Raw genomic sequence first — 47,307 nt, 5'->3', positions numbered from 1 at the left:
CGGCCGCCAAGAAGCGCACCGTTCGTAAGTCGGCAGCGCGTAAGACGACCGCCCGCAAGACCGCCGCTCGCAAGAGCCCGGTCCGCAAGGCGGCCGCCAAGAAGCGCACCGTTCGTAAGTCGGCAGCGCGTAAGACGACCGCCCGCAAGACCGCCGCTCGCAAGAGCCCGGTCCGCAAGGCGGCCGCCAAGAAGCGTACCGTTCGTAAGTCGGCAGCGCGTAAGACGACCGCCCGCAAGACCGCCGCTCGCAAGAGCCCGGTCCGCAAGGCGGCCGCCAAGAAGCGCACCGTCCGCAAGTCGGCTGCTCGCAAGAGCCCGGCCCGCAAGACGGCTGCCAAGAAGCGCGTTGTTCGCAAGTCGGCGGCGCGTAAGACCACGGCTCGCAAGCCGGTTGCCCGTAAGACGGCTGCCAAGAAGCGCGTCGTGAAGCGTAAGACGGCTGCTCGCAAGAGCCCGGCCCGCAAGACCGCGGCGCGTAAGACGGCGGCTCGCAAGAGCACCGTGCGCAAGTCGGCCGCCCGTCGTTCGATGGCCCGCAAGACGCCTTCCCGTAAGGCTGTTGCGACCCGTCGTGTGATCGCGGCTCGCCTTGCATCTTCGCGTCCGTCGACGGCGAGTCGGCTTGCCGCAGTCGCCAGTGCGACCCGCCATGGCGGTTCCTATCGGAACGGCTTGGCGCATCGCTAAGAACTGACGACGCGATTTCGGCTTTACTGGTGCAAAGCAGTCAAGGGCGGGTACCCAGCGGTACCCGCCCTTAGCTATTCAAGTCTCTGGGGGCGGGCCCCAGCGGTACCCGGCGTTTACCATCGGCGGTCCAGCGCAATTTAGGGTCAGCGCCGCGTGACATCTGCGGCCTTGTTGTTTCCCCCGCCGACAGGTTGTAATAACCGGCAACAAATGTTGATTTGATGAGAAAAAACGGACTGTGGCACAGTCCACGCCTTTCGGGCCGGCAAATGCTTCTCCGTTTTACTTGTCATACTGTATTCATAGTTCTCTTGAGCGAGATTTTCTGAGTCGACATGTCCGATCGTAAGCTTGCCGTTGTTGTCCTGGCCGCCGGGAAGGGGACCCGGATGAAGTCCGACCTGCCCAAGGTGCTGCACCCGGTCGCCGGCCGGCCGATGCTGAGCCACGTGCTGGCCTCGGCGGCGACCTTGGCACCGGCGGAGACCGTGGTGGTGGTGGCCCCGGGTATGGCCGATGTCGAAGCCGCCGCGGCGCCCAGCCGCTGCGCCGTCCAGGATCGGGCGCTTGGCACCGGCCACGCCGTGGCTGCCGCCCGCGAGGCCCTGGCGCCCCTGGTGGCCCAGGGGTCGACCGATCTGCTGGTGGTCTTCGGCGACTGCCCGCTGATGACCAGCGAAACCCTGCAGAAGATGCTGGACGCCCGGCGGCGCGCCGGCGCGCCGGAGATCGTCGGCCTCGCCTTCCGGCCGCAGGATCCCGCCGCCTACGGCCGCGTGATCCTCGATGATGCCAAGGCAGGCGAGGGGGCGCGCATCGAGAAGATCGTCGAATTCGCCGATGCCGACACCGCCCAGCGTCAGATCGGCCTCTGCAACGCCGGCCTGGTCATCGGCGATGCGGCGTTGCTGTTCGACCTCATCGGGCGCCTCGGCAGCCACAATGCCCAGGGCGAGTATTACCTGACCGACATCTTCGGCCTGGCCCATGCCGAGGGCCGCCCCGCCGGCGTGGTCGAATGCCCGCCGGAAGAAACACTGGGCGTCAACTCGCGCGCCGACCTGGCGCTGGTGGAAGCGGTGATGCAGCGGCGCCTGCGCCGCCGCGTCATGGCCGACGGCGCGACTCTCATCGATCCCGAGACGGTGTGGCTGTCTGCCGACACGCGGCTGGGCCGCGACGTCACCGTGCACCCTTCGGTCTTCTTCGGCCCTGGCGTCACCGTCGGCGACCGGGTCGAGATCCGCAGCTTTTGCCATCTGGAAGGTGCCGAGGTTGGCGACGACGTGGTGCTGGGACCTTTTGCCCGCTTGCGCCCGGGGGCGAAGCTGGGCCGCGCGGCGCATGTCGGCAATTTCGTCGAGATCAAGAACGCCGTGCTGGGGGAAGGCGCCAAGGCCAATCACCTGACTTATCTGGGCGACGCCACCGTGGGCGCGGGCTCCAACGTCGGCGCCGGCACCATCACCTGCAACTACGACGGCTTCCTGAAGCATCGCACGACCATCGGCGCCAAGGTTTTCATCGGCTCCAACACGGCCCTTGTGGCGCCGGTCAGCGTCGGCGACGGTGCGCTGATCGCCGCCGGCAGCACAATCACCGAGGACGTGCCTGCCGACTCGGTGGCGGTCGAGCGCAGCGAGCAGCAGATCCGCGAGGGTGCCGCGGCGCGCTTTCGCGAGAAGCGCATCGCCGAGAAGAAGAAGCGTTCCTGAGCGACAGACACGAGGAAAGGATCCCGGCGTTATGTGCGGTATCATCGGCATTATCGGCGAAGCACCCGTCACCCCCCTGCTGCTTGACGGCCTGAAGCGCCTTGAGTATCGCGGCTACGATTCCGCCGGCATCGCCACTCTGCGCAACGGCTCCATCGATCGCCGCCGAGCCGAGGGCAAGCTCGGCAATCTGGCCGGCGTGGTAGAGCGCCAGCCGCTGGAAGGGACCATCGGCATCGGCCATACCCGCTGGGCGACCCACGGGCGCCCGACCGAGCAGAACGCGCATCCGCACGCCAACGGCCGCGTCGCCCTGGTGCACAACGGCATCATCGAGAACTTCAAGGAACTGCGCGGCGAGCTGGAAGCCGCCGGGCACCGCTTCGAGACCGAAACCGACACCGAAACGGTGGTCCACCTGATCTCCGACTACCTCGATCAGCAGATGACGCCGCAGCAGGCCGTGGCCGCCACCCTGAAGCGGCTGCAGGGCGCCTTTGCTCTGGCCATCATCTTCGCCGGGCGCCACGACCTCATGATCGGCGCGCGCCGCGGCTCGCCGCTTGCCGTGGGCTACGGCGACGGTGAGATGTTCCTCGGCTCCGACGCCCTGGCGCTGGCACCGCTGACCGACCGCATCTGCTATCTGGAAGAGGGTGACTGGGTCGAGCTGACCAAGGCCGGCGCCCAGGTGCACGACGCCGAAGACCGCGTGGTGCAGCGCGAGGTGAAGCAGACCGCCCTGTCCGGCGCGATGATCGGCAAGGGCGAGTACCGCCACTTCATGCAGAAGGAGATCTTCGAGCAGCCGGCGGTCATCGGCGACACCCTGCAGACCTTTCTCAATCCGCTGAACCGCAATGTCGAGCTGCCGGATCTCGGCATCGACCTCTCCGCCATTCCGCGCATCACCATCTCGGCCTGCGGCACGGCCTTCTACGCCGGGATGGTTGCCAAGTACTGGTTCGAGCAGATCGCCCGCCAGCCGGTCGAGGTCGACATCGCCTCCGAGTTCCGCTACCGCGAGGCGCCGATGCCCGAGGGCGGCGTCAGCCTGTTCATCTCGCAGTCGGGTGAGACCATCGACACGCTGGAGGCGCTGCGCTACGCCAAGCGCTGCGGCCAGCAGATCCTCTCCCTGGTGAACGTCGCCGAGAGCGCCATCGCCCGCGAGTCCCATGCCATCCTGCAGACCCTGGCGGGGCCGGAGATCGGCGTCGCCTCCACCAAGGCCTTCACCACCCAGCTGACGGTGCTGGCCTGCCTGGCGCTGGCCACGGCGCGGGCGCGCGGGGCGATCGACAAGGATCGCGAGGCGGCCCTGTCGCAGGCCTTGATGGAACTGCCGGCGCAGGTTGCCGAGGTGCTGAACCACGACGCCTCGATCCGTGTCATCGCGGCCGACATGGTGGAGGCGCGCGACGTGCTGTACCTCGCGCGCGGCCTGCTCTATCCGATCGCCCTGGAAGGCGCCCTGAAGCTGAAGGAGATCAGCTATATCCACGCCGAGGGCTACGCCGCCGGCGAGATGAAGCACGGGCCCATTGCCCTCATCGACGAGGACGTGCCGATCGTGGTCTGCGCGCCCTCCGGCCCGCTGTTCGAGAAGTCGGCCGCCAACGTGCAGGAGGTTGCCGCGCGCGGCGGCAAGGTGATCCTGCTGTCCGATGCCGAGGGCCTGAGACGTATCGGCGACCAGGCGGTTCACGTGGTGGAACTGCCGCAGGTCGATCCCTTCGTCTCGCCGATCCTCTACTGCCTGCCGGTCCAGTTGCTTGCCTATCACACGGCGGTGCTGAAGGGCACCGACGTCGACCAGCCGCGCAACCTGGCCAAGGCCGTCACGGTCGAGTAAGCGGGAAGGCGCTCGCATTAACCAGTTCGGCAACTCCTCCCGTCGTTCAGGATTGTCCGAAACGGACGCATATTTCGTCCGGCATTTGCCTTAAATCGCGAAGATCTGCGAGAATTTCCACGTAAATTCAATTGGTTGAAGCGTTTCAGGCAGGAGTGCCCCCGGTCCGAAACATCAACCTCCGATGGCGCCAGGTAAGGAAGTGTTCATCTTTATTTACTAATGTTACCTGACATTTTTCGGGCCCGGGACGACAGGTAAGTCGACCGGTGAGCGGTACTCTCGCGCTGTTTCAGGGTAGCGGCGCGTGAAGACCGGATCCAGGAGTAGGAACGTGGCTCTCGCACTCGGCCCCTCAAAGGCTGCTAATTTCCGTAGTTTCGCATTCGTCGCCGGCTTTGCGATCGCGATCGTCATCGCCTTGGCCCTCATGGGACCGGGCCGCGCCGTTTCCAACGCGGACTGGCTGACGCTGGCATCCAGCGGCGAGGCGCAGTGGCGTGCCGTGCCCGGCGAGGGTGACTGGCGGGCCATGGCGGCCAACGACCGCGTCCCCGATGGGGCGGAGATCCGCACCGGTGCCGACGGCAATGCTGTGGTCGCTAAGGACCTCGACCGGATCGAACTCCGCCCGGGCACCCAGCTCGTGGTCGCGGCGCGCAATGCGACCAAAGGAAAGATGGAGATCGACCAGCGGTCCGGCAGCGCCACCTACACGGTGGAGAAGCGCCCGGCCGGTACTTTCTCCGTGCACACACCCTATCTGGTCGCCGTCGTCAAGGGGACCCGGTTCGACGTCGACATCAGCCAGGAAGAGACCAGCGTCTCCGTGCAGGAAGGCCGCGTCGGTGTTTCGGACCGGCGCAGCGGCGACTCGGTCGACGTGAACCCCGGCCAGCGCGCGCGCGGTAGCGCCAGCACCACCGGCGTCGATGTGAGCAGTACCCGCTCCGGGGGCAGCGTGCCGGCCACCAAGGATCCTGCCAGCCAGTCCGCGGCGAACGGCAACGCCCAGGGCAAGGGCAACGGCGGCGGCAACGGTGGCGGCAACGGCGGCGGCAACGGCGGCGGCAACGGTGGCGGCAACGGCGGCGGCAATGGTGGCGGCAATGGCGGCGGCAAGGGCAAGGATAAGTAGTTCCTGCCCCCCAAGAGAATTGCGATGACTCGGCAGTGGGTCGGTTGGGCCCTGGCCTGTCTGGTTTCGCTCGGCGTGCTGGCCATCGGCGCATTGGAGCCCTTTGAGCGCCCCCTCATCGACCTGCGCATGCGCCTCGTTCAAACGCCGGCCGATCCGGCGCCTCTGCTCATCGAAATCGATCCCCGTTCGATCCATGAAGTGGGCCATTGGCCCTGGGGCCGCTCGCTGCACGCGCTGCTGCTGGACCGCTTGACTGCTGCCGAGGCCGGCGAGGTCTTCCTCGATCTCGATTTCAGTCTGCCCAGCGGCGCCGAGGAAGAGGACGCTGCGCTGGAGTTCGCCCTGGCGCGGCGGCAGGGCCGCACCACCCTGGCCGCCTTTCGGCAGTGGAGCGAGTCGGCCGGGGCCTACATCGACGCCGGTCCCTTGCCGCGTTTTGCGGCCCATGCGCGGCTCGCTTCCAGCAACGTGGTCCCGGCCGCCGACGGCACGATCCGGGAGATTGCTCTGCGGTACCCCTGGCGCGGCGGGTCGCTACCCAGCCTGGCCGCGGCCATCGCTGGTGTTACCGATTCCCAGGACGCGGCGGTCGAGGACAGCTTCTACGTCGACTACGGCATCGACCCCGGCGGCTTCACACGGCTGTCCTTCGTCGATGTCGCGCGCGGCGACGTCGATCCGGCGCTGCTGCGCGGGCGCAGCATTGTCGTCGGGGCCACCGCGGTGGAACTGGGCGACATGCTGGCGGTTCCCCGTCATCGGGCGCTGCCGGGCGTGGCGTTGCAACTGCTCGCCGCCCAGTCGCTGATGCTCGACCGGGCCCTCACGAGAGTGCCGTTCTGGATCTTCGTTCTGGCGGTCCCCGCCTTCCTCGCCCTCCTGTTTTCGCTCGCGCCCCGTCGCAACATCTCGGGCCTGCTGCTGGTCGTCGTCGCCGGCAATCTGCTGTTCGGAGCCGGCGCGCTAGTGGTGCAGGCGACGCTACCGGTCATCATCGATCTCCTACCCTTCTTCCTCGCTTCCGTGGTGGCCGCGGCAATCATCTTCCTTATGCGCTTTCACGGTGTTGCCGCCAGTCTGGTACGCGAAACCCTGGCGCGCCGGCGCAGCGAAAACTTTCTGGGCCTTGTCGCCCAACATGCCTTCGACGCGCTGGTCACCGCCGATGCCAAGGGACAAGTACGCTTCGTGAATGCGGCGGCCAGCAGGATGTTTCGCTTGCCGCCGGACGAAGGCGGCGGCCTTTCCATCATCGACTTCGTCGCACGGCCGGGCAGCGTACCGCAAGATCGCGTTGCGGAAGCGCTGCGCCGTGTCGCCCTCTCCAACCGTCCGCAGCGACTGGTGTGCCGCCGCCACAACGGCACGCTGTTCTACGCCGATCTAGCGGTCAGCGTGTTGGAGGACGATGGCGAGGGACTACAGTTCATTTTGCTGGTGCGCGATATCGACCGTCGGGTGAAGGCAGAGCAGCGCCTGCTGGCGCGCGAGCGGGAACTGCGCCGCGCTAAGGCCGAGGCAGAACTCGCCAATCAGAGCAAAACCGAATTCCTGGCCAACATGAGTCATGAGCTGAGGACGCCGCTGAATGCCATCATCGGCTTCTCCGAACTGATGGAGCAACAGCTGCTTGGGCCGCTCGGGAACGGGGAGTACGTCGGCTATGCCAAGGGCATCCGCGAGAGCGGCGAGCGCCTCTACCATACTGTCTCCGACGTTCTTGAGTTCGCCCGCATTGAGGCGGGCAAGCAGTCGCTCGACGCGGCGGCAGTCGATCTGGCCGCGCTCTGCCGCCGCTTGGCCGACCTGATGATGCCGCAAATGCGCGAGGCCGGACTGGAGTTCACGCTCTCGCTACCGGCGAGCGAGGCCTATTACCTGATCGACGAGCGCTTGATGAAGCATGCCATCAAGAATCTGCTGTCCAACGCGTTGAAATTCACGCCGCAGGGCGGCCGCGTGGCCTTGAAGCTGGCCCTGCACGGCGATGGGGCCGCCGTCGTCACTGTCGAGGACAATGGTATCGGCATCGATGAATCGGAGATCGAGGCCTGCTTCGACGCCTTCGCTCAGGCCAACCGCGGGCTTGCGCGTTCCCACGAAGGCTCTGGCCTTGGCCTCACCCTGGCCAAGCGCTTTGTCGAATCGCACCAAGGAACGATCACATTGCAGTCGGCGACCGACGGGCGCGGCGGCCCCTCGGGCACGACGGCGACCATCACCTTGCCCGGCGCGCGGGCCTGCGGCGCGCAAGGTGATGGCCGCCTCGCGGCCGTCAGGTCGGTCGCTCAGTAACGCGGCACGTCCGCGACGCTGCAGTTGCCCGTGGTGTAGACGTTCTGCACCATGCAGTACTTGGTCATGTTGACGATCAGGGCGCCGTTGCTGCAGCTTTTCAGCCGCACCCATGCATCGAGGCCGTAGATGCCGGAGGACTTGGCGCCGCCGGTGCGTCGCATTACCTTCACGGAATCGACATCACTCTGATTGACGCTGCGTTCCTGCAGCGCCTGATTGACTTCCTGCTCGCATTGGAACGCCGAAGCGCTGGCGGTGTTGAAGGAGAGAGCAAAAGCGGCGACGACGGCCGCACGCGTCAGGGTTCGCATCTGCATCGGGGACTCCTGAAGTCGTTGTCCTTCTGAAATGGTGCCGCCACGGCAGCTGGCAATGCCGGCGGGACCCAGGAATGCAAAAACGGAATGCCGGGGCCGCCCGCCCCCAGCATCAGTAGGCGGTGACGTCGTCCAGGCGGCAGCCGCCGCGGGTGTAGCTCTGCCGCACAAAGCAGGTCCGGGTGAGGTCGATGACCAGATAGCCGCTGGGGCAGCTCTTGACCCGCATCCAGGCGCGCACGCCCAGCACGTCCGGCCCGGTTTCGCTGGGGTTGAGCTTCTCGACGTAGCGGAGGTCGCTGATGTCCGTGGCGCCCAGGCCCAGGCGGGCGAGTTCTTCCTCGGCCCCCCGGCTGCAGTCCAGGGCAAGGGCAGGGCCCGCCGCCAGCGCCGCCAGCAGGGTCGGCAGCAGCCAGGTCAGGGTTGCGGTTGCCAGCAGCAGGCGTTGCATGGGTCGTCCTCGCAAGAAATGGGCGGCGCGCGGAAAATGGCGCCAGCCTAGTAGTTTGGCAAGCCTTCGACGCGGCAATCGCCGCGCGTGTAGCTCTGCCGGACATAGCACTTGGCGGTCATGTTGATGACCAGCCAGCCGCTGCAGGCGTTCAGCCGCACCCAGGCGTCGACGCCCAGGATATCAGGTCCGTACTCGTCGGAGATGTTGACCTTCTCGATGATGCGGATGCTCTGCACCGCGTCCGGCGCCAGGGGCAGGCTGGCCAGATGGCTGTCGACCGTGTCGGCGCAGCGGGTCGAATCGGCGGCGTGCAGGGGCGTGGGCAGCAGCAGGCCGGCGGCCAGAGCGAGGCCGGCCAGTCTGGTGGTGTGCCGGCTGGCGGGCCGGGCGACGGGCTGGAAAGACGGTCGCAGGTGCATGGGCAAAGCTCCTGGTTGCGGGCGGCCGCTGGTCCCATCGATCGGGACCTGCTGGCCTTTCGCCGGTTCGGCTGACCTGTCTATACTCGCGCCCAGATCATGACAATGCCGGGCCGCCGGAGATGCTTCGGGCCCGGCCACAGTGGAGGACAAGAAATGACTGCACAAGCCCGCAAGATTGACGTCGCGACGCCGCAGCTCTCCGACCCCAAGCTGTTCCGCGAGCAATGTTACATCGACGGCGGCTGGGCGGATGCCGACAGCGGCAAGGCCATTGAGGTGACCAATCCCGCCACCGGCGAGGTGCTGGGCACGGTGCCCAACATGGGCGCCGCCGAGACCCGCCGTGCCATCGAGGCGGCGGAAAAGGCCTGGCCGGCCTGGCGCAGCCTGCTGGCCAAGGAGCGCGCGACCATCCTGCGCAAGTGGTTCAACCTGATCCTCGAGAACCAGGAGGACCTCGCCCGCCTGATGACCCTGGAGCAGGGCAAGCCCCTGGCCGAGGCCAAGGGCGAGGTGGTCTACGGCGCCAGCTTCATCGAGTGGTTCGCCGAGGAAGCCAAGCGAATCTACGGCGACACCATCCCCCAGCACCAGGCCGACAAGCGCATCGTCGTGGTGAAGCAGCCGGTCGGCGTCGTCGCGGCGATCACGCCATGGAATTTCCCCAACGCCATGATCACCCGCAAGTGCGCGCCGGCCCTGGCCGCCGGCTGCCCGGTGGTGATCAAGCCGGCGACCCAGACGCCCTATTCGGCCTTCGCGCTGGCCGAGCTGGCTGAGCGGGCCGGCGTGCCCAAGGGTGTCATCAATATCCTGACCGGCTCGGCCAAGGAGATCGGCGGCGAGATGACCTCCAGCCCGATCGTGCGCAAGCTGTCGTTCACCGGCTCGACCGAGGTGGGCAAGCTGCTCATGCAGCAGTGCGCCTCGACCATCAAGAAGGTCTCGCTCGAACTGGGCGGCAACGCGCCCTTCCTGGTGTTCGATGACGCCGACCTCGACGCCGCGGTCGAGGGCGCCATCATCTCCAAGTTCCGCAACACCGGCCAGACCTGCGTCTGCGCCAACCGCATCCTGGTGCAGGACGGCGTCTACGAGGCCTTCGCCGAGAAGCTGGCGGCGGCGGTGAAGAAGCTGAAGGTCGGCCCGGGCCTCGAGGACGGCGTGAGCCAAGGCCCGCTGATCGACACGGCCGCCCTGGAAAAGGTCGAAGAGCACGTCGCCGATGCCACGTCCAAGGGCGCCAAGGTATTGCTCGGCGGCGCCCGCCACGACCGTGGCGGCACCTTCTATCAGCCCACCGTGCTGACCGACGTCACGACGCAGATGAAGGTGACCCGCGAGGAGACCTTCGGTCCGGTGGCCCCGCTGTTCCGCTTCAAGACCGAGGAGGAGGGCGTGGCGCTCGCCAACGATACCGAGTTCGGCCTGGCGTCCTACTTCTACGCCCGGGACATCGGCCGCATCTGGCGTGTCGGCGAAGCGCTGGAGACCGGCATGGTCGGCATCAACACCGGCCTGATCTCCACCGAGGTGGCGCCCTTCGGCGGCGTCAAGGAATCGGGCATCGGCCGCGAGGGCTCCAAGTACGGCATCGATGAGTTCCTCGAGGTGAAGTACCTCTGCATGGGCGGCGTGTGATCCAGCACGGCGCGGGAAAAGGCCCGACGGCCTGATTGACCTCGTGCTTGGAGACGCCTGCTGCGCAGGCTCCTCGGCATGAGGTCAATCTTTCTACTCCTCTCATCCTGAGGAGCCGCCGCAAGGCGGCGTCTCGAAGGATGGGCCACAGGTCGAGCGCCCTCTATTCAGCTGCCTGCTAGCGCAGGAGCAGCCTGATCGGATTGCTGTAGGCCATCAGGTCAGGCGCTTCCGGCTTGTCGAGGCGGACACGGGCGCGCAGGTAACAGCTTACGTCGTCCGTCCCTGGCGAGGTGGGATGCAGCGTGGCCACGGCCTCGTTGCTGTCCGCCGCCAGCTGCAGGGTGGCGAGAATTTCCGCCTCGCCGCTTTGGCAGTTGCCGATGATCTCTATCTGCAGCGGCATCGCGGCGGCGCCCGGGCCGCGTTCCAGAATCACGTGCGCGGCAATGAGCCGCCCTTCGCCGCGAAGGCTGACGATCGATCCCGGGAACACCGGCGTCGCCAGTCCCGCGACCTCGACGAAGAACGAGAACTCGCTCAGGATCTGCCCGTGGTCGGCCCAGAACGTGCCGGCCCTCAGGGCCTGGAACACGGCCTCGTAGCTGAAGGCCGCTGCATTGAGGTGCGTGCGTGCGAAGCCGCAGGGTCGCATGTCGAGAGTGGCATTGTGATAGTCCGATCCCGCGAGCGCGCCCCAAAGCTGGTGTCCCTCGGAGAGCAGGCGGTCCCAGGTTCCACCCACTTCGGCCACCACGGGGTCCCAGCGGTCGATGGTCTGCTGAGGTTTGCGATAGCTGCCGATCACCTTCGCGTTCTGATGCCCGGGCGCGCCGGCGAAGCCGATGAACAGGGGTGCCTTGGTGTTCCAGCGCAGGATGTCCGTGTAGTTTTCCTCGGCGCCGCGGTCCTCGCGGCTCGGGTGGTTGTAGATCATCAGCAGGTCGTCGCCGCGTTGCAGATGCGAAGCCGCCAGCGTCAGCAGGGGCTCGTCCAGCGTCGTCTTGTCCGCCGCCGCGCGCGCCTGCTCGATGGTGATCTCGGCCGCGTCGCGTATGCCGGGCAGGATCTCGCCTTCCAGGGATGGATCCGCAATGACGGTTGCATGCTCGCGGCGGCCGTAGGACGGCATGTTCACTTCGACGCCGCCGATCAGCAGGAAACCTGCATTCTGCTGGCGCGTGACCTTGAAGGCATCGAGTTCTACATAGCTTGCCGTTCCGACGGAATCGGAATGGTCGGTGATCGCCAGCGCATCGCAGCCGGAGTCGCGGGCCAGTCGGACCAGTTCGGCGACGTTCAGGGCGCCGTCCGAGAAGTCGGTGTGGGTGTGGTGGTCGAAGACGATATCGACGCTCTGGCCGGCCCAGGGCGCGGCGGCGACGACGATCGGTTCGTCTGCCGCGGGCGGCGCGGAGAGCAGCAGGGCCGCGCCCGCGACCGACACGATGCCCAGGACGGCGAAGACGATGGCGGCCTTTTGGCGGGCAGGGGTGCCGGCAGTGCGGCGCGCCGCCGTGCCGCGCAGCGCGGCCGCGTAGGCCTGGGACGTGTCGGGGCGCGACTGCCCGGGGTTGCGCATCGGCCTCGCCGGTGCTTCGACCGACGCGAACCTCTCCATGAAGGCGGCAACCAGCCGGCGGACCGTGCGCGAATAGGTCTGGCCCTCAGTCTCGGTCATGGCCTGCAAGGCTTGGAACTGGTCCTTGTCGAGGGTCAGGGGCAGCGTCTGCCAAGGCCGGCCTTCGACGGTAGCGATTGCCTCGCCGGCGGCGCGGCGGTCCTGCAGCGTCGCGGCGGCGCCGCCTGCGCGGCCATCCGGCGCCATTTCCGGCCGGTTCAATGCCAGCGCGACGATCTGGCGGCAGGCCTCCGCCGCGTCGACGCCCATCTCCGCCGCGAGTTGCCCAAGGAAGACGGCCTGATGGCGCCGGATGTGAACGATGATCGTGACGGCACCGCTTGCCGTATCGATGACGATTTCCGGGGCGGCTGTGCCGCGCGCGCTCTTGCCGAGGCCCCGGCCCAGAAGGAGGCGGCCCAGCACGAGGCCGGCGATGAGACCGGCGGCGTTCCAGAGCACATCTGCCAGCCGGTCGCTGCGCGACGGCAGATGAACCTGCGCCAACTCGATCGCCAGGATCAGAGCGCCGCCCGCGAGGGCCACTAAGCCGGAACGAACGAAGAACCGGGGAGGACCGAGAGGCGCCGCCAAGCCGACCAGTCCGAAGAGGGCGAAGGCCAGCAGGCTGGCCGCGATGCTGTAGCTATTGGCGCCCTGGCAGCAGGATGACAGGAAGGTCTCCAGCGCGCCGAGATCCGGAAATTCTTCTTGAAAATCAAACGGATACGTCGCGGCGACGACTATCACTACGGCAAGTGTCAGCCATAATCGAGTCACTGCTTCCCCCCAATTTTCTGAGCGGCGGAGCGGTGCTTCCCTTCACCGCCGGCGCTTGCAAGTGCGCCGAAGCCGCACTGACCCCGCCTGTGCCGTTCTGAAACAGCAGCGGGTTCGCTTCTTCAGGCCGTCCTCTTTCTGCTACCCAGGCGTCTTCGAGGGACCGCATCATCTTCCCTTTGATGCGGCCGAATCGGAAGAAAAAAGGGCCAGTCTAGTGGCGACTGGCCCTCGTCGTACCCCTGCCGGCCGCCGGTTACTCCGCCGCCTGGCTGGCGGCTTCGCCGCGCTTGTGCTCCCATTCGTAAATGTAGTCGCGGGTCAGCGGCACGGCGTCGATCTTCTTGGCGATCTGGATCTGGAACACCATCAGTCCCTGGTGGCGGAAGCCCATTTCGCAGCCGATCAGGTAGGCCTCCCACATGCGGCAGAAGCGCTCGTCATAGAGCTCGGCGATCCTGGCCCGGTTGGCCTGGAAGCGCTCCTCCCAAATGCGCAGGGTCTCGGCGTAGTGCAGGCGCAGCACCTCCACGTCGGTGACGATCAGCATGGCGTCTTCGATCACCGGTAGCACCTCGCCCAGGGTCGGCACGTCGGTGCCCGGGAAAATGTACTTGCGGATGAAGGGGTTGACCGGACCAGGCTCGTTCACGCGGCCGACCGAATGCAGCACGAAGACGCCGTCGTCGGCCAGCAGGTCCTTCACCTTCTCGAAGTATTCGCGGTAGTTCTTCTTGCCGACGTGCTCGAACATCCCGACCGAGACGATGCGGTCGTACTTGTTGCTGTCCTCGCGGTAGTCGCGCAGGTGGAACTGCACGCGATCTTCCAGGCCGGCTTTCCTGGCGCGCTCCTGGCTCAGCTTGTGCTGTTCGGTCGACAGCGTGACGCCGGTCACCTCGCAGTCACCGGCCTGGGCCAGGTAGAGCCCAAGGCCGCCCCAGCCGGAGCCGATGTCCAGCAGCTTCAAGCCCGGCCGGTCGAACAGCAGTTTGGCCGCCAGGTGCCGCTTCTTGTCGGCCTGCGCCTGTTCCAGGCTTTCCTCGCCGCTACGGAAATAGGCGCAGGAGTACTGCCGGTCGGTATCCAGGAACAGGTCGTAGAGCTGTCCCGAGAGGTCGTAGTGGTGGGCGACGTTCTTCTGGGCTTTGCCGATCGGGTTGTACTGCTTCAGGCGGCGGACGTGTCCGCCCAGCGCGAAGCCGAACTGCACCAGTTTGTTGTTCTCCAGGTGGTGGTAGTTGCGCGCCAGCATCTCGAGGAAGCCGCGCAAGGTCCCTTCTTCCAGGGTGACGTCGCCGTCCATGTACGCTTCGCCCAGGTAGAGCGGCGGATTGAGGACCAGCTTGTACTCGAGAATGCGCCTCTTGATGCGCATGGTGCAGCGCGGCCCGGTGCCGTCGCCGCAGTCGGTGATCTTCCCTTTGGCGTCAATCAGACGGAGGTTGCCGTCCTGGATAACCTTCTGCAAAAGCTTCTGGAACAACATGGTTCAACTCCGGATGTCCGTCCCCTCGTTCCCCTTGGGTCATTCATTCGTTAAGCTTTTAATTATTGCATCCCTATCAGTATCTTGGCCCGATCTTTTGAATCGTGCAACTGTCTGGCACTTTGCCTTATTCTGCTAGGGGTTGGGCGGCAATTTGCCCTGTTGCGGGGCGGCCCGAGGTTGCGGCGGCCCCCTGCGCTGCCTAGATTGCCCCCTAGGTTTCCCTCCATCAACAGGGCCCGGCCCGACCCCAGCTTGGTGCCAGCTTAGCCGGGGGGCGGCGGACGTTTCGAAGGGTAAAAGATGGCCGGCTACGACTACGAACTTTTTGTCATCGGCGGTGGTTCCGGCGGCGTCCGGGGCGCCCGCATGGCGGCGGCGACCGGGGCCCGCGTGGCCATCGCGGAGTCCTACCGCTACGGCGGCACCTGTGTGATCCGCGGCTGCGTGCCCAAGAAGCTGCTGTCCTACGCCAGCCACTTCCACGAGGACTTCGAGGACGCCGCCGGCTTCGGCTGGACGGTGCCCGAGCCTCGCTTCGACTGGGCCCGCCTGATCGCCAGCAAGGATACCGAAATCGACCGGCTGGAGGGCATCTACCAGAAGCTCCTGGGCAATGCCGGGGTCGAGATCTTCCACGGCCACGCCCGTCTCAACGACGCGCATACGATCGAAGTCGGCGACCGGACCTTCACCGCCGAGACCATCCTGATCGCCACCGGCGGCACGCCGACCTTCCCGATGGAGCCCGGCTGGGAGCACGGCATCTCCTCCAATGAGGCCTTCCACCTGAAGGAACTGCCCAAGCGCGCGGTGATCGCCGGCGGCGGTTTCATCGCGGTGGAGTTCGCCGGCATCTTCAACGGACTGGGCAGCCAGGTGACGCAGATCTACCGCGGCCCGCAGATCCTGCGCGGTTTCGACGACGACGTGCGCAACACCCTGGCCGGCGAGATCGTGAAGAAGGGCATCAACCTCATCGTCGAGACCACCATCGATCGCATCGAAAAGCGCGAAAGCGATCTCTTGCTCCATCTTTCGGACGGCTCGACCCTGGAGACCGACCTCGTCATGGCGGCGACGGGCAGGAAGCCCAACGTCGAGAACCTCGGCCTGGAGCAGGTCGGCGTCGAGCTGAACAGGCGCGGCGCCATCAAGGTCGACGAATACTCCAGGACCACGGTCGACAACATCTACGCGGTGGGCGACGTCACCGACCGCATCAACCTGACCCCCGTCGCGATCCAGGAGGCCATGGCCTTCGTCGACACGGTCTACCGCGGCACGCCGCGCGCCATGAACCATGCCGACGTGCCCTCGGCCGTCTTCAGCCATCCGCCGGTCGGCACCGTGGGTCTGACCGAAATCCAGGCACGCGAGACCTACGGCGCCGTCGACATCTACCGCTCCACCTTCCGCCCCTTGAAACACACCCTCTCGGGCCGCGACGAGAAGACCATGATGAAGCTGGTGGTCGAGCGTGCCGGCCAGAAGGTGGTCGGCGTCCACATGGTGGGCCTCGACGCACCGGAGATCGTCCAGGGCATGGCCGTCGCCATCAAGGCCGGCGCCACCAAGCAGATCTTCGACTCCACCGTCGGCATCCACCCGACCGCGGCCGAGGAATTCGTGACCATGCGCGAACCGATCCCCGACGCCACCGCCAAGGCGGCGGAGTAGGGGAGATGACGGCCGCTTCCCGTATGACCTATCTGGGAGCGGCCTTTTTCGCGGGCGCGGCAGGGGTGGCGGCTTTGGCCGCCATGGTGGTTCATGACGTTCCCCATCCGGACAATTCCTTCTCAGAGACCATCTGGGTGCGGTCATTTTTCGCTCTCGCGGCTATCTTATCTGCGGTCGTCGCCTTTTTCGTGAGCCGGTACTTTGACTGGCGCTTGCGTTGCGAGCCGCTGTTCGGCCGTGCATTTGTGGTTGGCGGCTCGACAGTGGTCATCGCACACCTGCTGATCGGTGCGGTGTGCCAAGTTCTGCTCGGGGTGCTTAACCTGGTGTGGCCAGAGCAATCCCTTTTTGGGCGCGGCGGGGATCTTCTTAGTGCGCTCGGAATGAGCGTCTTTTCGGTCGTCTATGGTTGGTACCTCACGCTGCCCCTCGGCATCGCAGCGGCAGCGCTTGTGGAGTGGCTGGTACGCCGGCGCGAGGCTGCTTCCCCCTCATCCAGCACCGCCAAGGCGGCGGAGTAGGGGTATTCTTAAATTGTCACCCGCGGGCTTGGCCCGCGGGTCCATGGAACGGCTGGGTTCGCTCAGTCCGCGCGTCGCCAGATGGTTCCGCCCGGCCCGTCTTCCAGGGTGATGCCCCGGCCCAGCAGGTCGTCGCGGATGCGGTCGGCCTCAGCGAAGTTCTTCGCTTTGCGCGCGTCGATCCGCGCGGCGATCAGCGCCTCGATTTCTTCGGCCGACAGGTCGCCTTCACCCGCCGCGCCCTTGAACCAGGCATCCGGATCGTCTTCCAGCAGACCCAGCAGCATGCCGCCGGCCAGCAGTGCGCCGGCCAGGGTTTCGCGCTTGTCTTCGTCCTTCGCCTTGTTCATCGCCGTGGCGACCTCGTGCAGCTCGGCGACGGCCAGTGGCGTGTTGAGGTCGTCGGCCAGCGCCGCCAGCATCGCCGCCGGTGGCTCGGCGTTCGGATCCGCGTCGATGCCGCGCAGCGCGCCGTACAAGCGATCCAGCTGGCCCTTGCACTCGGCGATCTTCTCGCGGGTGATGTCCAAGGGCGCGCGGTAGTGGCCGGAGAGCAGCGCGAGACGGATCGCCTCGCCGCGCAGGCCTTCTTCCAGCAACTGGCGCACGGTGAAGAAGTTGCCGAGCGACTTCGACATCTTCTCGCCGTTCACCACCACATAACCATTGTGCATCCACAGCCGCGCCATCTGCTTGGTGCCGTGGGCGCAGCGGCTCTGCGCGATCTCGTTCTCATGGTGCGGGAAGACGAGGTCGAGGCCGCCGCCGTGGATGTCGAAGACCTGGCCCAGGTGCTCCTCGGCCATCGCCGAGCATTCGATGTGCCAGCCCGGGCGGCCGCGGCCCCAGGGGCTCTCCCAGCCCGGCTGCTCGGCGGTCGACGGCTTCCACAGCACGAAGTCGGCCGCGTCCTTCTTGTAGGGCGCGACGTCGACGCGCGCGCCGGCAACCAGCGCGTCGCGGTCCAGGCGCGACAGTTCGCCATAGTCGGGCATCGAGGGCACCGAGAACAGCACGTGGCCCTCGGCCTCGTAGGCGTGGCCGTTATCGACCAGCGCCTGGATCATCGCCACCATCTGGCCGATGTGCTGGGTGGCGCGCGGCTCCACCGTCGGCCGCAGCGCGCCCAGCGCGTCCATGTCGTCGTGATAGGCCTGCGTGGTGCGCCGGGTGATCGCCTCGATCATCTCGCCGCTGTCCTTGGCGGCCTGCATGATCTTGTCGTCGACGTCGGTGAAGTTGCGCGCGTACGCGACGTGGTCGTCGCCGTAGAGATGGCGCAGCAGGCGGAACAGCACGTCGAACACTACCACCGGCCGCGCGTTGCCGATGTGCGCGAAATCGTAGACCGTCGGGCCGCAGACGTACATGCGGACGTTGTTCGGATCGAGCGGCTCGAAGCGTTCCTTGCGGCGCGTCAGCGTGTTGTGGAAATGCAGGTCCATGCGAGGAATTCCGGATCGTCTGGAAGGGGCGGCCGGCAGGCTCCGGCCATGCGGCGGGGACAGTCTTGGCCTTAGGCCAGACCGCACAGACATCGCGCGGGACGGAACTCGATCCGGATCGTCATAGGGCGGACTTTACGGCCCTGAGAGGCGAGGTCAAGAACGTTGAAGATCAGGCCGTCTTGCCGGCCAGACGCTGGGCGGCGCGCTCGCGCCCGATGAGCGGCAGCAGGGCCTTCAGCTCGGGCCCGTGGTCGAGCCCGGTGAGCGCCAGGCGCAGCGGCATGAAGAGGGCCTTGCCCTTGCGCCCCGTCGCGTCCTTCACGGCGCCGGTCCAGGTGCTCCAGGTGGCGTCGTCCCAGGGCTCCGGCGGCAGCAGGTCGGCGGCCGCGGCGGCGAAGGCGGCGTCCTCGATCTGCGGGATCACCGGTCCGCGGCAGATCGCGAGCCAAGCCTCGGCCTCGGCGAGGCGGCTGAGGTTGGGCCGCACCGCCGCCCAGAGCTCGGCGTCGAAACCGGCCGGCAGGCGCCCGGCCACGGCCTCGAAGGGCAGCCCGTGCAGCAGGCGGGCGTTCAGGTGCTCCAGCTCGGCCGGATCGAACTTCGGGGTCGCGCGGCCGAAGCGGGTGATGTCGAAGGTGTCGGCCAGGGCCTCCAGGTCCGCGAAGGGCTCGATCGGGTCCGGCGTGCCGAGGCGGGCGAGATAGCTGTTGATCGTCATCGCTTCCAGCCCGCTCTCGCGCAGGGAGGCGAGGGAGAGCGAGCCGAGGCGCTTGGAGAGCGCCTCGCCGCCGGCACCGGCGATCAGCGAGAGGTGGCCGAAGGCCGGGACGTAGCCGATGCCGTTTTGGGCCAGCGCCTGGAACAGCTGAACCTGCACCGCCGTATTGGCGACGTGATCCTCGCCGCGCAGGACATGGGTGACCGCCAGCTCGATGTCGTCGACGACGGAGGTGAGGGTGTAAAGCGGGCGGCCGTCCTCGCGCAGCAGCACCGGGTCGCTGAGGTTCTCACCCTGGAAGGAAACCGGCCCGCGGATGAGGTCCTCCCAGGCGATCTCGCCCTGCACCAGCTTGAAGCGCCAGTGCGGGCGGCGGCCCTCGGCCTCCAGCTTCGCTTTGTCGGCATCGCTGAGGGACAGCGCGGCGCGGTCGTAGATCGGCGGCCGGCCGGCGGCCAGCGCGACCTTGCGCTTGAGGCCCAATTCCTCCGGCGTCTCGTAGCAGGCATACAAGCGTCCGGCGGCCTTAAGGCGCTCGGCGGCGGCGGCATAGCGCTCGAGCCGCTCGGACTGCACCGCCTTCTCGTCCCAGGTCAGGCCCAGCCAGGTGAGGTCGGCCTCGATGGCCGCAGCGAAGGCGGGCGTCGAGCGTTCCGTGTCGGTGTCGTCGATGCGCAGCAGGAAGTGCCCGCCCTGGGCCCGCACGAACAGCCAGTTTACCAGCGCCTGGCGGGCGTTGCCGACGTGCAGCAGGCCGGTCGGGCTGGGGGCGAAACGGACTTTGAACGTCAACCAGGGCCTCGAAGCGGTAGGAGCGGGCGGCAAGGCCGCGGGGACTGGGCGCGCTTTAGGTATCACCGCCGGGCCGAAAGCGCAAAGACCGGCGTCGATGGCCGCTGCGGCGATGGCCGTCTGGCCCTGTTGGCCTCGATCGTCCGGACGGCGGGTGGCGGCGGAAGTTTTTGGCCGTTTCGTCCATAAAAATAATCAACATAGTTAAGAAGTTTTTCAGTGGATCCCCATAATTTGCATTCGACCGAGTTGGTACCCGCTGATCTATCGCGGGTCCGCGGTCGAGTGCCTGCGTCCCGATCTCAGGGGGGAAGGCAGGGTGTGGCTTGTCGCCGCCTCGCTGCTGAACCCGTTCTTATCGAGAGGGGGTATTCGCGTTTTGCGGGAAAACCTTCATCGAGATACACGGCATTTAACGCAATGTTTAGGCAAAAGGTTTATTTTTCCGGACTGCTGCCGATGGAAGAAGTCTATGCGCCGCTTCATGCGCTCGTCCCGGCCGCCGCTCGAATCTCAGGGCATCCGTAGGAGGGCCGAACTTTGATTATTCCGCTGCGCAAGAAATCCGGCAACGTAATGTCGTTCAGCCGCGACGAACTGGTCCAGATGGTCGACAACATGCCGGTTCCGGTGATGACCATGGACCTCAAGAACTTCACCATCACCTACGCCAACAAGGCGTCGCTGGACGCGCTGAAGTCGATCGAGCATGTTCTGCCCGTATCCGCGGACAGAATCGTGGGGTCCTGCGTCGATGTCTTTCACAAGCATCCCGAACATCAGCGCAAGCTGCTCTCCGATCCGAAGAACCTGCCGTGGGAGACCCGCATCGAAGTGGGCGGCGAGTATCTCGACCTGCTGGTGACGCCGATCATGGGCCGCGGCGGACGCTACCTCGGCCCGATGCTGTCCTGGAGGATCGTCACTGCCCAGGTTCGCCAGGAGCAGGAAGCGGAGACGCTGCTGACCATGCTGGACCAGATGCCGATCAACGTCATGCTGGCCGACCGCGACAGCCTGGAGATCACCTACGTCAACCAGACCAGCCTCGACACCCTGAAGCCATTGCAAGCCTTGCTGCCGGTGTCGGTGGATGAACTCAAGGGCACCTGCATCGACATCTTCCACAAACATCCCGAGCACCAGCGCGCGATGCTGCGGGATCCCGCCAACCTGCCGCACAATGCCAAGATCAAGTTGGGCAAGGAAACCTTGGACCTGCGGGTTTCAGCGGTGGTGAACAAGGCGGGCACCTACATCGGCCCGATGGTAACCTGGTCGGTGGCCACCGGCCGCGTCCGCCTGGCCGATGATTTCGAAAGCAATATCGGCGCGGTGGTGCAGACCGTTTCCTCGGCGGCGACGGAAATGCAATCCAACGCCGACGCGCTTTCCGGAACCGCCGCTTCGGCCAGCGATCAGGCCCAGGCCGTTGCCGCGGCCGCCGAACAGCTTTCCGCGGCGGCCGAGGAAATCGGCCGACAGATCTCGCAGTGCGCCTCGATCACCGGCAACGCGGTATCCGAGGCCAAGCGATCGGGCGAACTGGTGAACAGCCTGGCGATCGGTGCCCAGAAGATCGGCGAGGTGGTGACGATGATCCAGGACATCGCCGAGCAGACCAATCTGCTGGCGCTCAACGCGACCATCGAGGCGGCGCGCGCCGGCGAGATGGGCAAGGGCTTCGCCGTCGTCGCTTCGGAAGTAAAGCAGCTCGCGACCCAAACGGCCAAGGCGACGGAAGAGATCGCCCAGCAGATCGGCGAGATCCAGGGATCCACGACGTCGGCTGTCGATGCGATCAAAGTGATCACCGGCGTGATCGGCGAAATCAACGAAGTGACGACCGCGATCTCCGCGGCTGTCGAAGAGCAGCAGGCTGCGACCCGCGATGTCACCAACAACATCGGCGGCGTCTCCGGTGCGTCATCGGAGACCGGCGCCGCCGCCGGCCAGATGCGCGAGGCCGCGGGAGAGTTGAGCCGCCAGTCCAGTGAGCTGCGCCAGCGCGTGGATGGCTTCCTGGTCGAGGTGCGCAAGCTCTGACCGGCGTCGCCGCGGACCGGCGGGGCGCTCAGCGCCAGGGGCCGCGTTCGCCCGCTTGAAGGCGGGCCCGCGGCTACCCGCGTCAGGCGGGCCCGCGGAACGCGTTGGTGATCGGGTAGCGGCGGTCCTTGCCGAACGCGCGGCGGGTGATCTTCACGCCCGGGCAGGCCTGGCGGCGCTTGTACTCGGCCAGCTCCAGCATGCGCCAGACGCGATTCACCAGCTCGCGGTCGTGGCCGCGCGCGACGATGGCGTCGACGCTCTCCTCGCCTTCGATGAGGCATTTCAGAATATCGTCCAGCACCGCATAGGGCGGCAGGCTGTCCTCGTCCTTCTGGTCCGGCTTCAGCTCGGCCGAGGGTGGCTTGGTGATGATGCGCTCGGGGATGGCGCGGCCCGCCGGGCCCAGCGCGCCCTTGGGCAGCACCTGGTTGCGCCAGCGGGCGAGGTCGAAGACCATCATCTTGTAGAGGTCCTTCAGGACATTGAAGCCGCCGACCATGTCACCGTAGAGCGTCGCATAGCCGACCGAGACCTCCGACTTGTTGCCGGTCGACAGCACCATGTAGCCGAGCTTGTTGGAGATCGCCATCAGCGTCAGGCCGCGTGAACGCGCCTGGATGTTCTCTTCGGTGGTGTCGCCCGCATTGGTTTCAGCAGCGGCGCCGTTGAGGATCGGCTGCAGCATCGTATTGAAGGCCTGCATCGCCGGTTCGATGGAGACGCTGTCGATGCCGATCCCCATCAGCTGGGCGGCCTCCGCGGCATCGTCCAGGCTCTCCTGGCTGGTATAGGGTGAGGGCATCATCACCGTGTGGACGCGTTGCGGCCCCAGCGCGTCGACCGCCACCGCCGCGGTCAGCGCGGAATCGATGCCGCCGGAGAGGCCGATGATGACTCCCGGAAAGCGGTTCTTGTTCACGTAGTCGCGCAGGCCCAGCATGAGCGCGCCGTAGATCGGCTCCATGCCCCCGGCAGGCGCTTCGCGGTGCGCGGGATTGCAGGTCCAGCCGGCGGGTCCGCGATACCACTCGGTAACCTCCAGCGCTTCCTCGAAGGCCGGCAGCTGGCAGGCGAGGCCGTTGTCCTCGTTCAGGATGAAGGAGGCGCCGTCGAACACCAGCTCGTCCTGGCCGCCGACCTGGTTCACGTAGATGACCGGCAGGCTGGTCTCGTTGACCCGCTGCACGGCGAGCTGGATGCGCTCTTCGGTTTTGTCCAACTCGTAGGGCGAGCCGTTGATGACGATCAGGATCTCGGCGCCGGACTCTTCCAGGCATTCGCTGACGTCCGGCTTCCACATGTCCTCGCACACCATCACGCCCAGGCGCACGTCGCGGAAGTTTACCGGGCCGGGCAGCGGGCCGGCGCCGAACACGCGCTTCTCATCGAACACACCGTAGTTCGGCAGGTCGTGCTTGGTGCGGTGGGTGGTCACCTTGCCGCCGTCCAGCACGTAGGCGGTGTTGTAGACCTTGCCGTAGAGCGGCGGCCGGGCGGTCGGGTCCTGGCGCCACGGCCCGCCCACGATCATGCCGGGCCCGCCGTCGGCGGTGTCCAATGCCAGCGCCTGAAGGGCGCTCTCGGCCGCCTCCAGGAACATCGGCTTCAGCACCAGGTCCTCGGTAGGGTAGCCGGTGATCACCATCTCCGAGGCGATGACCAGGTCGGCGCCCCGGGCAGCCGCTTCGGCGCGCGCCTTGCGCAGCAGGGCAAGATTACCGGCGATGTCCCCCATGGTGGGGTTCAGCTGCGCGAGGGCGATCTTCAGGGTGTCGGTCATGGAAGGATACCTACTCTGACGCCCCTTGCGCCGCCAGGGCCCGGATGCGCTCGACCATGGAGAACAGGCCGTTGGCACGGTTGGGGCTGAGATGCTGTTCGAAGCCCAGCTCGCCGAGCGCCTTCTTGATGTCGACGGAGAGGATTTCCTGCGGCGTGCGGCCGTCGTAGATCGCCATCAGCACGGCGATCAGGCCCTTCACGATATGCGCGTCGCTGTCGGCAATGAAATGCAGACGGGCCGGGGGCCCGGCTTCCTCCCGGCTGACGATCCAGACCTGGCTGGTGCAGCCGCGCACCTTGGTCTCTTCCGACTTCAGGGCGTCGTCCATGGGCGTCAGCTTGCGGCCCAGGTCGATGAGATAGCGGAAGCGGTCCTCCCAGTCGTCCAGGAAGGAGAAATTGTCGATCACCTCCTGGACGCGGGGGTCGTGCAGGCCATCGTTTATGGGGGTCTCGCTCATGCCCCGAGTTATCGGCCAGCAGGCCTAGCGGCGCAACAGGAACTCGCGGCCGACCTTCACCCGCGGCACGCCGTCGTACTCCACCACGTCGGCCGTGGCATAGGTCTCGGACCATTTGTTCGGCAGGTAGGAGCCGGTGCCGATGACGTCGACCGGCGCCTTGGCCTCGGCCATCAGGCGGCACTTGGCCGGGCCGAAGCCGGAGGAGCAGACGATCCTCACCTTGTGGAAGCCTTCGCGGTCGAGACATTCGCGCATGCGCCACACGGCGGCGGCGGAAACGCCGGGGCCGACCAGGTAGCGCAACTCGTCGTCCGAGCGATAGCCGCGCAGGGCACCCGGGGCGTTGCGCTCCAGCACCGCGTAGGATTCCGGCGGATCGAGTCCTTCGATGAAGCGGCCGCCCGGGGTGTCGATGCGCACGGCGAGGCTGCCCCCGGCGGCGCGCCGCGGAAAGCGGCGGCAGCAGGTGAGGGCGTCGGTCACCTCGCGGGCGAAGTAGTCGACCAGCACGGTCATCGGCTCGTCGGGGAAGGTCTCGTCGTACATCTCGGCGGCGCGCAGGGTCGAGCCGGCATAGCCGATGAAGGCATGCGGCATGGTGCCCTTGCCCGCGTCGATGCCGAAGTAATGGGCGGTCGCGTCGGTGGCGTTACCGATGAATCCGACGGCGCCGACCTTACGGCGTGCCCGCTCGGAGCCGACCGAGGCGGCATAGGCCATCAGTTCGGCCATCTCGGTGCCCGCGCAGTGGCGTGCGTCCATCGCCAGGAAGGCGACCGCGGGCAGGTCGGCGCACATGGTGTAGGCGTTATAGGCGGCCACGCAGGTCGGTCCCAGCTTCTGCAGCAGCAGGGTTTCCAGATCCGCCAGCTGCGAGAGAGGGCCGGTGACGTAGAACATCGGCTCGCCGGCGCCGACCCACTTGCCTTCGGGATAGCGCAGGTCGACCTCGAAGGTGACGCCGCGGCGCTGGGCGATGTCCTGCAGCCAGTCCAGCGCCAGGCGCGGCGCGCAGACCACCGGGCGGCGCATGAAGACGGCGTAGGTCGCCTGGATGTCGCCGAAGCGCTCCACCGCCTTGCGCGTGCGCTTGAAGTAGACGTCGGTCCAGGCCGCGATGTCGGCCTCGGCGGTCGGCCAGCCGGCGCCGCGAACGGTCGCTTGCGGGCTTGCTTCTTGCCGGCTGTTCTTCGGGCGGCTGGGGCCTTCGGGCATCACGTTTCCTTCCACACCGTCCTGAAAGTGGGCCTCGATCGAGGCCTTAGGGCGATTTTTGCGGGAACTCTAACGCGAAGCGCGCGGCCGAAGCCAGGGGCGAAAGGCGGATGGCTGGCCTGCAAAAACCGGCCAGCCCGCGCTATAGCTCTGGCTTAGCCCCTGCCTCTGGCCCCTGTCTTAGGCCGGCCTGTCAGGCAGAGCGGGCCATAGGGGGCTTTGGCCGGCCGACGGCCACCGCCTGGCGGGCCCGCTCGCGGGAAACGCGCCGGATATCGAGGCGGGCGATGCCCATGGAGTCCAGTTCGGCATCGCTGTGCCCGGCCAGCTCGCGCTCGATGCGGCGTTCGGCGTCTCGGCGCTCCTGCAGGGACTGCACGGCGGCATCGATTTCGGCGGCCAGTTCCTGGCGGCTGTACCCGATGTCCGCGAGCAGACGGTCACTGCGCAGGGCCAGCATTTGCTTGAGCGCCCGGCGTTCGCCGAAGCGGCGCAGGCCGTCCAGGACGCGCGTGGCCCAGGACGCCGAGGCGGATGAGGCAGGGGAAGAGTCAAAGCCGGAAGAAAGGCGCGCGGCAAGAGAAGAGGTCGGATTCATCTTGAAACTCCGTCGAAACGGGCTTCTCCAACCCTGGAATGCTTGTTGTCGGCCTGTCGTGACGCGGCCTGTTGCCTGATTAGTTAGGAAGCGGCCGGTGCCGCTGTCAATGGAAAATGCTGCAGCGCACAAAATATCGGCTGGAAGCGACGCCGCAGGCCGCGAAAGGAAAAACGGGGACCCGCGATGGCGGGTCCCCGCTGTCTTCAGGCCGGCGCCCCGGGGAGCGGGGCGCGGCGCTTGCTCAGGAGGCTGCGGCCACCTTGTCGGCGTCGCCGTTCTGGCGCGCCAGGCGCTCTTCCTTCAGCGCCTCGGCGATGAGGAAGGCGAGTTCCAGCGACTGCTTGGCGTTGAGCCGCGGGTCGCAGTGGGTGTGGTAGCGGTCGCCCAGCGTCTCGTCGCTGATCGCCTGGGCGCCGCCGATGCACTCGGTGACGTCCTGGCCGGTCATCTCGAAGTGGACGCCGCCGGCGTAGGTGCCCTCGGCGCGGTGGACGGCGAAGAAGTTTTTCACCTCGGCCAGCACGCGGTCGAAGGGCCGCGTCTTGTAGCCGCTGGGCGACTTGATGGTGTTGCCGTGCATCGGATCGCAGGACCACACCACCTTCTTGCCCTCGCGCTCGACGGCACGGATGAGCGCCGGCAGGTGGTCGGCCACCTTGTCGTGGCCCATGCGGGCGATGAGCGTCAGGCGGCCGCCCTCGTTCTTCGGATTGAGGGCGTCGATCAGGCGGATCAGTTCGTCCGGATCGGTGGTCGGACCGCACTTCATGCCGATCGGGTTGTGGATGCCGCGCATGAACTCGACGTGCGCCTCGTTGGGATCGCGCGTGCGGTCGCCGATCCACAGCATGTGCGCCGAGCAGTCGTACCACTTGCCGGTCAGGCTGTCGGTGCGGGTCAGCGCCTGCTCGTACCACAGCAGCAGCGCCTCGTGGCTGGTGTAGAAGTCGGTCTCGCGCAGCTCCGGCACGGTCGCCGGCTCGATGCCGCAGGCGCGCATGAAGTTCAGCGCCTCGTCGATGCGGTTGGCCAGTTCGTTGTAGCGCAGGCCCTGGGCACCGTCGGAGACGAACTCCAGGTTCCACTGGTGCACCTTGTGCAGGTCGGCGAAGCCGCCCTGGGCGAAGGCGCGCAGCAGGTTCAGCGTCGCGGCGGCCTGGTTGTAGGCGCGCACCAGGCGCTCCGGATCCGGCTCGCGGGACTCCTTGGTGAAGTCGATGCCGTTGATGATGTCGCCGCGGTAGCTCGGCAACTCGACGCCGTCGATCACCTCAGTGGGTGCCGAGCGCGGCTTGGCGAACTGGCCGGCCATGCGGCCGACCTTCACGATCGGGCAGGCGGCGCCGAACGTCAGCACCACTGCCATCTGCAGCATGACGCGGAAGGTGTCGCGGATGTTGTTGGCGTGGAACTCGGCGAAGCTTTCCGCGCAGTCGCCGCCCTGGAGCAGAAAAGCCTTGCCGTCGGCCACCTGGTTCAGCTGCTCGCGCAGGCGGCGTGCCTCGCCGGCAAAAACCAGCGGCGGATAGTTGGAGAGCTGCTTCTCCACACGCTCCAGCGCGGTCTTGTCGGCGTAGTCCGGCACCTGCCGGATCGGCTTTTTGCGCCAGCTGTCGGGCGCCCAGGGGGTGGCCATGGCGGACCTCTTTCATTCCTGTACTTCAGTAGGACCGCCGGTTTTACGCGCCTTGGCCCCCTTTTTCCACAGGAAAAGCCCTCATTCAGGCCGCCGTAACCGGCGGTTAACCCTGGAGTCGCGCGGATTTCCGGCAGTCTCGCTCCGATCTCCCCAGATTAGCGGGAAAACCCTAAGCAAAACCTGTCCCCGCAGGCGCCAGGGCGTCTAGTCCTCCAGCAGGTATTCGAGGGTCGAGACTACGCGGACGGTCTTCAGGATCTGCTTGGCTTCCTGGGCATTGGGAATGTCGTCGCGCGGCAGGATCTGGAAGACGCCCTGGTTGGCGCGGCGGATGCCGCCGACGCGGCTGCCGGAATCGGCGGCGAACTGCTCGGCGCCTTCGCGCGCGTTGGCCGTCGCCTGGGCGATCATCGCCGGCTTCAGGTCGTTGAGGCCGGTGAAGATGTAGGTCGGCCCGGCGGTCCACTGGTTCTCGTCCGACATCACCAGGCCGGCGGAAACCAGTTCGCCCAGACGGCCCATCAGGCCGACCACCTGCTGCACCTTGGTCGTCCGCAGGGTGAGGGTCTGGGCAATGATGAAGCGGCTGTCGACGCTGCCCTGCTGGTACTGCTGGGCGAGGCGGTCGGTCACCTGCAGGTCGACGCCGGCGAACTCCTCTTCGGTGAAGCCGCTGGCAGCGAGGAAGTCGCGCACCCGTCGGGCGTCGTCCTCGATCTTCCGCTGCACGGCGCCGAGGTCGTTGCCGGTGGCGACGAAGCGCAGCGGCCAGACCGCGAGATCAGCCTCCACCTCGCGCTCGGCGAGGCCCTTGACGGTGACATAGCGGTCGCTGGTGCGGCCTTTGAGAAAGCCGTCGCCGACGAACCAGCCGGCCAGCGCGACGGCGACGGCGAGGACCAGGGCGGCGGCGAGGCCGAAGGGATTGTTGGGCATGGGGTGTTCCGCGATCTGAGGGGCCGGCGCCTGATGGTCTGGCGGGTGATTGTCCGGAGATTGTGCCGGACTCTGCTCCGGCGATATGGCGATTCCAAGGCGCGCCCGGGACGATTCCGGGGGAGCCTCGCTTGACGCCCGCGTCGGAAACCGGGAAGGTCGCCGCTTCGCGTTCGCCACAAGCCCCCTCTCATGAGCCCTACGCAAGATCCTCTCGAAACCGCACGCGCGGCGCTGCAGCCCGGCGAGGCGCTGCTGTGGGCCGACCGGCCGGACCCCCGGGTCCTGGCACGGGCGCGGCTGCCGCACACGATCCGCGGGGTGCTGGGCCTGGTGGTGATCGGCGGCTTCCTGTGGCTGAGCTTCATCCCCGACTGGCCGGGCGGCCTGCGCGGCTTGCTCTTTGCGATATTCATCGGCGCCGCGCTGCTCTACGCGCTGTGGCTGGCGGCGGCGCCACTTTTTGCGCAGCGAGCGGCGGCCAACACGGTCTACGCGGTCACCGACCGCCGCGTGCTGGTGCTGGAGGACTGGCCGCGGCAACGCCGGCGCGCCTTCGGCCCCGGCGACCTCGACGACACCCTGGTCACGCCGGTGGCCCCGGGTCCCATGGGGATCGTTGTCTTCGTCAACCGCAAGCTGCCCTGGTGGCAGCGCGGCCTGGGCAACAACTACCGCATCGAGGCCTTCTTCGGCATCGCCGACGCCCCGCAGGTCGCCGCGCGCATCGACGCGCTGAAGGCCGGGGCGAAGCGGGCGGATCAGCCGCCGGAGGGCCCCGCCAGCGGGCGGTAACCGCCGGACAAAAGACCAGCGGGCGGTAGCCGCCGCACAAAAGAACGGCGGGAGGCCCTGGGGGAAGGCCGCCCGCCGTCGAGGCTAGCAGGTTGAGGTTCTGGCGTTTTGAGCCTGCCAGAAGGGCTGTCCGGTAACGGCGGGTCGTTCAGGGGCGCCAGAACGGCTTGCGGGCTTCCTCGCGCAGTTCGTGCGGGTCGAGGCCCATGTCGCTCAGCAGGTAGTCCGGCAGCCGCTGCAGGTAGTCGCGGTCGCGGATGCGCGTCTGCCAGCGCACCAGCGGCCGGGCGGCCGCCATCACGATCCAGGCGAGGGCACGCAGCAGGGGGTTGCGCACCAGGCGCCAGCGGGCATCCGGCCGCCCGAGGTCGCTCTGCTGGCCGCGGGAGGTGGAGAGACGGAGAGTGGCGGGGACCCGGCGAGAGGCCCCGTTCGAAAGGCTCGACATTAGGTCACCTGATTGGCTCGGGTTGCGAGGGCGTTGACAGAACGGCTTGCTTCTGACCAGAAATATCCAGCATCGGCCGATTTCCGACAAACCATCATTTATAATGGCTGATATAAGTTGAGCTAATGTGACGGACTTGCGGGAGAACCCCTGATGGCGGCCCTGCCGCTGCCCGCGCTGCGCACCTTCGAGGTCGCGGCCCGGCACCTCAGCTTCACCAAGGCGGCGGCCGAGCTGCACGTCACCCAGGGCGCGGTCAGCCAGCAGATCAAGCAGCTGGAGGCCAGCCTGGGCTTTGCCCTGTTCCACCGCGGCGCGCGCGGCCTGACCCTGACGGAAAAGGGCCGCGACCTCGCCGAGACGGCGGAGAGCGCCTTCCGCCGCCTGTTTCACAAGATCGAGGAACTGCGTCAGGAGCAGGAGGGCGGCATCCTGACAGTGACCGTCAGTCCGTCCCTGGCGGTGAAGTGGCTGATTCCGCGCCTCGGGCGCTTCCACCAGCGCCATCCCGAGGTCGACCTGCGCATCCGCCCCGATCCGACCCTGGTCGACCTGCACGCCGAGGCCGACACCGTCGACATGGCGATCCGCTTCGGCCAGGGCCCCTTTCCGGACCTGGCGGCGGTGCCCTTCATGCACGAGACGGTCTTTGCCGTGGCGAGCCCGGATCTGCTCGCCAAGGGACCGCCGCTGCGCCGCGCCCGCGACCTCGTCCACCACACGCTGCTGCACAGCGAGTCGGTGCGCATCGAGGTGAACTCCATGGCCAACTGGGAGGTCTGGCTCACGCTGTTGAACGTGCGCGGCGTCAACGCCACCGCGGGCCCGACCTTCCCCAGCAGCTACATGCTGCTGCAGGCGGCGATCCACGGCCAGGGCGTGGCGCTCACCTGGGCGGCGCTGGCCGACGACGACCTGCGCGCCGGCCGGCTGGTGCGCCTCTTCGACCGCGCGATCGAGGGCTCGATGAGCTATTTCGCGCTGACCACCGAGGCGGCCGCGCGCAAGCCGAAGGTGATCGCCTTCCGCGACTGGCTGGTGGAGGAGGGCCGCGCCTTCACCCACGGCGCCGCGCCGCCGGATCAGGATGTGCCGCTGGTGTGATTCCTGGCTCATGGGGAGGGAGGGTAGGCGGCCGCTGCCGGGGCCTATATCCGAAAGCTGCGCGGGCCCTTAAGTTGACGTACCCCCCGGGCTGTGGTGAATAGCCCCCAAAAGGGGCGCGGGCCTGGTTGAGCGCGTTGGGAACAACGGGCCGGGGCGAGCGGGTCAGGACGGAAAATGGTGAACGACAGGCGGGTCTATCTCTTCGATTCGACCCTGCGCGACGGGGCGCAGACCCAGGGCGTGGACTTCACGGTCCCCGACAAGGGCGCCATCGCGCGGGCTCTCGACAAGCTGGGCATCGACTACGTCGAAGGCGGCTGGCCCGGTGCCAATCCCACCGACGACGCCTTCTTCGCCGACCCGCCGGCCTTTAAGACCAGCCGCTTCGTCGCTTTCGGGATGACCCGTCGGCCCGGGCGCAGCGCCGACAACGATCCCGGCCTCGCGGCGCTGGTGAACTCCAAGGCCGACGCCGTCTGCATGGTCGGCAAGACCTGGGACTTCCATGTCGATGTCGCGCTGGAGATCCCGCGCGCCGAAAACGTCGCCATGATTGGCGAGTCCGTTGCCCATGCCCTCACCCGCAAGAGCGAGGTGATGTTCGACGCCGAGCACTTCTTCGACGGCTTCAAGGCCAACCCGGCCTACGCCCTGGAGTGCATCGAGGCGGCGCACAAGGCCGGCGCGCGCTGGGTCGTGCTCTGCGACACCAACGGCGGCACCCTGCCGCAGGAGATCGAGCGTATCGTCGGCACGGTCTGCGAGCGCATTCCGGGCACGCAAGTCGGCATCCACTGCCACAACGACACCGAGAACGCGGTGGCCAACTCGCTGGCGGCGATCCACGCCGGCGCGCGCCAGGTGCAGGGCACGGTCAACGGCCTGGGCGAGCGCTGCGGCAACGCCAACCTCATCTCGCTGATCGCGTCGCTGAAACTGAAGACGGATTTCGACATTGGCCTCGACGACCACGCGCTGTCGCAGCTGACCCACGTATCGCGGCTGCTGGACGAGCGGCTGAACCGGCAGCCGTCGCGCGGCGCCGCCTACGTCGGCGAGTCCGCCTTCGCGCACAAGGGCGGCCTGCATGTCTCCGCCGTCGCCAAGGACCCGCGCACCTACGAGCACATCGACCCCGCACTGGTCGGCAACCGCCGCCACATCGTGGTGTCGGATCAGGCCGGGCGCGCCAACATCCTCGCGCGCCTCGGTGAGATCGGCATCGATCTCGATCCCAAAGACCCGCACGTGAACAAGCTGGTCGAGGAGGTGAAGGCGCGTGAGTTCGAGGGCTTCGCCTACGACGGCGCCGAGGCTTCCTTCGAGCTGCTGGCGCGGCGCGCGCGGGGCGAGGTGCCGGGCTACTTCTCGCTGACCCGCTTTCGCATCATGGACGACCGCCGCTGGAACGCGAAGGGCGAGCTGGTCACCGAGTCCGAGGCAACGGTGACCCTGGAGGTCGCCGGGCACGCCAAGATGGAGGTCGCCGACGGCAACGGCCCGGTGAACGCACTCGACACCGCGCTGCGCAAGGCGCTCGTGCCGATCTATCCGCAGCTTCAGGACATGCGCCTGGTCGACTACAAGGTGCGTATCCTGACGCCGCAGGCCGGCACCCGCGCGGTTACCCGCGTGATGATCGAAAGCGCCGATGCCAACGGCCGGCGCTGGACCACCATCGGCGTCTCCACCAACATCATCGATGCCTCCTTCAACGCGCTGCACGACGGCATCACCTGGAAGCTGTTCCAGGATGGCGCGGCCGTTCCGCGGGAGGCGGCGCAATGAGACGAGCTTTCCTGGCCTTCGCTGCCGCATTGCTCGCGGCACTGCCGTTGCCTTTGGCTGCACAGACCTCGGGTCAGGCGGAGGAGCCCTCCGCGGTGGAGGCCACCGAGGGCGCCGAGGTGGTCCGCGCCGAGGTGCTGACCGCGTTCAAGCGGCTGGTGGCGCGCGGTGAGGCGCGTCCGCTCTTCGGCCTGCCGGAGGCTGAGTTCTGGCGTCGCCGGGGCGAGCTCACCGTCGCGCTGCTGTCTGCCGAGGCGGATACGCTGCGGTCGATCTACCAGGGCGCCGCGGCCCCCTTCGCCGCTGCCTCGGGTGTGTCAATCGACCTGGTCGAAAGCGGCCCGCTGCCGGCGGCAGGCGACAATGTCGCCGCCTTCGTCCCGCAGGCGGATCTGGTCATCGTGATCGGCCCGCGCAGCCGTCTGGTCGAGCTCGCCACCGGCAGCGATTTCAACCGCGGCATGCTGGCGCGTTTCGAGATCGGCACCTGGCCCTTCATGTTCTCCTTCGCGCCCGACGCGCGGCGCCGCGGCGTGGTGCTGCTGGCCGACGACGAGCCGGAGCGCGCGCGCGAGGCTTCCTTCATCCTGGCGACGGTCTGGGGTCTCGGGGCCGTCACCCTGGGGCCGGAGCTGACCGGCCTGGTCGCCAACGCAGAGGAGGGGCCGATGCTGACGCCGCTGGGCGAGGCGGTGTTCCGGCTGTTCTTCCATCCCGATCTCGAAGTCGGCATGCCGCTCGCCGATGCGGTGCAGCGCGCCGAGACCCTGCTGCCGCAGTAGGGCGGCGTTCAATGTCCGGCACAGATCGTTCCCGCACCACCGACCTGCCGCCGGGCCCGGCCGTCATCCTGGTCGAACCGCAGCTGGGCGAGAACATCGGCATGGTGGCGCGCGCCATGCTGAACTGCGGCCTCACCGAACTGCGCCTGGTGCGCCCGCGCGACGGCTGGCCCAATCCGCTCGCCATCGCCGCTGCCTCCGGGGCCGACGCCGTCATCGAGAATGCAAAGCTCTTCGACTCGACCGCCGCGGCCATCGCCGACCTGCACCGCGTCTACGCCACCACGGCACGGCCGCGTGGCATGGTGAAGCTGATCGTCACGCCGGCGCAGGCGGCCGCGGAGCTGCGCCAGGAAGCGGCGGCGGGCCGCAGCTGCGGCCTCATGTTCGGACCGGAGCGCTCCGGCCTCGTGAACGACGACATCGCGCTGGCCGATGCGGCGCTCACCGTCCCGCTCAACCCCGCTTTCGCTTCGCTGAACCTCGCCCAGGCCGTGCTGCTGGTCGGCCATGCCTGGTTTCTTGCCGGCGACGAGACGCCGCCGCGCTACCTGGAGACCAACGCCGGCCAGCCTGCCAGCAAGGCGGAGATGGAGAACTTCTTCCAGCGCCTGGAGGCTGAACTCGACATCACGGGCTTCCTCTTCCCGCCGGAAAAGGTGCCGAGCATGCTGCGGAACCTGCGCAACATGTTCCTGCGCATGGCGCCGACGGAGAACGAGGTGAACACGCTGCACGGCGTGATCGTCGCCCTGCGCGACAAGAAGGGCCGCGCGCGGCGCGCCGAGGAAGCCCGGCAGCAGAAGAAAAAGGCGCAGCGGGCAGACGACTAATCCCCGGCTCGGCCGGCATCGAACATTCGATCAACGACAACACTGCGGAGGAAGGAAATGGCGAAGACGGCATTGGTGACGGGCGCGAGTTCGGGCATCGGCAGGGCGGTGGCGCTGGCCCTGGCGAAGGCGGGCTATCGCGTCGCGATCTGCGCGCGGCGCGAGGAGGGACTGAAGGCAACCGACACCGAAGCCGGCGGCAACTTGTTGGTGCTGCCCTGCGACGTCAGCGATCCGGACGCGGTCGCCGCGATGTTCGCCAGGATCGAGCAGGCGTTCGGCCGCCTCGACGTGATCTTCAACAACGCGGGCACCAACGTGCCGGCGACCAATTTCGGCGACCTCGAATGGAGCGCCTGGAAGAAGGTCATCGACGTGAACCTCCACGGCATGTTTCTCTGCGCCTCCGCGGCCTTCAAGCTGATGCAGCGCCAAAAGCCGCAGGGCGGGCGCATCATCAACAACGGCTCCATTTCGGCGCATGCGCCGCGGCCGGGCTCGGCGCCTTATACGTCTTCGAAGCACGCGGTGACGGGCCTCACCCGCTCGATCTCCCTCGACGGGCGGCCCTACGACATCGCCTGCGGCCAGATCGACATCGGCAACGCCGCCTCGCACATGACCGAGCGCATGGCCCAGGGCGTGCCGCAGGCCGATGGCACGATCAAGCCGGAGCCGACCATGGATGTGCAGCACGTGGCCAATGCCGTCGTGCACATGGCCGATCTGCCGCCGGAGGCCAACGTGCAGTTCATGACCATCATGTCGACCAAGATGCCCTTCATCGGGCGGGGATAGAGTTGACGTGATTGCCACGCGCCGGTGTCGTCCCGGGGCTTGACCCCGGGACCCATTGGCGTCAGTGCGTGGCAACGCTCAGAGAAGTTTGCATCCTCAGTGCCTGCCGCACCAATTTCTCTGAGGTTCAATGAGCGGATAGGGCAATGGGTCCTGGCATCAAGTGCCGGGACGACAGGTTTGGCTGTGGCGCTGCCGAATGTCGCCTGCATGGACGCGAGAGAACATTGCATCCTTTCGCCCCGCCGCTACTCCGCCCGCTTCACCGATGAGCCGCTGTCCAGCAGCGGGGCCGCATCGAGGTCGGCGGCGCCCATCATCGCGGCAATCTCGTCCAGGGTCGTGATGATGCGATCCTGGCGCGCGGCACTGAGGCCGCTGAAGGCCTCGGTGAATTTCTCGTGCAGCAGCGGCGGTGTCTTGGCCAGCAGGTTGCGGCCGCGCCGCGTGAGGCGCCCGTGCACCACGCGGCGGTCGGCGGTGCTGCGATAGCGCTCGACCAGGCCGCGTTCCTCCAGGCGATCGAGAATCGTCGTTACCGTGCCTTGGCTGAGGCTGACGCGGCGCGACAGCTGGCCGGTGGTCACCTCGCCGAGGTCGCGCACTGCCTGCAGCACCACGGCCTGCGGCGTGGTTAACCCGACGTCGCGGGCGAGCTGTTTGGAATGCAGATCGGTGGCGCGGATGATCCGCCTCAGCGCCGTCAGGACGTCCTGGCTGCGGGCCGCGGTGGTGCCCAGGCGGCCACGCCGCGCCGGGTTCTGCTTGGTTGTCTGCATCGAGAAAGGCCCCTGTTTCCGCGCTTTTCAAGCTGCCCGGCACCCCGGCCAAGTACTTTGACTTGAAAAGTTTTCAGCTGAAAATATATTAGAAGTGATGCAGGCGGCGCTCAAGCAACAACGCGCGTGCGCGGGAGACGGCAGTAGCTCCCATGATGCGGCCCAGCGAACCCTTCCCCACAGAAAATCAATCGACTCGAGCGAAAGGTAAGAACCCATGAGGCTTAGCGAACTGCAGACCCAGCGCATTCAGGAGCAGACCGGCGCCAGCGTGGTGCCGGACGACAACCCGTCGATGCCGGCGCTGAAGCAGAATTTCGGCGATCACACTTTCTTCCTCGACGCCGACGGCCTGCACATCTGGGAGTCGGTGGCCGAGAACCCCGATGACAAGGCAAAGCTGGTCGGCGTGCGCATTGCGTCGTGGAGCAGCGACGAGAAGAAGTCCCTGGTGCCCCACGAGCCGGCGCCGAGCCAGGTCCTCGAGGCGCCCGAGGCGGACGCCTGAGCCTGAGGGAGGCGACGATGCGGCGGGCAGCAGCCGACCCGGAGGCGGGGCTCCCGCGGGAAGCGGGAACGCCGCGGCCACCGCCTGAGCGGCCGCCGGAACCGGTACGGCCGCCGCCGGCACCGGATCCGGACAAGCCCCCGATCGAGATCCCGCCGGACCAGCCCGATCGGCCGGAGATTCCGCCCGATGAACCCGAGCGGCCGGAAGTGCCGCCCGACCGGCCGGAGCATCCGGAGATCCCGCCCGACGAGCCGCCGGACTTTCCGGAGCGTCCGGAGATTCCGCCCGAGGAACCGGACCGCCCACCGCCGTCACCCTTGTGAATGAAAACACCCTCGCCCGCCGGCGAGGGTGTTTTCACATCGCTCGCGGTTTAGCCGCAACGCTTCTGCATACACCGTTGTCGTCCCGGGGCTTGACCCCGGGACCCATTGGCGTCAGCGCGTGGCGATAAGGTGTGACGGTTGCATCCCCGCTGGCCGCGAGCACCGGATGCTCTGTCCATGATCGGTCAATCGGCCAGGGCATTGGGTCCCGGGATCAAGTCCCGGGACGACAGCCGTGGTTTGGCAAGGGCGAAGCTCTACAGCATCCGAAGTGTGTGAATCCTGTAACGCCGGCCGGCGAGGGGGTTTTCGATTCTTCGGCCGTTATTCCAGGAGGAAGCGCCCGATGGTTTCGAGGCCGCCATCCTCCGCCACGCGCAGAATCACCACTTCGCCCGAACGCGGGTAAATGCCGGTGAGGGCGGTGACGTTTACCTGGTGGCTGACCAGCAGGGCGGTTTCTTCCGCCGGCAGGCCGGCCAGCAGGCGGCGCAGCGCTGCGGTCTGCGCCGGTTCCGTGCTGCGGTCGGCGAAAAAGGAGTTGAGCGCCGGCTCCTCGCGCACCGGACCGACGTCCAGCAGCGCCGCGGTCTCCGCCGAGCGGCACCATTGGCTTGTCAGCACCTGGTCGACCGTCACGCCGGCATCGCGGATCGCGGCGCCGATGGCGCGTGCCTGCGCGCGCCCGCGCTCGTCCAGATTGCGCTGGGTCGCGCAGTCGCCCAGCGTGAAACCGGGCGGATCGCCGGTGCCCGGCGCGATGGCGTGGCGCAGGATGGCATGGGTGCGCGGCTCGGCCAGGCGCTGCAGCGCTTCGCTCGCCTTCGCCGGGCTGCCGGCCACGATGGCGGCCGAGAGGATCAGCGTGGCCAGGGCTGTGCGCAGGAGGGGTCCGTTCATGCGGTATGACCTAGAGGCCGGCGCACGGACGGCAAGGGGCCGTCAGGCCGGACTGCAGGTCCTCAGTCGTCGGTGCGCGGCCCGCGGCGCAGCTTCTTCACTTCGCCGCGCTTGACCTTGTCCTCCAGGCGCTTGCGCTGCACCGACCGCGGCGTGCGCGTCGGCTTGCGCGGGGTCGGCGGGATGGCGGCCTTGCGTAGCAGTTCGACCAGGCGCTCCAGGGCGTCCTCGCGGTTGCGCTCCTGGCTGCGGAAGCGGTTGGCGGTGATCACCAGCACGCCGTCCTTGGTCAGGCGCTTGCCGGCCAGGCGCTCGGCGCGGGCGCGCAGGCCCGCCGGCAGCGAGGGCGAGTGGCGCAGGCCGAAGCGCAGCTGCACGGCGGTCGCCACCTTGTTCACGTTCTGCCCGCCGGGGCCGCCGGAGCGCACGAAGCTCTCCTCGATCTCGGCGGGATCCAGCGCGACCGAGTTGGTGACCTTGATCACGGCGTGGCACTCCCCTGGGCGCCTGCCAGGGCAGGGCGGCGGCGGCGCGCGCCGGCGAGGGAATGACCGGCCAGGGTGACGACCACCAGCCCACCGCCGATCAGCGCCAGGTCGCCGGGATACTCGCCGATCGCCAGCCAGACCCACAGCGGGCCGAGTACGGTTTCCAGCAGCAGGATGAGGCCGACCTCGGCCGCTGGCAGGTAGCGCGGACCAACGGCGATGAGGGCGAAGGACAGCGGCACCACGACGAGACCCATGGCAAGCGTGTAGCCGAGTTGCGCGCCGGTGAAGAAGAAGGGGCCGCTCTCCGTCACCAGGGCGATGGGCAGCGCCACGGCAGCGGTGAAGACGCCCGCCAGGGCCATCGCCGGCACCATGCTGACCGCCCGCGCATGGCGGGTGATGGTGAAGGTGGCGCCGATGCACAGCGCGCAGACTCCGGCGGCGAGATCGCCCAGCAGCGAGCCGGCCCCGAGATCCTCGGAGACCAGCAGGGCGATGCCGACCACGGCGAGGGAGATGGCGACCCAGGTGCGCAGCGGCACCCCTTCGCCGAGGAAGACCAGGCTGAAGACGGCGGCGGCCAGCGGCGCGGCGGCGACGATGACCAGCACGTCGGCGACCGCGGTGAGGCTCAAGGCCAGGATGAAGAACAGGGTGCAGCCGGAGAACACCACCGCCAGCAGCAGGCCCCAGCGGCCGACCGCCCGGAAGGGGGCGGTAAGGCGCCCGCGGTGCTGCACGGCGAGAATCGCCAGGATGCCGAGCGCCTGCAGCACCCCGCGCCAGACCAGCAGGGTGAAGGGCTCGGCGTCGATCAGGCGCACCAGCAGGGTGTCCGGAGTCAGGATCAGGACCCCCAGGGCGGTCAGCAGCAGGCCCTTCTTGTGGCCGGCCCGGGCGGTCTCGGCGGAATTGGTTAACATGGCTTACAAATTAGTACGTTAAGGGTCTCTGGCCGCGGCCTCTTGGAGAATTTGACAATCCGGCGCGCCTGCGTATAGTCCCGGCTTCCTTTCCGGGAACGCGGGAGGGCCTCTCACGACCTTAAGGTCGGAAGCCCCAACCCCGCCCAGGAACATCGCCGGCGCGGCACAGGTTTGCCTGAAAGGCGCGACGGCGGAAAGGCCGGATTTTCCGGCTTTCCCTCCAGCCTTGCGGCTTGGCGGGAGGTTCCAGGGCCTACCGGAACAACAAGGCCGGTGGCGAGAAGCACGCCGGCATCGATGAAAGAAAGGAGTGGCAAGCGCCATGTCCAAGCGCGTTGCGTCCAAGTACAAGATCAATCGCCGCCTCGGTGTCAACCTCTGGGGCCGGCCCAAGAGCCCCTTCAACAAGCGCGAATACGCCCCGGGCCAGCACGGCCAGCGCCGCCGCAAGCCGACGGACTACGGCATCCAGCTGGCGGCCAAGCAGAAGCTGAAGGGCTACTACGGCAACATCGGCGAGAAGCAGTTCCGCCGCTATTATGCGGAGGCCTCGCGCCGCCGCGGCGACACCGGCGAGAACCTCGTCGGCCTGCTGGAGCGTCGCCTCGACGCCGTGGTCTACCGCGCCAAGTTCGTCCCGACCGTCTTCGCCGCCCGCCAGTTCGTGAACCACGGCCACGTCACCGTGAACGGCAAGCGCGTCAACATCCCCTCCTACCAGGTGCAGGACGGCGACGTGATTCAGGTGAAGTCCAAGAGCCGGGAGCTGCCGCTGGTGCTGCAGGGTGTCGAGTCGGTGGAGCGTGACCTGCCGGACTACATCGAGGTCGACCACAATCAGATGAAGGCGACCTACGTGCGCGAGCCCAAGCTGGCCGACGTGCCCTATCCGGTCGCGATGGAGCCGCACCTCGTCATCGAGTACTACTCGCGCTGATCCTGCGCGACGGAGCGTTCCGAAAAGGGCCGGCTGCTGCAAGCGCCGGCCCTTTTCTTTTGGCCGGGTTCTTCTGGCCGGATGCGTTTCGGCCAAGACACGGACCGATCGGGCCTGTTCTTGAGGCCGCACTTTAAGATTAGCAACGACCAATAATCTACTGAAATTTATATATAAAGTCGCGTCTCTAGATTGGCGGATGAGGCTGCGGCGGGCCCGGTTTGCGCACCGAGATGTAGAAGCAGCCGCCGCCCGGCAGCACCGCGAAGGTCGCCGGGCGGAAGGCGGCCCAGGCGCCGGCGGCCTTCAGGCGGCCGACGAATCCCGGCTCCTGCGCCTCGGCGAGCCAGGCGCGCCCGCCCAGCATCGGCAGCACCGGGCGGCCGCCGGCTGCGGCGATGGCCAGCAGGCGGGCGTCGGGAGACTGGCCGGGCGGGAAGGCCACGAGCACCCGTCCGGCGGCCTCCTCCGGCAGGCTGGCCAGCGGCAGGGCAACGGCCATGACCGCCAGCCAGAGGGCGAGGAACAGCAGCCCGATCTTGAGGGTGAGGCCCCGCATGGGCGTGGCGCGTGGTGCCTCAGCCGGCGCCGGCGAGGCGGGCCACCGGGGCCTCGCGGATCGGCCAGTGCACCGCGGCGGCGAGGAGGCCAAGCGCCACGCTGCCCCACCACACCAGGTCGTAGGACCCCGTTGCGTCGAAGAAGTAGCCGCCCAGCCAGACGCCGAGGAAAGCCCCGACCTGGTGGCTGAAGAACACCACGCCGAACAGCATGGCCATGTGGCGGGTGCCGAAGAACTGCGCCACCAGGCCGGACGTCAGCGGCACGGTGGAGAGCCACAGCAGGCCCATGGCCCCGGAGAAGACCAGCACGCTGGCCGGGCTGATCGGCAGCAGGACGAAGAGGGTGATGACCACCGCGCGGGCGAAGTAGAGGCCGGAAAGCAGGTACTTCTTGCTGAAGCGCGCGCCCAGCATGCCCGAGGTGAGGGCGCCGACGATGTTGGCGCCACCGACGATGGCCAGCGCCCAGGCCGCCAGCCCGGCATCGAGACCCATGTCGGTGATGTAGGGCGGTAGGTGGGTCTGAATGAAGGCGACGTGGAAGCCGCAGACGAAAAAGCCAAGAGTCAGAAGGTTGTAGCTCGGGTGCTTAAAAGCTTCCTTGAGCGCGTTGCCGGCCGACTGGTGGAAGCCTGCGCGGTCCGACCGGCCGGTCAGCGCGGTCGAGAGCGGCACCATGATGAGGGCCATGAAGCCCAGCAGGGTGAGGGCGGTCGACCAGCCGTAGGCGCTGATGAAGCTCTGGCCCAGCGGCACCACGAAGAACTGCCCGGCCGAGCCGGCGGCGGTGCCCAGGCCCAGCGCCCAGGAGCGCTTGTCCTCCGGCACCAGCCGGGCGAAGGCGGCCAGCACAATGGCGAAGGAGGCGCCGGCGACGCCGACGCCGACCAGGATGCCGGTCGACAGCATCAGCAGGCCCGGCGTCGAAGCGCCGGACATGAGGAACAGGCCGGCGGCGTAGAGCAGGGCGCCCACCGCCAGCACCCGGCCGCTGCCGTAGCGGTCGGCCACCGCGCCGGCGACCGGCTGGGACAGGCCCCACAGCAGGTTCTGCACGGCGATGGCGATGGCGAAGATCTCGCGGCCCCAGCCGAACTCGTCGGACATCGGTGAGAGGAAGAGGCCGAAGCTGGCGCGGATGCCGAAGGACAGCAGGGCCAGCAGGCAGCCGGCGACCAGAATGACCAGGGGCGTGCGCCAGCCCGGCAGGGAAGGGCGTGACGGCAGGGTCTCGGTGATAGGGCTCATCGGGGGCGAGGCTCCGGAATCGGGCGCCGAGAGAGACTCCGGCGCGAAGCAAGCGGCTTGGCCAGCAATCTAGGGAGCCTCAGATTATTCCGCAAATTCAATTTGATAATTATTATCATGCCAGTTCGGCATGATCTGAGGCGGCCAGCATGTGCCGGGTCGCCGTCTCCAGGGCATCGACCACGGTGGCGAGCGAGCCGATGAAACGGCCGCGGGCGATCCAGACGGCGAGGCGGTAGTCGAGTTCCGGCACCTCGATGGCGCGCAGACGGTCGCGATAGGCGCTGTGGCGCAGCAGGCAGCTCGGTACCAGGCCCAGCCCGTTGCCGCGGGCGACCAGGGAGAGCTGCAGTTCCTGGTCGAAGGCCTCGACGGCGACGACGAAGGGGCTCGCGTCCTGGGCCAGCGCGCGCTTCAGGGCGCTGCGGTAGCTGCAGCCTTCCGGATGCAGCACCCAGCCCTGGCCGGCAAGGTCGCCCAATGCCGCACGCGGCGGCAGCGGCGAGGTCGCCGCCGTCACCACCATCAGCCGGTCGCTGCCGACCCGGCTGAGGGGCAGGGTGGTCGCCGGCTCGCTGCGGTCGGAAGACAGCACGACCGCGGCGTTCTGGGCGTTGCTCTCGACGTCCTTCAACAGGTCGCCGCTCCAGGCGCTGCTGACCTGGAACACCAGGCCGGGGAACTGGCGCCGCAGGCTGTCGAGCGGCTCGTTCAATACCAGCTGCGACAGGCCCAGCGAGACGCCGAGGCGGAAGCTGCCGCGCGGGTCGGCGCCCTCGGCGACGCTGCCGGAGAGGTCGTCCAGCGCCTGGACGACGCGGCGGCCGTGGGCGAGAGCCTGGTGGCCGGCGGGAGTCAGGGTCGGCGGCTTGGAGGTGCGGTCGAACAGTACCGCCCCGAGCTCCGCCTCCAGCCGCTGGATGAGCCGCGAGACCGCCGGCTGGGTCAGGTTCAGCCGGGCCGCGGCGGCGTGCATGGAGCCCGCCTCGGCGACCGCCAGGAAGGCACGGATCTCGGAAATCTTCATGCCGGAACCTTAATGTGGAAGGTGAGATCATGCCAAAGCGGAAAGTTGCCGCTGCGGCATGAGGCCTCATGGTTGCGTTGAGGTTGGGCTGTATATCTGATCGATTTCAATCTGTTGCATGATGTTTCTGATCTTGAGACGAGGCTTGAAGAGGGGGCGGGCAGGGCGCGGGGTGCGCAAATCTCGGTGACAGCCACTGGCGCACGGCTAGACTTCGCCCATGATCCTCGTCGGCCAATACGATTCTCCCTTCGTGCGTCGCGTCGGCATTTCGCTGCGTGTCCTCGGCTACGACTACGAACACGACCAGCGCTCCGTCTTCGGCGATTTCGACTCCATGCGCCAGACCAACCCGCTGGGGCGCATCCCCTCGCTGGTGATCGATGATGGCGCGGTGCTGATAGATTCCGCCGCGATCCTCGACTGGCTCGACCAGGAGGTGGGGCCGGCGCGCGCACTCGTCCCGCTCGCTGGCGCGCAGCGCCGCCACGTGTTGCAGATCATCGCGCTGGCGACGGGCCTGGTCGACAAGGCGGGGGCGGGCGCCTACGAGCGCATGATCCGCCCGCCGGCTTACCGCTGGCCCGAGTGGATCGCCCGGCTCCGCATCCAGGCGGCGGGTGCGCTGACGGCGCTGGACGCCGCGCCCTGGGCGGTCGAGGCAGGCCTCGACCAGGCCCAGATCACCACCGCCTGCGCCCTGCGCTACGTGGAGATGGCCGATCCGGAACTGCTGCCGGAAGGCCGCTACCCCGCGCTGGACGCATTGTCGCGGCGCCTTGAAGCGCGCCCCGAGTTTCAGGCGACTTACCCGCCGGATGTCGCCTATCCCCAGGGCTGAGTTTTCCGCGTCATTCGGGAAGTGATTCCTCCGCTTGCAGCCCTTGCGGAGGTCTCTGGCCGAAGGCCGCACGCAACCTCTTCTTGTTGTGTAAGTTTTTTTTGCACTCCTGAGGTTGCGTCACTTCGTCGTAATATATTGAAAGAAAATAACTTTTCTCAAGTTTTGTGGCCTTTTCGGAGAACCTCCGGCGCGGCCACCTGTCGGAATTATTTCCAGCAGCGCTCTTGTGTATGCGGCGTTAACCAGAAATCGCTCCATGACGGCTCGCGTAATCAATGTGGCATGAAACCTGCTTATATGATCGTAGGCACAATAAGCCGTCTTCGGGGAGTAGATCGTGAGAACCAGAGATTGTGTTGTGGGTTGCCTGGTCGCCGCGGCAGCCTCATGGAGCACTGCGCCGATAGCGCTCGCGGCTCCGATGGTGAACCTGACGGGGTTGGGCTACGTCCAGTACGGCGACGCGCTGTCGTACTCGCTGCCGATCGCCGGACTTGAAAAGAACGGCAGCACGCCGTCGCCGGGCGAGGAGTTCTACGTCTCCTCGACTCCGGGTCAGATCAAGGACCTGGTGGTCGTCGCCACCGGCACCAGTTCCAATCCCACCACCACCAACTTCGCCGGCATGGACAATGCCTACGCCACGCCGTCGGGCGAGAGCGGCAGCACATACTTCTCCACCGGCACCTATGCCGACCCCAGCCAGGTGGGCGGCGCGTTCACAGGCGACCAGGCTCAGACCTGGGACGCCAATCTCGGCGCGCTGGGCTCGTTCCTCGGCGGCGAAGACATGATCTTCTTCTTCAACAACAACAACGTGAACAGCGGCGGTTCGGCAAGCCAGACCTTGGCCGCCTGGATGCAGATCTCGATCACCGACAGCCTGGGCAACATCATCACCGTCGCCCCCTACGCGCCCGGTACCGGCAACGCGAACGGCCAGGCGGTCTGGGAGCTCACCAACAACAACAGCCCCTATGCCCTGGTCAGCGAAGGCGGCGGCGGGGTGTTCAACGGCGACCCCAGCTCCTATCAGGCGGGCAGCGCCGGCGCCGGTCCCGATGTCGGCAGCAATCTCGACACGGACTACGTGCTGTCCGGCGGCGCGATCTGCCTGGATGCCGCCATCACGCCGGTGTCCTGCGCGGGGCCGCATGTCTACGGGCCGATCAATCACAACCTCGGTGCCGATCAGGCGGCTTACGGGGTGATCTTCCCGGAGTTCAACGCGCTGCTGGATGCGATGATCCTGGCGAGCGTTGACCTCAGCCAGTTCGTCCTGCACGTCGACCTGCGGCTGGGCTGCGACCCAAGCTTTGGCGGCATCGTCGACGGCAGCTGCGCGATCTACAACAACTTCGGCAAGGACCTGAACAACGGCTACGAACAGCTCTTCATCGGCACGGCCAGTGCCGTGTTCCAGAAGATCCCCGAGCCGGCGAGCCTCGCCCTTCTCGGGCTCGGCCTCGCGGGCCTGGCCTTCACGGGGCGTCGCCGCAAGCTGATCTGAAGCGGGCGGTCAGCCGGAAACGGAAACGGCGGCTCCTGGAGCCGCCGTTTCTCTTTGCCGCTGCTTTCGCTGTCATCGTGCCAGGCGCGCACAGAGAAAGTCGACCACGGCGCGCACCGCCGGCAGTTGCCCGCGCCGGTGCGGCATCAGCAGGGTGGTGGTGACGCTGCCGGCGGTCCAGCCGGGCAGCACGCGTACCACAGCGCCGCGCGCAAGCTCGTCGCGGCACATCGCCTCCGGCAGGCAGGTGATGCCGAGGCCGGCCGCCGCGGCCTTCAACAGCACCACGGACTCGTCGGCCAACATCCGCGGACGCGGCGTCACTTCGACCGCCTCGTCGGCATCGCCTCCGCCAAGGCGCCAGGTGGTCGCGCCGGGGCCGGTCAGCAGGCCGGCGTGGACGGCGAGGTCCTGCGGCCACTGCGGCGTACCGTGTTTCTCCAGGTAGGCGGGCGCGGCGATCAGAACGATGTCCTCACGCGCGAGCGGGCGCTGCAGCAACTGCGAGTCCGGCAGCGGCGCGAAGTGGCTACGCAGCGCGATGTCGAAACCCTCCTGCACCAGGTCGACGAAGCGGTCGGTCACCTCCACGACGAGGTGCAGTTTCGGATAGGCCTCGGCCAGGGCCGGCAGGTGGTCGGCAAGGTAGAGCTGGGCGGTCGGCACCGAGGCCGTGAGGCGCAGGGTGCCGCTGGGCTCGGCCTGGCGCCGGCGCACCATGGCTTCGGCAGTCTCCGCCTCGATCAGGGCGGCGCGGGCGTGGTCGTAGAAGTCGCGCCCCACCTCGGTGAGGGTGAAGCTGCGCGAGGTGCGGTGGATGAGGCGGGCACCGAGCGCCGTTTCCAGCTCGGCCACCCGCTTGCTGACGGTGGTTTTCGGCGCGCCGAGGCGCCGGCCGGCGGCGGTGAAGCCGCCGCAGTCCACGGCCTGCACGAAAAAGCGGAGGTCGTTGAGGTTCAGCATGTCCGTCGTCCATATATGTGAACGATAAGTCTCCTTTCTGCCGGCTACCGCGTCAACGTCCATACCCGCAAGGTGCCTGGGCCAAGGGACTCGGCCCTCGGCGGCAATACGAAATGGAGACGACCCATGCATCCCATCCTCTTCTACGGCGTGCCGGAGGGCTGTTCCCTCGGGTCCATCGTCGCGCTCGAATGGAGCGGGCGGCCCTACCGCCTTTGCCGCGTCCAGATGCCGGAGGTGGTCTCCGGCGCGGACTACCGGCGTCTCAATCCGGTGGGCGAGACACCGTCGCTGATGACCGCCCGCGGCGACGTGATCAGCGAGAGCCTGGCGATCCTGAACCACATCGGCGCCTGGCGCATGGAGACCGGGGCGCCGGGCAGCGGTCCGGCGTTCGCCCAGGGCAGCCGCGACTTCGATCGCCTGAACGCCATGCTCGGCTTTCTCAACACCAGCTTCTTCGGCGCCTTCAGCCCTCTGTGGTACGCGCTGGAGCACGGCAGCGAAGGGGCGGAGAAGGCGGCGCTCACCGCCTACGGCAGGGCCATGGTGGCAAAGACCCACGGACAGCTGGAGGCGCTGCTGGGTGGCGGCGATTGGCTGCTTGGCCGCCGCAGCCTGGCGGATGCGTACTTCTTCGGGATTGCCCGCTGGGCCGACTTCCACCAGGCGGTCGACCGCCGGGACTATCCCGGCCTGCATCGCCTCTTCGAGAAGCTGAAGGACGATCCCGCCGTGCGCTTCGCACTGGCGATCGAGCACGGGGAGGGAGCGCAGAGCAGCGGCGGCTTCGCCGGCCAGGTGAGCCTGGAGGAGACGCTGGCGATGGTGAAGGAGGTAGGGTGAGCCATTCAGGTCATCAGCAGGCGGTCGCCGTCACGGAACACAACGGTATCGGGGGTGAGGTGCACGCCGCCGACCCAGTCGTCGATACCGTTCTCCGCCACGTGGTTGGCTTCGCCCGCCAGGACCTTGCGCCCGAAATCCGTGATCTCGACGAGATGCTGCTTCTTGAGAGGCTGACTGCTGCTGAGCGAAACAAGCGGCGACGACGGACCCAAGCCGCCCAGCTTCGTGAGGCGATCGTAGAGGTAGGGGTCTCTCACCCAGTCGGGAGTGTCAGAGAATGCCATGGCGTAGCCGGTGATTTTCCGCGGTAGCGGTCCGTTTTCGATGGTTTGGCGAAGCAGCACCTCGTCCCAGCGGCTCAGTCCCGTGCGAACGTCCGGATAGCGGTAGATAAGCTCAGCCATAGCGCGGTGCAGAAATGGCAGAAGACCGGGATCGGCAAGGTAGTCGACCAGCAACCCCGGGTCGCTAGCGGTATATGCCTGCCAAGCTCTCCTGAGTTCTTCAATTTGATCCGAGCCCAGCGGCTTGGCGCCCGGGTTCAGGCGATTGATCGCCTCGGGGCTCAACATGCCGATGGTCACGAGAGGCCACTTCTGATGGGAGTGT

44 protein-coding genes (1 of these 44 only partly in view) are annotated in these 47,307 nt (G+C 67.4%); 21 read left to right on the top strand and 23 right to left on the bottom strand.

Annotation, left to right across the window (positions count from 1 at the left end; genetic code table 11):
- The 5 genes from WDC82_RS16035 to WDC82_RS16015 all read left to right on the top strand — a co-directional run.
- Positions 1-689 (top strand): histone H1-like repetitive region-containing protein (locus tag WDC82_RS16035; protein WP_340118364.1); only part of this gene is annotated, 689 nt, incomplete at its 5' end.
- A 338-nt stretch (positions 690-1,027) separates the two neighbouring features.
- Positions 1,028-2,407, top strand: a complete 1,380-nt coding sequence (gene glmU / locus WDC82_RS16030) for a bifunctional UDP-N-acetylglucosamine diphosphorylase/glucosamine-1-phosphate N-acetyltransferase GlmU (RefSeq protein WP_340118363.1) — start codon at positions 1,028-1,030, stop codon at positions 2,405-2,407.
- Between the two features lie 31 nt (positions 2,408-2,438).
- Complete coding sequence (glmS, locus tag WDC82_RS16025) at positions 2,439-4,262, top strand: glutamine--fructose-6-phosphate transaminase (isomerizing) (protein ID WP_340118362.1); 1,824 nt, start codon at positions 2,439-2,441, stop codon at positions 4,260-4,262.
- Positions 4,263-4,596: 334 nt separating this feature from the next.
- Positions 4,597-5,400 carry a FecR family protein gene (locus WDC82_RS16020; protein WP_340118361.1) on the top strand — a complete coding sequence of 268 codons (804 nt, stop codon included), beginning with the start codon at positions 4,597-4,599 and terminating at the stop codon, positions 5,398-5,400.
- 24 nt (positions 5,401-5,424) lie between these two features.
- On the top strand, positions 5,425-7,698 hold the full coding sequence (locus WDC82_RS16015; RefSeq protein ID WP_340118360.1) for a CHASE2 domain-containing protein: 2,274 nt from the start codon (positions 5,425-5,427) through the stop codon (positions 7,696-7,698).
- On the opposite strand, the gene WDC82_RS16010 is transcribed toward WDC82_RS16015, so the two are convergent.
- The 3 genes from WDC82_RS16010 to WDC82_RS16000 all read right to left on the bottom strand — a co-directional run bounded on the left by WDC82_RS16010 (position 7,692) and on the right by WDC82_RS16000 (position 8,891).
- Positions 7,692-8,018, bottom strand: coding sequence for a hypothetical protein (locus tag WDC82_RS16010; RefSeq protein ID WP_340118359.1), 327 nt, complete (start codon positions 8,016-8,018; stop codon positions 7,692-7,694). The genes WDC82_RS16015 and WDC82_RS16010 overlap by 7 nt on opposite strands.
- 112 nt (positions 8,019-8,130) lie before the next feature.
- Positions 8,131-8,469 (bottom strand): hypothetical protein, encoded by a 339-nt coding sequence (locus WDC82_RS16005; protein ID WP_340118358.1) that lies wholly within the window; start codon positions 8,467-8,469, stop codon positions 8,131-8,133.
- 47 nt (positions 8,470-8,516) lie between these two features.
- Positions 8,517-8,891, bottom strand: coding sequence for a hypothetical protein (locus WDC82_RS16000; RefSeq protein ID WP_340118357.1), 375 nt, complete (start codon positions 8,889-8,891; stop codon positions 8,517-8,519).
- A 156-nt stretch (positions 8,892-9,047) separates the two neighbouring features.
- On the opposite strand from WDC82_RS16000, the gene gabD reads away from it, so the two are divergent.
- Positions 9,048-10,535, top strand: a complete 1,488-nt coding sequence (gene gabD, locus WDC82_RS15995; RefSeq protein ID WP_340118356.1) for an NADP-dependent succinate-semialdehyde dehydrogenase — start codon at positions 9,048-9,050, stop codon at positions 10,533-10,535.
- 178 nt (positions 10,536-10,713) lie between these two features.
- Here the strand turns inward: gabD and WDC82_RS15990 are convergent, their stop codons facing one another.
- Together WDC82_RS15990 and WDC82_RS15985 are read right to left on the bottom strand one after the other, a co-directional pair.
- Entirely contained in the window at positions 10,714-12,906 is a 2,193-nt protein-coding gene (locus tag WDC82_RS15990) for a PHP domain-containing protein (RefSeq protein WP_340118355.1), read from the bottom strand.
- Between the two features lie 286 nt (positions 12,907-13,192).
- Positions 13,193-14,425, bottom strand: a complete 1,233-nt coding sequence (locus WDC82_RS15985) for a cyclopropane-fatty-acyl-phospholipid synthase family protein (protein ID WP_340118354.1) — start codon at positions 14,423-14,425, stop codon at positions 13,193-13,195.
- A 303-nt stretch (positions 14,426-14,728) separates the two neighbouring features.
- On the opposite strand from WDC82_RS15985, the gene gor reads away from it, so the two are divergent.
- Both gor and WDC82_RS15975 read left to right on the top strand, forming a co-directional pair.
- A complete protein-coding gene (gene gor / locus WDC82_RS15980) occupies positions 14,729-16,105 on the top strand; it encodes a glutathione-disulfide reductase (protein ID WP_340118353.1) in 1,377 nt (458 codons plus the stop codon).
- 5 nt (positions 16,106-16,110) lie between these two features.
- Entirely contained in the window at positions 16,111-16,629 is a 519-nt protein-coding gene (locus WDC82_RS15975) for a hypothetical protein (RefSeq protein ID WP_340118352.1), read from the top strand.
- Positions 16,630-16,691: 62 nt separating this feature from the next.
- Here the strand turns inward: WDC82_RS15975 and cysS are convergent, their stop codons facing one another.
- Positions 16,692-18,074, bottom strand: a complete 1,383-nt coding sequence (cysS, locus tag WDC82_RS15970) for a cysteine--tRNA ligase (RefSeq protein WP_340118351.1) — start codon at positions 18,072-18,074, stop codon at positions 16,692-16,694.
- 172 nt (positions 18,075-18,246) lie between these two features.
- The gene (gltX, locus tag WDC82_RS15965; protein ID WP_340118350.1) at positions 18,247-19,587 is read right to left on the bottom strand and encodes a glutamate--tRNA ligase; all 1,341 of its coding nucleotides are present in this window, start codon (positions 19,585-19,587) and stop codon (positions 18,247-18,249) included.
- A gap of 540 nt (positions 19,588-20,127) precedes the next feature.
- Between gltX and WDC82_RS15960 the strand changes: the two genes are divergently transcribed.
- Complete coding sequence (locus tag WDC82_RS15960) at positions 20,128-21,633, top strand: methyl-accepting chemotaxis protein (RefSeq protein ID WP_340118349.1); 1,506 nt, start codon at positions 20,128-20,130, stop codon at positions 21,631-21,633.
- An 82-nt stretch (positions 21,634-21,715) separates the two neighbouring features.
- On the opposite strand, the gene WDC82_RS15955 is transcribed toward WDC82_RS15960, so the two are convergent.
- From WDC82_RS15955 to WDC82_RS15930, 6 genes are all read right to left on the bottom strand, one after another.
- On the bottom strand, positions 21,716-23,416 hold the full coding sequence (locus tag WDC82_RS15955; protein WP_340118348.1) for an NAD+ synthase: 1,701 nt from the start codon (positions 23,414-23,416) through the stop codon (positions 21,716-21,718).
- Between the two features lie 10 nt (positions 23,417-23,426).
- The gene (locus WDC82_RS15950) at positions 23,427-23,879 is read right to left on the bottom strand and encodes a SufE family protein (RefSeq protein WP_340118347.1); all 453 of its coding nucleotides are present in this window, start codon (positions 23,877-23,879) and stop codon (positions 23,427-23,429) included.
- A gap of 24 nt (positions 23,880-23,903) precedes the next feature.
- Positions 23,904-25,097: a nicotinate phosphoribosyltransferase gene (locus WDC82_RS15945; RefSeq protein WP_340118346.1), complete on the bottom strand. Its 1,194-nt coding sequence runs from the start codon at positions 25,095-25,097 to the stop codon at positions 23,904-23,906.
- 193 nt (positions 25,098-25,290) lie between these two features.
- Positions 25,291-25,695: a hypothetical protein gene (locus WDC82_RS15940; protein ID WP_340118345.1), complete on the bottom strand. Its 405-nt coding sequence runs from the start codon at positions 25,693-25,695 to the stop codon at positions 25,291-25,293.
- A 244-nt stretch (positions 25,696-25,939) separates the two neighbouring features.
- Positions 25,940-27,334, bottom strand: a complete 1,395-nt coding sequence (locus WDC82_RS15935) for a class II 3-deoxy-7-phosphoheptulonate synthase (RefSeq protein ID WP_340118344.1) — start codon at positions 27,332-27,334, stop codon at positions 25,940-25,942.
- A 207-nt stretch (positions 27,335-27,541) separates the two neighbouring features.
- Positions 27,542-28,273: an SIMPL domain-containing protein gene (locus WDC82_RS15930; protein WP_340118343.1), complete on the bottom strand. Its 732-nt coding sequence runs from the start codon at positions 28,271-28,273 to the stop codon at positions 27,542-27,544.
- Positions 28,274-28,465: 192 nt separating this feature from the next.
- Between WDC82_RS15930 and WDC82_RS15925 the strand changes: the two genes are divergently transcribed.
- Positions 28,466-29,068 (top strand): hypothetical protein, encoded by a 603-nt coding sequence (locus WDC82_RS15925; protein WP_340118342.1) that lies wholly within the window; start codon positions 28,466-28,468, stop codon positions 29,066-29,068.
- Positions 29,069-29,216: 148 nt separating this feature from the next.
- Here the strand turns inward: WDC82_RS15925 and WDC82_RS15920 are convergent, their stop codons facing one another.
- Positions 29,217-29,516, bottom strand: coding sequence for a DUF1127 domain-containing protein (locus tag WDC82_RS15920; RefSeq protein WP_340118341.1), 300 nt, complete (start codon positions 29,514-29,516; stop codon positions 29,217-29,219).
- A gap of 153 nt (positions 29,517-29,669) precedes the next feature.
- Between WDC82_RS15920 and gcvA the strand changes: the two genes are divergently transcribed.
- From gcvA to WDC82_RS15895, 5 genes are all read left to right on the top strand, one after another.
- On the top strand, positions 29,670-30,620 hold the full coding sequence (gene gcvA, locus WDC82_RS15915; protein WP_340118340.1) for a transcriptional regulator GcvA: 951 nt from the start codon (positions 29,670-29,672) through the stop codon (positions 30,618-30,620).
- 177 nt (positions 30,621-30,797) lie between these two features.
- A complete protein-coding gene (gene cimA / locus WDC82_RS15910) occupies positions 30,798-32,411 on the top strand; it encodes a citramalate synthase (RefSeq protein ID WP_340118339.1) in 1,614 nt (537 codons plus the stop codon).
- Positions 32,408-33,193 (top strand): hypothetical protein, encoded by a 786-nt coding sequence (locus WDC82_RS15905; RefSeq protein ID WP_340118338.1) that lies wholly within the window; start codon positions 32,408-32,410, stop codon positions 33,191-33,193. The genes cimA and WDC82_RS15905 overlap by 4 nt, the downstream gene beginning before the upstream one ends.
- An 11-nt stretch (positions 33,194-33,204) precedes the next feature.
- Positions 33,205-34,026: an RNA methyltransferase gene (locus tag WDC82_RS15900; protein ID WP_340118337.1), complete on the top strand. Its 822-nt coding sequence runs from the start codon at positions 33,205-33,207 to the stop codon at positions 34,024-34,026.
- A 57-nt stretch (positions 34,027-34,083) separates the two neighbouring features.
- Positions 34,084-34,824, top strand: coding sequence for an SDR family oxidoreductase (locus WDC82_RS15895; protein WP_340118336.1), 741 nt, complete (start codon positions 34,084-34,086; stop codon positions 34,822-34,824).
- Positions 34,825-35,072: 248 nt separating this feature from the next.
- Here the strand turns inward: WDC82_RS15895 and WDC82_RS15890 are convergent, their stop codons facing one another.
- A complete protein-coding gene (locus WDC82_RS15890) occupies positions 35,073-35,603 on the bottom strand; it encodes a MarR family transcriptional regulator (RefSeq protein WP_340118335.1) in 531 nt (176 codons plus the stop codon).
- Between the two features lie 217 nt (positions 35,604-35,820).
- Here WDC82_RS15890 and WDC82_RS15885 point away from each other — a divergent pair, with 217 nt between their 5' ends.
- A complete protein-coding gene (locus WDC82_RS15885) occupies positions 35,821-36,111 on the top strand; it encodes a hypothetical protein (RefSeq protein WP_340118334.1) in 291 nt (96 codons plus the stop codon).
- A 17-nt stretch (positions 36,112-36,128) separates the two neighbouring features.
- Entirely contained in the window at positions 36,129-36,437 is a 309-nt protein-coding gene (locus WDC82_RS15880) for a hypothetical protein (protein WP_340118333.1), read from the top strand.
- A 327-nt stretch (positions 36,438-36,764) separates the two neighbouring features.
- Here WDC82_RS15880 and WDC82_RS15875 read toward each other — a convergent pair whose 3' ends face one another.
- The 3 genes from WDC82_RS15875 to WDC82_RS15865 form a co-directional block, all read right to left on the bottom strand.
- Entirely contained in the window at positions 36,765-37,340 is a 576-nt protein-coding gene (locus WDC82_RS15875; protein WP_340118332.1) for a histidine phosphatase family protein, read from the bottom strand.
- Between the two features lie 62 nt (positions 37,341-37,402).
- On the bottom strand, positions 37,403-37,825 hold the full coding sequence (gene arfB, locus WDC82_RS15870) for an alternative ribosome rescue aminoacyl-tRNA hydrolase ArfB (protein WP_340118331.1): 423 nt from the start codon (positions 37,823-37,825) through the stop codon (positions 37,403-37,405).
- Positions 37,822-38,754, bottom strand: a complete 933-nt coding sequence (locus tag WDC82_RS15865; RefSeq protein WP_340118330.1) for a DMT family transporter — start codon at positions 38,752-38,754, stop codon at positions 37,822-37,824. Before WDC82_RS15865 ends, arfB begins: the two co-directional genes overlap by 4 nt.
- Before the next feature lie 325 nt (positions 38,755-39,079).
- On the opposite strand from WDC82_RS15865, the gene rpsD reads away from it, so the two are divergent.
- Positions 39,080-39,694, top strand: coding sequence for a 30S ribosomal protein S4 (gene rpsD / locus WDC82_RS15860; protein WP_340118329.1), 615 nt, complete (start codon positions 39,080-39,082; stop codon positions 39,692-39,694).
- A gap of 187 nt (positions 39,695-39,881) precedes the next feature.
- Here the strand turns inward: rpsD and WDC82_RS15855 are convergent, their stop codons facing one another.
- The 3 genes from WDC82_RS15855 to WDC82_RS15845 form a co-directional block, all read right to left on the bottom strand.
- On the bottom strand, positions 39,882-40,253 hold the full coding sequence (locus tag WDC82_RS15855; protein WP_340118327.1) for a hypothetical protein: 372 nt from the start codon (positions 40,251-40,253) through the stop codon (positions 39,882-39,884).
- 19 nt (positions 40,254-40,272) lie between these two features.
- Complete coding sequence (locus tag WDC82_RS15850; protein WP_340118326.1) at positions 40,273-41,505, bottom strand: MFS transporter; 1,233 nt, start codon at positions 41,503-41,505, stop codon at positions 40,273-40,275.
- 115 nt (positions 41,506-41,620) lie between these two features.
- Complete coding sequence (locus tag WDC82_RS15845; RefSeq protein WP_340118325.1) at positions 41,621-42,532, bottom strand: LysR family transcriptional regulator; 912 nt, start codon at positions 42,530-42,532, stop codon at positions 41,621-41,623.
- Positions 42,533-42,752: 220 nt separating this feature from the next.
- Between WDC82_RS15845 and WDC82_RS15840 the strand changes: the two genes are divergently transcribed.
- Together WDC82_RS15840 and WDC82_RS15835 are read left to right on the top strand one after the other, a co-directional pair.
- The gene (locus WDC82_RS15840) at positions 42,753-43,373 is read left to right on the top strand and encodes a glutathione S-transferase N-terminal domain-containing protein (protein ID WP_340118324.1); all 621 of its coding nucleotides are present in this window, start codon (positions 42,753-42,755) and stop codon (positions 43,371-43,373) included.
- A 424-nt stretch (positions 43,374-43,797) separates the two neighbouring features.
- The gene (locus WDC82_RS15835) at positions 43,798-44,886 is read left to right on the top strand and encodes a PEP-CTERM sorting domain-containing protein (protein WP_340118323.1); all 1,089 of its coding nucleotides are present in this window, start codon (positions 43,798-43,800) and stop codon (positions 44,884-44,886) included.
- Positions 44,887-44,958: 72 nt separating this feature from the next.
- Here the strand turns inward: WDC82_RS15835 and WDC82_RS15830 are convergent, their stop codons facing one another.
- The gene (locus WDC82_RS15830) at positions 44,959-45,849 is read right to left on the bottom strand and encodes a LysR substrate-binding domain-containing protein (protein ID WP_340118322.1); all 891 of its coding nucleotides are present in this window, start codon (positions 45,847-45,849) and stop codon (positions 44,959-44,961) included.
- A 126-nt stretch (positions 45,850-45,975) separates the two neighbouring features.
- Between WDC82_RS15830 and WDC82_RS15825 the strand changes: the two genes are divergently transcribed.
- On the top strand, positions 45,976-46,695 hold the full coding sequence (locus WDC82_RS15825; RefSeq protein ID WP_340118321.1) for a glutathione S-transferase: 720 nt from the start codon (positions 45,976-45,978) through the stop codon (positions 46,693-46,695).
- Positions 46,696-46,700: 5 nt separating this feature from the next.
- Here the strand turns inward: WDC82_RS15825 and WDC82_RS15820 are convergent, their stop codons facing one another.
- A protein-coding gene (locus WDC82_RS15820; RefSeq protein WP_340118320.1) for a DUF1835 domain-containing protein crosses the window boundary here: on the bottom strand, positions 46,701-47,307 show its 3' portion. The gene runs 422 nt beyond the window's last position; 607 of the gene's 1,029 nt are visible here — the last part of the coding sequence; the start codon falls outside the window, past its right edge — the gene reads right to left on this strand; the stop codon is at positions 46,701-46,703.

The sequence above is a fragment of the Pelagibius sp. 7325 genome, from assembly GCF_037652055.1.
Classification (GTDB): Bacteria; Pseudomonadota; Alphaproteobacteria; order Kiloniellales; family Kiloniellaceae; genus Pelagibius.
This window is presented reverse-complemented; position numbering and strand designations above follow the sequence as displayed.

What these genes read in the sequence shown, in the direction of transcription:
- glmU (WP_340118363.1), top strand. Translation starts at nt 1,028, where the DNA reads ATGTCCGATCGTAAGCTTGCCGTTGTTGTCCTGGCCGCCGGGAAGGGG.
- glmS (WP_340118362.1), top strand. Translation starts at nt 2,439, where the DNA reads ATGTGCGGTATCATCGGCATTATCGGCGAAGCACCCGTCACCCCCCTG.
- WDC82_RS16015 (WP_340118360.1), top strand. Translation starts at nt 5,425, where the DNA reads ATGACTCGGCAGTGGGTCGGTTGGGCCCTGGCCTGTCTGGTTTCGCTC.
- WDC82_RS16010 (WP_340118359.1), bottom strand. Translation starts at nt 8,018, where the DNA reads ATGCAGATGCGAACCCTGACGCGTGCGGCCGTCGTCGCCGCTTTTGCT.
- WDC82_RS16005 (WP_340118358.1), bottom strand. Translation starts at nt 8,469, where the DNA reads ATGCAACGCCTGCTGCTGGCAACCGCAACCCTGACCTGGCTGCTGCCG.
- WDC82_RS16000 (WP_340118357.1), bottom strand. Translation starts at nt 8,891, where the DNA reads ATGCACCTGCGACCGTCTTTCCAGCCCGTCGCCCGGCCCGCCAGCCGG.
- gabD (WP_340118356.1), top strand. Translation starts at nt 9,048, where the DNA reads ATGACTGCACAAGCCCGCAAGATTGACGTCGCGACGCCGCAGCTCTCC.
- WDC82_RS15985 (WP_340118354.1), bottom strand. Translation starts at nt 14,425, where the DNA reads ATGTTGTTCCAGAAGCTTTTGCAGAAGGTTATCCAGGACGGCAACCTC.
- gor (WP_340118353.1), top strand. Translation starts at nt 14,729, where the DNA reads ATGGCCGGCTACGACTACGAACTTTTTGTCATCGGCGGTGGTTCCGGC.
- WDC82_RS15975 (WP_340118352.1), top strand. Translation starts at nt 16,111, where the DNA reads ATGACGGCCGCTTCCCGTATGACCTATCTGGGAGCGGCCTTTTTCGCG.
- cysS (WP_340118351.1), bottom strand. Translation starts at nt 18,074, where the DNA reads ATGGACCTGCATTTCCACAACACGCTGACGCGCCGCAAGGAACGCTTC.
- WDC82_RS15955 (WP_340118348.1), bottom strand. Translation starts at nt 23,416, where the DNA reads ATGACCGACACCCTGAAGATCGCCCTCGCGCAGCTGAACCCCACCATG.
- WDC82_RS15950 (WP_340118347.1), bottom strand. Translation starts at nt 23,879, where the DNA reads ATGAGCGAGACCCCCATAAACGATGGCCTGCACGACCCCCGCGTCCAG.
- WDC82_RS15945 (WP_340118346.1), bottom strand. Translation starts at nt 25,097, where the DNA reads ATGCCCGAAGGCCCCAGCCGCCCGAAGAACAGCCGGCAAGAAGCAAGC.
- WDC82_RS15940 (WP_340118345.1), bottom strand. Translation starts at nt 25,695, where the DNA reads ATGAATCCGACCTCTTCTCTTGCCGCGCGCCTTTCTTCCGGCTTTGAC.
- WDC82_RS15935 (WP_340118344.1), bottom strand. Translation starts at nt 27,334, where the DNA reads ATGGCCACCCCCTGGGCGCCCGACAGCTGGCGCAAAAAGCCGATCCGG.
- WDC82_RS15930 (WP_340118343.1), bottom strand. Translation starts at nt 28,273, where the DNA reads ATGCCCAACAATCCCTTCGGCCTCGCCGCCGCCCTGGTCCTCGCCGTC.
- WDC82_RS15925 (WP_340118342.1), top strand. Translation starts at nt 28,466, where the DNA reads ATGAGCCCTACGCAAGATCCTCTCGAAACCGCACGCGCGGCGCTGCAG.
- WDC82_RS15920 (WP_340118341.1), bottom strand. Translation starts at nt 29,516, where the DNA reads ATGTCGAGCCTTTCGAACGGGGCCTCTCGCCGGGTCCCCGCCACTCTC.
- gcvA (WP_340118340.1), top strand. Translation starts at nt 29,670, where the DNA reads ATGGCGGCCCTGCCGCTGCCCGCGCTGCGCACCTTCGAGGTCGCGGCC.
- cimA (WP_340118339.1), top strand. Translation starts at nt 30,798, where the DNA reads ATGGTGAACGACAGGCGGGTCTATCTCTTCGATTCGACCCTGCGCGAC.
- WDC82_RS15905 (WP_340118338.1), top strand. Translation starts at nt 32,408, where the DNA reads ATGAGACGAGCTTTCCTGGCCTTCGCTGCCGCATTGCTCGCGGCACTG.
- WDC82_RS15900 (WP_340118337.1), top strand. Translation starts at nt 33,205, where the DNA reads ATGTCCGGCACAGATCGTTCCCGCACCACCGACCTGCCGCCGGGCCCG.
- WDC82_RS15895 (WP_340118336.1), top strand. Translation starts at nt 34,084, where the DNA reads ATGGCGAAGACGGCATTGGTGACGGGCGCGAGTTCGGGCATCGGCAGG.
- WDC82_RS15890 (WP_340118335.1), bottom strand. Translation starts at nt 35,603, where the DNA reads ATGCAGACAACCAAGCAGAACCCGGCGCGGCGTGGCCGCCTGGGCACC.
- WDC82_RS15885 (WP_340118334.1), top strand. Translation starts at nt 35,821, where the DNA reads ATGAGGCTTAGCGAACTGCAGACCCAGCGCATTCAGGAGCAGACCGGC.
- WDC82_RS15880 (WP_340118333.1), top strand. Translation starts at nt 36,129, where the DNA reads ATGCGGCGGGCAGCAGCCGACCCGGAGGCGGGGCTCCCGCGGGAAGCG.
- WDC82_RS15875 (WP_340118332.1), bottom strand. Translation starts at nt 37,340, where the DNA reads ATGAACGGACCCCTCCTGCGCACAGCCCTGGCCACGCTGATCCTCTCG.
- WDC82_RS15865 (WP_340118330.1), bottom strand. Translation starts at nt 38,754, where the DNA reads ATGTTAACCAATTCCGCCGAGACCGCCCGGGCCGGCCACAAGAAGGGC.
- rpsD (WP_340118329.1), top strand. Translation starts at nt 39,080, where the DNA reads ATGTCCAAGCGCGTTGCGTCCAAGTACAAGATCAATCGCCGCCTCGGT.
- WDC82_RS15855 (WP_340118327.1), bottom strand. Translation starts at nt 40,253, where the DNA reads ATGCGGGGCCTCACCCTCAAGATCGGGCTGCTGTTCCTCGCCCTCTGG.
- WDC82_RS15850 (WP_340118326.1), bottom strand. Translation starts at nt 41,505, where the DNA reads ATGAGCCCTATCACCGAGACCCTGCCGTCACGCCCTTCCCTGCCGGGC.
- WDC82_RS15845 (WP_340118325.1), bottom strand. Translation starts at nt 42,532, where the DNA reads ATGAAGATTTCCGAGATCCGTGCCTTCCTGGCGGTCGCCGAGGCGGGC.
- WDC82_RS15840 (WP_340118324.1), top strand. Translation starts at nt 42,753, where the DNA reads ATGATCCTCGTCGGCCAATACGATTCTCCCTTCGTGCGTCGCGTCGGC.
- WDC82_RS15835 (WP_340118323.1), top strand. Translation starts at nt 43,798, where the DNA reads ATGGTGAACCTGACGGGGTTGGGCTACGTCCAGTACGGCGACGCGCTG.
- WDC82_RS15830 (WP_340118322.1), bottom strand. Translation starts at nt 45,849, where the DNA reads ATGCTGAACCTCAACGACCTCCGCTTTTTCGTGCAGGCCGTGGACTGC.
- WDC82_RS15825 (WP_340118321.1), top strand. Translation starts at nt 45,976, where the DNA reads ATGCATCCCATCCTCTTCTACGGCGTGCCGGAGGGCTGTTCCCTCGGG.